The 57,671-nt window shown below is 63.4% G+C and carries 45 protein-coding genes and 1 riboswitch (2 of these 46 cut by a window edge); of the genes, 14 read left to right on the forward strand and 31 right to left on the reverse strand.

The annotated features are described in order from the left end of the window. Positions 1-12, forward strand: partial view of a PH domain-containing protein gene (locus CK501_RS12785; RefSeq protein WP_095618132.1) — the 3' portion only. It extends 1,488 nt beyond the left edge of the window; only the last 12 of its 1,500 coding nucleotides appear in the window; the start codon falls outside the window, past its left edge; the stop codon is at positions 10-12. Between the two features lie 66 nt (positions 13-78). Continuing rightward, complete coding sequence (locus CK501_RS12790) at positions 79-1,977, forward strand: hypothetical protein (RefSeq protein ID WP_095618133.1); 1,899 nt, start codon at positions 79-81, stop codon at positions 1,975-1,977. Between the two features lie 13 nt (positions 1,978-1,990). On the opposite strand, the gene CK501_RS12795 is transcribed toward CK501_RS12790, so the two are convergent. Beyond that, the gene (locus CK501_RS12795; protein ID WP_332888982.1) at positions 1,991-3,235 is read right to left on the reverse strand and encodes a saccharopine dehydrogenase family protein; all 1,245 of its coding nucleotides are present in this window, start codon (positions 3,233-3,235) and stop codon (positions 1,991-1,993) included. 127 nt (positions 3,236-3,362) lie between these two features. Between CK501_RS12795 and CK501_RS12800 the strand changes: the two genes are divergently transcribed. After that, positions 3,363-4,331: an alpha/beta fold hydrolase gene (locus CK501_RS12800; RefSeq protein ID WP_095618135.1), complete on the forward strand. Its 969-nt coding sequence runs from the start codon at positions 3,363-3,365 to the stop codon at positions 4,329-4,331. Here CK501_RS12800 and CK501_RS12805 read toward each other — a convergent pair. The 14 genes from CK501_RS12805 to CK501_RS12870 all read right to left on the reverse strand — a co-directional run bounded on the left by CK501_RS12805 (position 4,328) and on the right by CK501_RS12870 (position 23,579). Further along, on the reverse strand, positions 4,328-6,094 hold the full coding sequence (locus tag CK501_RS12805) for a BamA/TamA family outer membrane protein (protein WP_198949512.1): 1,767 nt from the start codon (positions 6,092-6,094) through the stop codon (positions 4,328-4,330). The genes CK501_RS12800 and CK501_RS12805 overlap by 4 nt on opposite strands. Further along, positions 6,042-6,815, reverse strand: coding sequence for a crotonase/enoyl-CoA hydratase family protein (locus tag CK501_RS12810; protein ID WP_095618136.1), 774 nt, complete (start codon positions 6,813-6,815; stop codon positions 6,042-6,044). The genes CK501_RS12805 and CK501_RS12810 overlap by 53 nt, the downstream gene beginning before the upstream one ends. Before the next feature lie 73 nt (positions 6,816-6,888). Further along, on the reverse strand, positions 6,889-8,283 hold the full coding sequence (gene radA / locus CK501_RS12815) for a DNA repair protein RadA (protein WP_095618137.1): 1,395 nt from the start codon (positions 8,281-8,283) through the stop codon (positions 6,889-6,891). A gap of 20 nt (positions 8,284-8,303) precedes the next feature. Next, positions 8,304-9,359 (reverse strand): uroporphyrinogen decarboxylase, encoded by a 1,056-nt coding sequence (gene hemE, locus CK501_RS12820; protein WP_095618138.1) that lies wholly within the window; start codon positions 9,357-9,359, stop codon positions 8,304-8,306. After that, positions 9,359-10,777, reverse strand: a complete 1,419-nt coding sequence (locus tag CK501_RS12825; RefSeq protein ID WP_095618139.1) for an FAD-dependent oxidoreductase — start codon at positions 10,775-10,777, stop codon at positions 9,359-9,361. Before CK501_RS12825 ends, hemE begins: the two co-directional genes overlap by 1 nt. Positions 10,778-10,825: 48 nt before the next feature. Continuing rightward, positions 10,826-15,277, reverse strand: coding sequence for a glutamate synthase large subunit (gltB, locus tag CK501_RS12830; RefSeq protein WP_095618140.1), 4,452 nt, complete (start codon positions 15,275-15,277; stop codon positions 10,826-10,828). A 173-nt stretch (positions 15,278-15,450) separates the two neighbouring features. Further along, on the reverse strand, positions 15,451-16,890 hold the full coding sequence (locus tag CK501_RS12835) for an SPOR domain-containing protein (protein WP_095618141.1): 1,440 nt from the start codon (positions 16,888-16,890) through the stop codon (positions 15,451-15,453). A gap of 3 nt (positions 16,891-16,893) precedes the next feature. Next, positions 16,894-17,991 carry a 3-dehydroquinate synthase gene (gene aroB, locus CK501_RS12840; RefSeq protein WP_095618142.1) on the reverse strand — a complete coding sequence of 366 codons (1,098 nt, stop codon included), beginning with the start codon at positions 17,989-17,991 and terminating at the stop codon, positions 16,894-16,896. Beyond that, on the reverse strand, positions 17,960-18,517 hold the full coding sequence (gene aroK / locus CK501_RS12845) for a shikimate kinase AroK (RefSeq protein ID WP_095618143.1): 558 nt from the start codon (positions 18,515-18,517) through the stop codon (positions 17,960-17,962). The genes aroB and aroK overlap by 32 nt, the downstream gene beginning before the upstream one ends. Positions 18,518-18,621: 104 nt before the next feature. Continuing rightward, positions 18,622-20,718: a type IV pilus secretin PilQ family protein gene (pilQ, locus tag CK501_RS12850; protein WP_095618144.1), complete on the reverse strand. Its 2,097-nt coding sequence runs from the start codon at positions 20,716-20,718 to the stop codon at positions 18,622-18,624. Between the two features lie 59 nt (positions 20,719-20,777). Next, positions 20,778-21,332 carry a pilus assembly protein PilP gene (locus tag CK501_RS12855; protein WP_095618145.1) on the reverse strand — a complete coding sequence of 185 codons (555 nt, stop codon included), beginning with the start codon at positions 21,330-21,332 and terminating at the stop codon, positions 20,778-20,780. Next, on the reverse strand, positions 21,329-21,943 hold the full coding sequence (locus CK501_RS12860) for a type IV pilus inner membrane component PilO (protein WP_095618146.1): 615 nt from the start codon (positions 21,941-21,943) through the stop codon (positions 21,329-21,331). The genes CK501_RS12855 and CK501_RS12860 overlap by 4 nt, the downstream gene beginning before the upstream one ends. Continuing rightward, positions 21,940-22,515 carry a PilN domain-containing protein gene (locus tag CK501_RS12865; RefSeq protein ID WP_095618147.1) on the reverse strand — a complete coding sequence of 192 codons (576 nt, stop codon included), beginning with the start codon at positions 22,513-22,515 and terminating at the stop codon, positions 21,940-21,942. The genes CK501_RS12860 and CK501_RS12865 overlap by 4 nt, the downstream gene beginning before the upstream one ends. After that, positions 22,515-23,579 carry a pilus assembly protein PilM gene (locus CK501_RS12870; RefSeq protein WP_095618148.1) on the reverse strand — a complete coding sequence of 355 codons (1,065 nt, stop codon included), beginning with the start codon at positions 23,577-23,579 and terminating at the stop codon, positions 22,515-22,517. The genes CK501_RS12865 and CK501_RS12870 overlap by 1 nt, the downstream gene beginning before the upstream one ends. Before the next feature lie 151 nt (positions 23,580-23,730). Between CK501_RS12870 and CK501_RS12875 the strand changes: the two genes are divergently transcribed. Continuing rightward, the gene (locus tag CK501_RS12875; RefSeq protein ID WP_095618149.1) at positions 23,731-26,223 is read left to right on the forward strand and encodes a penicillin-binding protein 1A; all 2,493 of its coding nucleotides are present in this window, start codon (positions 23,731-23,733) and stop codon (positions 26,221-26,223) included. 103 nt (positions 26,224-26,326) lie between these two features. On the opposite strand, the gene CK501_RS12880 is transcribed toward CK501_RS12875, so the two are convergent. Continuing rightward, entirely contained in the window at positions 26,327-27,592 is a 1,266-nt protein-coding gene (locus CK501_RS12880; protein WP_095618150.1) for a malic enzyme-like NAD(P)-binding protein, read from the reverse strand. Between the two features lie 41 nt (positions 27,593-27,633). Beyond that, positions 27,634-27,855, reverse strand: coding sequence for a 50S ribosomal protein L31 (rpmE, locus tag CK501_RS12885; protein ID WP_077529212.1), 222 nt, complete (start codon positions 27,853-27,855; stop codon positions 27,634-27,636). Positions 27,856-28,013: 158 nt separating this feature from the next. Between rpmE and CK501_RS12890 the strand changes: the two genes are divergently transcribed. Beyond that, the gene (locus CK501_RS12890) at positions 28,014-30,197 is read left to right on the forward strand and encodes a primosomal protein N' (protein WP_095618151.1); all 2,184 of its coding nucleotides are present in this window, start codon (positions 28,014-28,016) and stop codon (positions 30,195-30,197) included. Positions 30,198-30,203: 6 nt separating this feature from the next. On the opposite strand, the gene CK501_RS12895 is transcribed toward CK501_RS12890, so the two are convergent. Both CK501_RS12895 and CK501_RS12900 read right to left on the reverse strand, forming a co-directional pair. After that, positions 30,204-32,144: a phytase gene (locus CK501_RS12895; RefSeq protein ID WP_095618152.1), complete on the reverse strand. Its 1,941-nt coding sequence runs from the start codon at positions 32,142-32,144 to the stop codon at positions 30,204-30,206. An 87-nt stretch (positions 32,145-32,231) separates the two neighbouring features. Next, complete coding sequence (locus CK501_RS12900; RefSeq protein ID WP_095618153.1) at positions 32,232-34,799, reverse strand: TonB-dependent receptor; 2,568 nt, start codon at positions 34,797-34,799, stop codon at positions 32,232-32,234. 214 nt (positions 34,800-35,013) lie between these two features. Here CK501_RS12900 and CK501_RS12905 point away from each other — a divergent pair, with 214 nt between their 5' ends. Together CK501_RS12905 and CK501_RS12910 are read left to right on the forward strand one after the other, a co-directional pair. After that, a complete protein-coding gene (locus CK501_RS12905; RefSeq protein WP_095618154.1) occupies positions 35,014-35,940 on the forward strand; it encodes a GGDEF domain-containing protein in 927 nt (308 codons plus the stop codon). Next, positions 35,924-36,964: an AraC family transcriptional regulator gene (locus CK501_RS12910; protein ID WP_158223121.1), complete on the forward strand. Its 1,041-nt coding sequence runs from the start codon at positions 35,924-35,926 to the stop codon at positions 36,962-36,964. Before CK501_RS12905 ends, CK501_RS12910 begins: the two co-directional genes overlap by 17 nt. 18 nt (positions 36,965-36,982) lie before the next feature. Here CK501_RS12910 and CK501_RS12915 read toward each other — a convergent pair whose 3' ends face one another. Beyond that, positions 36,983-38,248 (reverse strand): alkaline phosphatase PhoX, encoded by a 1,266-nt coding sequence (locus tag CK501_RS12915; protein WP_095618156.1) that lies wholly within the window; start codon positions 38,246-38,248, stop codon positions 36,983-36,985. 193 nt (positions 38,249-38,441) lie between these two features. Here CK501_RS12915 and argS point away from each other — a divergent pair, with 193 nt between their 5' ends. The 4 genes from argS (at position 38,442) to hslU (ending at position 42,686) form a co-directional block, all read left to right on the forward strand. After that, a complete protein-coding gene (gene argS, locus CK501_RS12920; RefSeq protein WP_095618157.1) occupies positions 38,442-40,196 on the forward strand; it encodes an arginine--tRNA ligase in 1,755 nt (584 codons plus the stop codon). Between the two features lie 11 nt (positions 40,197-40,207). After that, positions 40,208-40,729: an SPOR domain-containing protein gene (locus tag CK501_RS12925; RefSeq protein ID WP_198949513.1), complete on the forward strand. Its 522-nt coding sequence runs from the start codon at positions 40,208-40,210 to the stop codon at positions 40,727-40,729. Between the two features lie 83 nt (positions 40,730-40,812). Next, entirely contained in the window at positions 40,813-41,343 is a 531-nt protein-coding gene (gene hslV / locus CK501_RS12930; RefSeq protein ID WP_095618158.1) for an ATP-dependent protease subunit HslV, read from the forward strand. An 11-nt stretch (positions 41,344-41,354) separates the two neighbouring features. Continuing rightward, positions 41,355-42,686 (forward strand): ATP-dependent protease ATPase subunit HslU, encoded by a 1,332-nt coding sequence (gene hslU, locus CK501_RS12935; protein ID WP_095618159.1) that lies wholly within the window; start codon positions 41,355-41,357, stop codon positions 42,684-42,686. Positions 42,687-42,689: 3 nt separating this feature from the next. Here hslU and CK501_RS12940 read toward each other — a convergent pair whose 3' ends face one another. The 3 genes from CK501_RS12940 to rppH form a co-directional block, all read right to left on the reverse strand. After that, positions 42,690-43,943: a patatin-like phospholipase family protein gene (locus CK501_RS12940; RefSeq protein ID WP_095618160.1), complete on the reverse strand. Its 1,254-nt coding sequence runs from the start codon at positions 43,941-43,943 to the stop codon at positions 42,690-42,692. A 90-nt stretch (positions 43,944-44,033) separates the two neighbouring features. Beyond that, on the reverse strand, positions 44,034-46,343 hold the full coding sequence (ptsP, locus tag CK501_RS12945; protein ID WP_095618161.1) for a phosphoenolpyruvate--protein phosphotransferase: 2,310 nt from the start codon (positions 46,341-46,343) through the stop codon (positions 44,034-44,036). A gap of 15 nt (positions 46,344-46,358) precedes the next feature. Then, on the reverse strand, positions 46,359-46,871 hold the full coding sequence (gene rppH / locus CK501_RS12950; protein WP_095618192.1) for an RNA pyrophosphohydrolase: 513 nt from the start codon (positions 46,869-46,871) through the stop codon (positions 46,359-46,361). Between the two features lie 190 nt (positions 46,872-47,061). Here rppH and CK501_RS12955 point away from each other — a divergent pair, with 190 nt between their 5' ends. Together CK501_RS12955 and CK501_RS12960 are read left to right on the forward strand one after the other, a co-directional pair. Continuing rightward, complete coding sequence (locus CK501_RS12955; RefSeq protein ID WP_095618162.1) at positions 47,062-47,721, forward strand: histidinol-phosphatase; 660 nt, start codon at positions 47,062-47,064, stop codon at positions 47,719-47,721. Between the two features lie 107 nt (positions 47,722-47,828). Next, positions 47,829-48,704 carry an HDOD domain-containing protein gene (locus CK501_RS12960; RefSeq protein WP_095618163.1) on the forward strand — a complete coding sequence of 292 codons (876 nt, stop codon included), beginning with the start codon at positions 47,829-47,831 and terminating at the stop codon, positions 48,702-48,704. Here the strand turns inward: CK501_RS12960 and CK501_RS12965 are convergent. From CK501_RS12965 to thiC, 5 genes are all read right to left on the reverse strand, one after another. Beyond that, on the reverse strand, positions 48,698-49,297 hold the full coding sequence (locus CK501_RS12965; protein WP_158223122.1) for a YqiA/YcfP family alpha/beta fold hydrolase: 600 nt from the start codon (positions 49,295-49,297) through the stop codon (positions 48,698-48,700). The two genes, CK501_RS12960 and CK501_RS12965, sit on opposite strands and share 7 nt — an antisense overlap. Then, positions 49,287-50,087: a 3',5'-cyclic-AMP phosphodiesterase gene (gene cpdA / locus CK501_RS12970; protein WP_095618165.1), complete on the reverse strand. Its 801-nt coding sequence runs from the start codon at positions 50,085-50,087 to the stop codon at positions 49,287-49,289. The genes CK501_RS12965 and cpdA overlap by 11 nt, the downstream gene beginning before the upstream one ends. Positions 50,088-50,178: 91 nt before the next feature. Continuing rightward, positions 50,179-50,637 carry a DUF1249 domain-containing protein gene (locus tag CK501_RS12975; protein ID WP_233128904.1) on the reverse strand — a complete coding sequence of 153 codons (459 nt, stop codon included), beginning with the start codon at positions 50,635-50,637 and terminating at the stop codon, positions 50,179-50,181. Beyond that, entirely contained in the window at positions 50,637-51,263 is a 627-nt protein-coding gene (locus CK501_RS12980) for an NUDIX domain-containing protein (protein WP_095618167.1), read from the reverse strand. Before CK501_RS12980 ends, CK501_RS12975 begins: the two co-directional genes overlap by 1 nt. 16 nt (positions 51,264-51,279) lie before the next feature. Continuing rightward, positions 51,280-53,073 carry a phosphomethylpyrimidine synthase ThiC gene (gene thiC / locus CK501_RS12985; RefSeq protein WP_095618168.1) on the reverse strand — a complete coding sequence of 598 codons (1,794 nt, stop codon included), beginning with the start codon at positions 53,071-53,073 and terminating at the stop codon, positions 51,280-51,282. Positions 53,074-53,164: 91 nt separating this feature from the next. Further along, a riboswitch (TPP riboswitch) is annotated at positions 53,165-53,289 on the reverse strand. An 87-nt stretch (positions 53,290-53,376) separates the two neighbouring features. Here thiC and CK501_RS12990 point away from each other — a divergent pair. Then, the gene (locus CK501_RS12990; RefSeq protein WP_095618169.1) at positions 53,377-54,858 is read left to right on the forward strand and encodes a TolC family outer membrane protein; all 1,482 of its coding nucleotides are present in this window, start codon (positions 53,377-53,379) and stop codon (positions 54,856-54,858) included. Here the strand turns inward: CK501_RS12990 and waaA are convergent. From waaA to glnE, 3 genes are all read right to left on the reverse strand, one after another. Continuing rightward, complete coding sequence (gene waaA / locus CK501_RS12995; RefSeq protein WP_095618170.1) at positions 54,852-56,120, reverse strand: lipid IV(A) 3-deoxy-D-manno-octulosonic acid transferase; 1,269 nt, start codon at positions 56,118-56,120, stop codon at positions 54,852-54,854. The two genes, CK501_RS12990 and waaA, sit on opposite strands and share 7 nt — an antisense overlap. 18 nt (positions 56,121-56,138) lie before the next feature. Then, positions 56,139-57,062 (reverse strand): branched-chain amino acid transaminase, encoded by a 924-nt coding sequence (locus tag CK501_RS13000; protein ID WP_095618171.1) that lies wholly within the window; start codon positions 57,060-57,062, stop codon positions 56,139-56,141. Positions 57,063-57,168: 106 nt separating this feature from the next. Further along, on the reverse strand, positions 57,169-57,671 hold the 3' portion of the coding sequence (gene glnE / locus CK501_RS13005) for a bifunctional [glutamate--ammonia ligase]-adenylyl-L-tyrosine phosphorylase/[glutamate--ammonia-ligase] adenylyltransferase (RefSeq protein ID WP_198949514.1). The gene runs 2,410 nt beyond the window's last position; the window shows 503 of its 2,913 coding nt (coding positions 2,411-2,913); the start codon falls outside the window, past its right edge; it ends in the stop codon at positions 57,169-57,171.

Below are 57,671 nucleotides of genomic sequence, written 5' to 3' on the forward strand. Positions count from 1 at the left end.
CCCTGGCTGTAACGCCCCACCATGAGCTGTAAGTGCTAGAATTTACGGAAAACACCTGCAGATACCGGGTCGACCAACTTGTTCCAGCTTCTCAACCGCCAGGGTCTCGAGCACAACGATCGGGATACCGATGACGACAGCACCACGATCAATCTGGAACGGGTCGGGCGGACGCGCATTGAGGATCTGGTCTCAAGCACCCGCGAAGTCCCCTGGACCCTGACCCTTGCCCAACTCCTCTGGACCGCGGGACCGGTAACCTTCCTGGCACTGCAGGGTGGCTCGCTGCTGGGTTACGGCGAGCCCGTTGAACTCCGCACCTACCTCTTCTTCGCCATCTACGTGTTCATCGCCGCCATCATCGGCGTGATCGCCCGCATCATGGCAACCACCATCCGGGGCAGGAAACAGGAGAAGGTACGGGCTAACGTCACCCGCACCCTGGATATGATCCCCGACCTGATCTTCACCACCAGGGATCTGCATCTGGGCACGCTGACCAAGCCCGAGCGCCAGCGCGACGCCGCCTCGATCCTCCTGCGCAAGCAGGATCTGGGATCAAACACCATTTCCGTTGCCGTCTTTGACCTGACCAATGACAACACCCTCGCCACCATCGCGGAAGAAATCGAGGTCTTCCGGCGCGCCGGTATGTTCAGCCGCATCCGGGATCTCAATCTCCGGTACGAGGAACACATCGAGGCCGCACTGACGCAGCTCAAGGAATACTCGGGCGAGATCGCCGACCTGCTGCGCGAACGCCTCCAGGGGCTTGCGCCCAACCAGGACGAGGGCGTGGCCCGTGGCGACCACTTCATCAGCCAGGTCTATGCCGCGGCGCATCAGGAGGATCTGTCCCTGATGACCCTGGAGGACGTGGAAGACATCCTGGGCCTGGCCTTCGAACTCCTCAGCGGCCGTGAGATCACCCGACTGACCCTTGACTACGAGGGCGACTGGCAGCTGGCCAGGGCCCTGGACGAGCTTGAACGCTGGCACAATGCCTACCGGCAGGTGAAGGCCTCGGCCGTGCTCTATCTGCGCGAGCTGGCCTACTTCCTGATCGAGACCCGCCTGACATCGCTGGACCACAGCATTCTCGATGCCGACACCGACACCCTGCTGCAGGAGACCAGTAACGCGCTGACACGTCTGGTCGGGCGCCTGCGCTGGTCCGGCCGGGATGAACTCGAGACCAATCGCCACGCCGTCCGCAACCTGCGCATGGCACTGCGCTATGCCAAGCTCACCCGCCAGACGGTGGGACGCCTCCAGGACCGCTACGTGCGTTATGTCCGCGCCCTGGAGCGCTGGACACTGCTGCGCGAACGCCTGTTCGAGAACGAGAACCTGGCACTGCCGGGCGAGGGGCTGCGCATCCGCGAAAGCACCATCGCGCTCAATGACGAACAGAAACTGGAGTTTGCCAACCAGTTCGTTCGCTACCTGGACGACCACGGCATTGAACCGGGCAACATGGGAGTGCTGAGGCATGACTCGCCCATGTCCATTCAGCACGCCAAGCACCTGGCCATAAGGGTACTGCTGATCCTGAGGCCGCTGCTTGACCTGGACAACCCCAGTGTCCAGCGCGCACTGGAAAGCAGCCGCGGGGCCTTTCTGGAAGGACTGGAAATGAGCTTCAGCGCGGATGCCAAGGCGGGACTTGGTGCGGCCGTGGTCAAGGAGCTTTCGGACAACCTGGGGCCGGCGGCCGAACTGATTGCCCTGCGCCTGACCAAGCTCTACCGCATGCCCCTGTCACAGAACGTGCGTGACTTTCTGGTGGCGCATTTTGACGCCAACCCCGAACGGCTGCAGTTCATCTCGGACTCCGCACGGGATGACGAGCAGGACGACGCCCCCCCGATTCCCCATGCGCCCGCCATGGTCCACAACTATGAGGAGTGGCGGGCGCCCATCGAGGCGGCGGAAGGACTTCTCGGCCAGCTTCTGCGACAGGTGGAAAGCAGCTGACCAGCCCCGCCCCTCAGGCCTGGTCCTCAAGCAGCTCGAAGGTCATGCCCGAGGCATTCTGAAGCCGTTCGAGCAGCTGGCCGTCCAGCGCCGTGGCCGGGGTCCAGAAGCCACCCCCGACCTGTTCCCGGTCAACATCCCGGGCGAGGCAGACACCGGCCTGCCCCAGCATTTTCGAGGTCGCGCCATAGCCGGGATCACGATCCCCTGTCACCTTGCCGCGCAGGGTTTCGCCGTCCTCGGTTTCCCCGAAGAATCTCAGATCGAAGAAACCTTTCTCGCGGGCTTCACGGGAAGGGCCCTGACCGGGCTTCGGCACCACGAAGCGTTCCAGCAGCCAGCGGGTCGGTGCAATGGAAGCCCCCAGCATGAAGCCCCCCATGAAACCGGTCATGCCCCAGCCGGTGGCACGCCCCTTGAGGCCCCTGCCCACCAGCACGGCCTCGTCATAGCGGAAGTCACTGCCGTAGGCCTTGCCGGAAAGCGCGTTGGAACGATGCACCACCCGGGTGTTGATCGCCGCCATCACGAAAGGTGCGGTCCATGCCTGGAAATCCGGATCATACTCGGCTTTCTTCACGGTGTGCTGGCGCGCGGTGAAGCCATGGTTCGGCGGGCAGACGGAGTAGGGGTTGGCGAGCTCCCGGCGCAGTTCCGGATTGGAGGACGCCTCCTTCACCACATTCAGAAGACTGGCGACAGTACCGCCGGAAAGCTCTCCCTTGGCCGCCTTCACCCGCATACTCACCCGGGTCAGCGGTTTGCCGAAACGCGCCTGCGCCTGCTCCTGCATGAACCAGACCCCCATGTCCGAGGGAATGGAATCGAAGCCACAGCAATTGACGATGCGTGCTCCCGAGTTCCGGGCCGTGTCCTCATACTTCTGGATCATCTGGCGCAGCCACTGGACCTCGCCGGTCAGGTCACAGTAGTCGGTACCACTCTCGGCACAGATCCGTACCAGGGGCTCACCGTAGAGTGCATAGGGCCCGACGGTGGAGATGACCACACGCGTGCCGTCACACAGGGACTGGAGTGCTGCCTCGTCCGAGGCATCCGCCACGATCACGGGCAGATCCACCGCCATGGAGCCCAGCTCCGAGCGCAGCGCTTCCAGCTTCTGCTCCGAACGACCGGCAATCGCCCAGGTCAGGTCCTCGCCCACACCAAAGGTATGCAGCAGGTATTCAGCCAGGATGCGCCCCACAAAACTGGTGGCACCGAAGACAACAACGTCGTATCCGTTCTGGTTCATCATGGTTTCCCTCTGCGGTTCCATTAAAGCCGTTGAATGGCAACTGCCGTGATGATACGCACGCAGAACGCTGGATGACAGCTGGGGGAGCCGCTATTCTGGACCCTTTTTCAGGGAACGGGAGATCCAGATGGAAAAATGCGCCCTGCGTATCATCACTCTGCTGCTGTCCATGCTGCTTTTGGCAGGGTGTTCCAGCATGCAGCAGTCCATCCACGACGCGGCCATCAACTACGAAACCAGCGCCGCCGGCCTTGAATCACAGGAGCTGACGTTCGAGTACGGTGAGCTCAGCATCCTGCGCACGCCGGAGATGCGGGACAACCGCCAGACCCTGATACTGGTTCACGGCTTCGGCGCCAACAAGGAGAACTGGCTGAAGCTGGCCCAGCAGCTGGAGGGTGAGTACAACATCATTGCCCCTGACCTCCCCGGCCATGGCGACAGCGTCCAGGATCCCGGGCTTGCCTATGGTATTCCCCGCCAGGCGCAGCGACTGATGCAACTTCTCGACCGCCTGGAGATCGAGCACGCCCACCTGGCCGGCAATTCCATGGGGGGCGCCATCGTCGCCGTTGCCGCAGCGGAATACCCGGAACGGGTTGCCAGCCTCGCGCTTCTCAATACCGCGGGCATCCATGACCACCCGGCGGAACTGGACAGACACCTGGCCAGAGGGGAGAACCCTCTGGTGCTGGACGATCCGTCGGACTACGACGAGCTGATGGCCTTCGCCATGAACGAGCCTCCCTTTATCCCCTGGCCGGTAAGCGCCGTAATGGCCCGTGAAGCCTATGGCAACCGAGACATCAACCGGAAGATTTTCGAGGACATGGAGGCGGACCGGGAAATGGATTTCCGGGCCATGCTGGCGCGCATCCAGGCTCCAACACTGGTCCTGTGGGGCGCTGATGACCGCATCATTGACGCCGCCAATGCGCCACTGGTGGCGGAAGCGATCCCGGACAGTCGCCTGGAGATCCTCCAGGACATCGCGCATATGCCCATGATCGAGGCGCCCGAGAAAACCGCCCAACTGATGCGCGCGCTGATCCGCGAAGCGGCCGGCAATTCCGGGCAGCAGGCCGGGCTGAACTAGAAGCGGGTACGCCCCCTTAACAGCACCTGCACCTGGTCGATGCTGTCGTCCCCATCCAGCGGGAAGGCAAAGTCCAGGTGCAGCATCCGCTGCACCTCGATCCGGCTGGAGGCCAGCCTCAGCCCGAAGCCCACATCCTTCAGGACACCATTGTCCGGGCCATTGTGACGCCCGTCATCAAACCAGGCCCGTCCCACGTCCGTGAACAACACACCGCCCATACGGAAGAGGCTGAACGGATGCCAATCCGGGAAATAACGCCGCTCCAGCGTCCAGAGCGCACGCCGGTTGCCCTGCTGGTACTCACTGGGGTAACCCCGCAGGCCATTGTCGCCACCGATCAGCAGCTGCTGGTCCGCGGTGAGGTTGCGTGCCGCCGTGAATGACAGATTGGTATACCAGCTGTTCCAGCGCACCGACCCCCCATGGAAATAGTCCAGGCTGAACGTGCCCTGGAGGTTCTCGACACGGCTCTCATCCAGCCGATAGGTACCACTCTGGCTGAGCGTATAACGGGCATAGCGGGTGTCACTGGCCAGAAGGGCATCGCTGAACGACATATTCAGTACCACCCGATCCTCGGTGGCCCCCAGCCCGGGCGATGAGTAGCCCAGCTCCGTGCGCCACACAAAACCATCGCGGACGTCTTCCACCCGCTGCAGCCGGGTCAGGTTCACCATCTCCCGGAAGCGATTCTGTCGGTAATCGAAGCCAATCCATGGGTAGCTCAGGGTCCGGTCCTCCGGCAGCACATCCAGGGCCGGTTCATCCGGCAGACGCTCAAATGCGAAGGCTTCATAACGATAGCCCCCGAGCAGCCGCAGCTGGCGGTCGCCGCGTTCCGCCAGCCGCCACCCCCAGTCCACACTGGCGTACTCATGGTTGCGGCGGTAATCGGCGATGGCCTCTGCCCCCACAAAGCGCGACTCCTCCCGCACGTCGTCCACGCCCCGGAGCCCCGCACGCCATCCCGACTGCTCACTGTAGAAGGGGCGTTCCAGGTAGGCGCTGCGGCCACGCCCGTCACTGCGTTCGTCGTAGGAGAAACCGGTCTGCCAGTGGGAACCGAGCACGTTGGGGTCGTCGAAATCGAGGCTGGTTTCGGTGCGGTCCGGATCACTGGTGTAGGAAACGCCCAGGCTCTTGCCGGAACCGAGAAAATTGGGATCGGAGAGGCCGGCATTCGTCGTGTTCTCGCCCCCGGAACGGGAAGCACCGAAGCTGGGCAGCAGCGTCCAGGTATCCCGGGCCAGGACGCTTACCTCCACCTCATCGCCGCAGATCCGCGTCACGCCGACCCAGGCGGCCGTCAGGTATTCCCTCCGGCGCAGGATCCGCTCGGATTCCGCAATCAAACCGGGTTCATAGGAATCGCCCTGGTCAAAGACGAGCTGGGCCCGCAGGGCCGACTTCCAGGTAGGCGTGTTGAGGGTATTCAGCGTCCGGAACAGAACATTGTCCTGTTCCGGCTCACTGGTATCGAAAATGGGGCGGCGAACGATGCGGATGCGGCCAATACGGGCCCCTTCCGGAATCACCAGGTCACTCTGGCGGGCCAGTTGATCCCGTGGCTGATCAAGGTCAATGGCTTCGGGCTGGACGCTGCTGGCTATGCAGTTGCCATCGTCACCCGCCTGTGCCAGAGCCTGGACACTGACCAGGGCGACGCCCAGACCGAAAAGGACGCGCTTCAGGAGGCGGATTCCAGCTTCACTCCGCCCCACCATGACGCCCCTGGCCATCACGAAAACGGGCAGCGCCACTTACCGTCTCACCTGAGGACAGGGTGCGCTGCCCGTGCGTGAATTCATTGGCAATCGCCTCCGTCTCGCACATTCCCCACTGCTCCAGGGCGCTGAGCCGGTCTTCCCGGAGACAGGTCCAGGGATGCCCTGCCAGTTGACGCGCGAGATCCACGGCGTGCGCGATTGCCTGGCCCGTTGGCGCCAACCGGTTGACCAGCCCCATCCGCTGCCCCTCATCCGCCGCCACAGCCCTGCCGGTGAGGATCATGTCCATGGCGTGACTCTGCCCGATCAGCCGGGGAAGACGCACTGTGCCGCCATCAATCAACGGCACCCCAAAGCGGCGACAGAACACACCAAACACCGCGGTTTCATCCGCTACCCGGAGATCACACCAAGCGGCCAGCTCCAGGCCACCGGCCACACAGTAGCCACTCACCGCAGCAATAACGGGCTTGGTCAGGCGCATGCGGGTGGGGCCCATGGGGCCATCGCCTTCCGGAGACAGGCGGTTACGGCCGTCGCCGCTGGCCACCGCCTTCAGGTCGGCCCCGGCGCAGAAATGCTCTCCAGCACCAGAGAGGACGGCCACCCTGGCCTGTTCGTCTTTCTCGAAGGCACGGAATGCGTCAGCCAGCGCATCCGCAGTGGGACCATCCACGGCGTTACGGACATGAGGGCGTTCAATGCGGATCAGGTGAAGCGCTCCGTCCTTCTCAACGGTCACGGTTCGGGTCATGGGGCGGAACTCCGCATGGTGGGTTCAGTACGCAGGATGTACCGACCAACTATAGCGCCCGTTCCCGAACGCGTCAGTGGGGAAAGAAGCCATCCAGCGCATCAAGCACCTCGGAAAGCCGGTTCACCCCGGTCACCTGCATGCCTTCGGGGGGGCGTTTCGGCACATTGGCCGAAGGCACCAGGGCCTTACCAAAACCGTGCTTGGCCGCCTCCAGAATCCGCTCCTGACCACTGGGCACGGGGCGGATCTCGCCGGAGAGGCCTACTTCGCCGAAGATGACCAGGTCCCTGGGCAGGGGCCGGTCCCGGAACGAGGAAATGATAGCGGAGAGCAGCGCCAGGTCAGCCGTGGTCTCGGCCACCTTGACGCCACCGACCACATTCACAAAGACATCCTGGTCGCCGCAGTGGAGGCCGCCATGGCGGTGCAGCACCGCCAGCAGCATGGCCAGCCGGTTCTGGTCCAGACCCACTGCCACGCGGCGGGGGTAGCCCCCCTGGCTGTCGTCCACCAGGGCCTGGATCTCCACCAGCAGCGGTCGTGTGCCTTCCCAGACCACCATCACCACACTGCCGGGGGCCGCCTCCGACCCCCGGTTCAGGAAAATGGCGCTGGGATTGCGCACCTCGCGCAGCCCCTGCTCCAGCATGGCGAAAACGCCCAGCTCGTTCACGGCACCGAAGCGGTTCTTGATGCCGCGCAGGGTGCGGTAACGGCTGTCGCTGTCGCCCTCCAGCATCAGTGAAGCATCGATCATGTGCTCCAGGACCTTGGGGCCCGCCAGTCCACCGTCCTTGGTCACGTGCCCCACCAGGAAGAGCACCACGCCGCTCTGCTTGGCAAAACGGGTCAGCGTGGCCGCGCTCTCGCGCACCTGGGAAACGGAACCGGGCGCGGACTCCACATCCGCAACGTGCATCACCTGGATGCTGTCGACCACCATGATCGTCGGCTTTTCTTCGCCGGCCACCTCCAGCATGCGTTCCACACCGGTTTCCGACAGCATGCGCACGCCGCTGGCACTCAGCTCCAGACGCTTGGCACGCAGTGCCACCTGCTGCAGGGACTCCTCGCCGGTGACGTAGAGAACGGACTGGGAGCGGGCCAGTTCGCACAGTACCTGGAGCAGGAGTGTGCTCTTGCCGGCCCCGGGATGACCGCCCAGAAGCACGGCGGAACCGGCTACAAGTCCGCCACCGAGCACGCGGTCGAACTCGGTGATACCGGTTGGAATGCGCGGCTCCTCGGTGAGATCGATGTCGTCCAGGGACTGGATCGCGGCACGCTGGCCGGTATAGCCGGCAAATCGGCTCTCACGTGCCTCCCCGGCAGTATCGCCCCCGAGGCGGACTTCCGAGAGGGTGTTCCAGGCACCGCAGGCGCCACACTGGCCCTGCCATTTGCTGTATTCGGCGCCGCAGTCACCGCAGACGTAGGCGGTACGGGCCTTGCTGCGCTTACTCATCCCTGCCGCCTCCGTGGCATTCAGCGGGCGCTGAACTCATGCACAGCGTCAACCATAACCTTCGCCTTGTCCGGATCCACATCCAGGTGCACACCATGCCCCAGGTTGAACACATGACCGGAACCGGTGCCGTATTCACCCAGGATCCGCTCCACCTCGCTGCGGATCACATCATCGGGCGCGTACAGTGTGGACGGATCCAGGTTGCCCTGCAGAGCCACCCGATCGCCCACGCGCTGCCGGGCTTCGCCGATGTGGGTCGTCCAGTCCAGCCCCAGGCAGTCCGCGCCACAGCCGGCCATGGTCTCGAGCCACTGGCCGCCATTCTTGGTGAAGACGATCACGGGCACCTGACGACCATCGTTTTCACGGATCAGGCCATCGATGATGCGCTGCATGTAATCCAGCGAGAACGCCCGGTACGCCTGGGGGCTGAGCGCCCCGCCCCAGGTGTCAAAGATCTGCACCACCTGGGCCCCGGCCCGGATCTGGGCGTTGAGATAGTCGGTCACCGCGTCCGCCAGCTTACCCAGCAAACCGTGGAGGACCTCCGGGCTTTCCATCATCAAGCGCTTGATTCCGCGGAAATCCTTGCTGGAGCCGCCTTCCACCATATAGGTGGCCAGCGTCCAGGGGCTGCCGGCAAAACCGATCAGCGGAACGCGGCCGTTGAGCTCGCGGCGGATCGTGGATACCGCGTTCATCACGTAACCCAGGTCGCGCTCCGCATCCAGCTCTGGCAGTGCCGCCACATCCTCGGCCGTAGTAACGGTCTTACGGAAGCGCGGGCCCTCGCCGGTGACAAAGTGCAGGCCCAGATCCATGGCATCCGGGATGGTAAGAATGTCTGAGAAAAGGATAGCCGCGTCCAGGTCGAAGCGTTCCAGCGGCTGGAGGGTGACCTCACAGGCCAGGCTGTCGTCCTGGCACAGGGCCATGAAACTGCCCGCCTGTTCCCGCACCCGGCGGTATTCGGGCAGGTAACGCCCAGCCTGGCGCATCATCCAGACCGGGGTGGCATCCACAGGCTCGCCGGCGATGGCGCGTAACAGCCTGTCGTTTTGGAGTGGGGTCATTAAATATCCAGATAGTCCATGATGCCGTCGGCGGCCTTGCGCCCCTCGGCCACGGCCGTAACGACCAGGTCCGAGCCGCGTACCATGTCGCCGCCGGCAAAGATTTTGGGGTTTGACGTCTGGTACGGGTACTGGCTTGTTTCCGGAGCCATAACCCGGCCACCGTCGTCGGTTTCCACGTTCTGGTCATCAAACCAGTCCGAGGGGCTGGGCCGGAAGCCGAACGCCACCAGCACGGCGTCCGCGGGAATCACTTCCTCGCTGCCCGGCACCGCCTCGGGGCGGCGGCGGCCGTTCTCATCCGGATCACCCAGCTGGGTCTGCACCACCTTCACACCTTCCACCCGGTCTTCGCCGATAATGGCGATGGGCTGGCGGTTGAACTTGAACTGCACACCCTCTTCCTTCGCGTTGTAGACCTCCTTGCGCGACCCCGGCATATTGGCCTCGTCACGCCGATAGGCACAGGTGACGCTGGCGGCCTGCTGGCGGATCGCGGTGCGGTTGCAGTCCATGGCGGTATCGCCACCCCCGAGCACGACCACGCGCTGGCCCTTCATGTTGATGAAGCGCCCGTCTTCACTGTCGAAGCCGAGGCGGCGGTTCACGTTGGAAACCAGGTACGGCAGGGCTTCATAGACCCCCGGCAGTTCCTCGCCCGGAAAACCGCCCTTCATGTAGGTGTAGGTGCCCATGCCCATGAAGACGGCGTCGTACTCTTTGAGCATGTCCTCAATGGCCACGTCCGTGCCCACATCCACTCCCAGGCGGAACTCGATCCCCATGCCCTCGAACACTTCCCGGCGCGTACGCATCACGTGCTTTTCCAGCTTGAACTCGGGGATGCCGAAGGTCAGGAGACCACCGATCTCAGGGTAGCGGTCATAGACCACCGGCTTCACACCATTGCGCGCCAGCACGTCCGCACAGGACAGGCCAGCGGGCCCGGCGCCGATCACCGCTACCCGGTAGTCCGTCCACTCGACCTTTGACAGGTCCGGGCGCCAGCCCAGGGCGAAGGCGGTGTCCGTGATGTATTTCTCCACGGACCCGATGGTCACGGCCCCGAAGCCGTCATTGAGTGTACAGGCCCCTTCGCAGAGCCGGTCCTGGGGGCAGACCCGGCCACAGACCTCGGGCAGTGAGTTGGTCTGGTGACACAGTTCGGCCGCCTTGAGGATATTGCCCTCGGAGACCAGCTGCAGCCAGTTCGGGATATAGTTGTGAACCGGGCACTTCCACTCGCAGTACGGGTTGCCGCAGTGAAGGCAACGGTGGGACTGGGAAGCCGCCTCCTGCTTGCGGAACGGTTTGTAGATCTCACCGAATTCCTCGCGGCGGGTGGTCACCGCTACCTTCTCCGGGTCGCAGCGCCCGACCTCAATGAACTGGAAGTTGTTGTTCAGTCGTTCAGCCATGAATCGTCCTCAACTCAGAATTCCTGAAAACCGGATGCGTGCCCGCCGTTACTCGGGCCGGGCACGGGTGCTTTCGAGCAGCCCCTTGAGACTGGCGGCCTTGGGCTTGACCAGCCAGAAGGCGCCGATGTACTCGTCCAGGTTTTCAAGGATATGCTGGCCCCAGGCACTTCCCGTGGCCTCGACGTGTTCGCGGATCACACCCCGCAGATGGTTCCGGTACGGCTCCATGTGCTCGCTGGAGATGCGATGGATCTCCACCAGTTCGTGGTTGTACTTGTCCACAAAGGTCCGGCTTTCATCAAGCACATAGGCGAAGCCACCGGTCATGCCAGCACCGAAGTTCTGGCCGGTTTCGCCCAGGACTGTGATCAGGCCACCGGTCATGTACTCGCAGCAGTGATCCCCGGCGCCCTCGACCACCGCGTGGGTGCCCGAGTTGCGCACGCCGAAACGCTCCCCGGCCATGCCGGCCGCGAACAGCCAGCCACCGGTGGCGCCGTAGAGGCAGGTATTGCCGATGATGGCCGTCTTCTGGGTCTCGAAACGGCTGGTCGCCGGCTGCCGGATGCGGATGCTGCCGCCGGTCATGCCCTTGCCCACGTAGTCGTTGGCATCCCCTTCCAGATTCAGGTGCAGACCGCCCGGGTTCCATACACCGAAGCTCTGACCGGCCGAACCGGTGAGATTGACGGTAATGGGCGCATCCGTCATGCCCTGACTGCCGTGCACAGCCGCGATCTCACCCGCCACGCGCGCGGCGATCGAACGATCACAGTTGGTGATGCGGTACTCGAAGGTGCCACCCCGCTTCTCCTGGATGGTCGGCAGCATGTCAGCCACCATGCGTTCCGCCATCTCGCCCGGATCGAAGGGCGTGTTCTTCTCGACCATGCAGTGCTGGGGTTTGTCCGCCGGGATGTGACTGTTGTCCAGGATCCGTGTGAGATCCAGGTTGCGCTGGCGCGGGGTCTCCCCGGGCAGCAGCTCCAGCAGGTCCGTACGGCCCACCAGCTCCTCAAGGGTGCGCACACCGAGCAGAGCCATCCATTCCCGGGTTTCCTGGGCGATGAACCGGAACAGGTTCATGACCATGTCCACCGTGCCCTGGAAGTGCTCAGAGCGCAGGCGCTCGTCCTGGGTCGCGACGCCGGTGGCACAGTTGTTGAGGTGGCAGATCCGGAGGTACTTGCAGCCAACTGCCACCATGGGCAGTGTACCGAAACCGAAGCTCTCCGCCCCCAGAATGGCGCCCTTGACCACGTCCAGGCCGGTCTTGAGACCGCCGTCGGTCTGCAGGCGCACCTTGTCTCGCAGGTCGTTCGCCCGCAGGGCCTGCTGGGCTTCACTCAGCCCCAGTTCCCAGGGGGATCCGGCATAGTGGATGGAGGTCAGCGGGCTGGCCGCCGTGCCACCGTCATAGCCGGCTATGGTGATCAGGTCCGCGTAGGCCTTGGCCACACCCGCAGCCACTGTGCCCACGCCGGGCTCGGACACGAGCTTCACCGAGACCAGTGCCTTCGGATTGACCTGCTTGAGGTCGAAGATCAGCTGCGCCAGATCCTCGATGGAGTAGATGTCGTGGTGCGGGGGCGGCGAGATCAGGGTTACGCCGGGAACGGCGAAGCGCAGGCGTGCGATCAGCTCGTTCACCTTGCCGCCCGGCAGCTGCCCACCCTCGCCGGGCTTTGCGCCCTGGGCGACCTTGATCTGCATCACGTCCGCTTCGCGCAGGTATTCGGCCGTCACCCCGAAGCGCCCGGAGGCCACCTGCTTGATCTTGGAGCGCTTCTCCGTGCCGTAGCGGGCCGGGTCTTCCCCGCCCTCACCCGAGTTGGAGCGCCCTCCCAAGCGGTTCATGGCCACGGCCAGGGCTTCGTGCGCCTCCGGCGACAGCGCGCCCAGGGACATGGCGGCCGTGTCGAACCGGGTATAGAGATTGTCCGCCGGCTCCACTTCGTCCAGCGACACCGGCTGGATGTCCTTGCGGAACACCATCAGGTCGCGCAACGTCGCGACCGGCCGGTTATTCACCAGCCCGGCATACTCCTGGTAACGCCCGTAATCGCCGGTGGTGACCGCTTCCTGAATGGTACGGATCACGTCCGGATTGTAGGCGTGGTACTCCTGGCCATGCATGTACTTGAGGAAACCACCCGGCGGGATCGGCTTGCGCGACTTCCAGGCCAGATCGGAAAGCACCTCCTGATCCTGCTGGAAGTCGTAGAAGGTGGCCCCCTGGATGCGGCTGGTGACGCCGGTAAAGCACAGGTTCACCACCTCGTCGGAAAGGCCTACAGCCTCGAACAGCTGCGCGCCACGGTAGGAAACAATAGTGGAGATCCCCATCTTGGAGAGGATCTTCATCAGCCCCTTGTTGATGCCGCGGCGGTAGTTGTTCTTGGCATCGATGGGGTCCATCATCAGCTCGCCGCTGCTGACCAGATCGTTGAGCACCTGGTACGCCAGATACGGATAAACCGCGGTGGCACCGAAGCCGAACAGCACGGCGAAATGGTGCGAATCCCGCGCCCAGCCGGTTTCAACAATCAGGTTGGCGTCACTGCGCAGCCCTGAGGCCACCAGGTGGTGATGTACGGCACCCGTGGCCATCATGGCGTTGACCGGCAGCTCGCCCTTCTGGACTCCCTTGTCACTCAGTATCAGCAGCACCTTACCGTTGCGCACGGCCTCAGCCGCCTCCTCGCGCACAGCCTCCAGTGCCTTCTTCAGCCCCAGTTCCGGGCGGTAGCTCAGCCGTATGCGCTGGACCTCGAACCCGGGCCGGTCGTTCTCTTCAAGCCGGGCGAATTTCGCGGGTGACAGCACGGGCGTGGAGAGGATAATCCGGTTGGCATGCTCCGGCGTCTCCTCGAACACGTTGCGTTCGGCGCCGATGCAGGTCTCCAGGGACATGACGATGGACTCGCGCAGCGGGTCGATCGCCGGATTGGTCACCTGGGCGAACTGCTGGCGGAAATAGTCGGCAATATGACGCACCCGGCTGGAGAGCACCGCCATGGGCGTATCATCCCCCATGGAACCCACCGCCTCCTGGCCACTTTCACCCAGCGGGCGCAGGACCTGGTCACGCTCCTCAAAGGAGACCATGAACATCTTCTGGTAGACCTTGAGATCATCCTCTTCCATGAGCTCAAAGGACTGACCACTCTCGTGGAGCAGAGTCGACTCCACCCTGAGGGCGTTCTCGCGCAGCCACTGCTTGTAGGGGCGTGCGTTCCTGAGACGTTCGTTGACGTCCTCGGTTCTCAGCAGTTCACCGGCCTCGGTATCAATGGCCAGCAGCTGGCCGGGCCCGATCCGGCCCTTGGCGACCACGGAAGCGGGGTCATAGTCCCAGACACCGATTTCCGAGGCCACGGTGATCAGACCATCATCGGTCTCCACCCAGCGTGAGGGGCGCAGACCGTTACGGTCGAGCATGCAGACGGCGTAGCGGCCATCCGCCATGACCATACCCGCCGGACCGTCCCAGGGCTCCATGTGCATGGAGTTGTATTCGTAAAAGGCGCGCAGGCCGGCGTCCATGCTGTCCACGTTCTGCCAAGCCGGCGGCACCATCATGCGCAGCGCCCGGAAGATATCCATGCCCCCGGCCAGCAGCAGCTCCAGCATGTTGTCCATGGCGGAGGAGTCCGAACCGGTACGGTTGACCAGCGGCTGCAGCTCTTCCAGATCCGGCAGGTTCGGGCTGCTGAACTTGGAGCCCCGTGCAACCGCCCAGTTGCGGTTGCCTTCGATGGTGTTGATCTCCCCGTTGTGCGCCAGCAGGCGGAATGGCTGGGCCAGGGGCCATCGGGGCGCGGTGTTGGTGGAGAAACGCTGGTGGAAGACACACACCGCGGTGGCCATGTCCGGATCGCCCAGATCCGGATAGAAGGTCGGCAGGTCCACCGGCATCATCAGGCCCTTGTAAGACAGCGTGCGGTTGGAGAGACTGCAGACGTAGAATTCCGGGTCGTCCTCAAGGTCAATCTCGGCACGGCGGCGACCAACGAAAAGCGCCACACCCAGCCGATCCGGGTCCACGGAGCCCGAGGTCACAAAGACCTGCTCAATGCCGGGCAGCGCATCCAGTGCCATCTGGCCCAGGCATTCCGTGTTGGTCGGCACGGTACGCCAGCCGACGACAGTCAGCCCCTCGCCCGCCAGCCGCTCTTCGACCACGGAGCGTGCCCGGGCGGCACGCTCCGGATCACGGCTCAGAAAGATCTGACCCACACCATAGTCGGCCCCCAGATCCGCCCCTAGATCCTGCTTCGCCACCTTGCGCAGGAAGGCATCCGGGAGGTTCAGCAGCAGACCGCATCCATCCCCTGTCTTCCCGTCGGCGGCGATGCCGCCACGGTGGGTCATGCAGGTCAGCGCGTCTATGGCCGTATTCAGGAGCCTGTGGCTGGCCTCACCCTGTTTGTGGGCGATCAGGCCAAACCCGCAGTTGTCCCTGTATTCACCGGGCTGGTACAAACCTGTCATCATAGCAGTCTCTCTTGGAGATTTTCTTCTAATTCAAAGGCTTAAATAATACCTCAAGGCATCTTTAAGCCCTCGGTTTTCACAAAAGGGCTGCGTAGTCTACACGCGCGCAAAAATCCGCTCAAATCATTGAGTACGGAACAGGATATCAGGGCAGGTTTTTATAGCTTTTGAGCCTAAAGGTCGTCGTAGGCCCGCGGCCAGGGGTCCATGGCCCGGACCCGCTCCGGCAGGGCATCAATGGCCTCGCGGGCCGCCCCCCGATCCGGATAGGTGCCGTACACCACAATGAACCATGGCTCCCCCTGATGCCGCGTCCGGGTATAGACCGCATCGCCCACATCATACTCTTCCATGAATTCTAGGGCAGTGGATTCGTTGAAACTACCCAGAAGTTGAAGGGTAAAGGCGCCCCTGGCCTGTTCCCGATACCACTGTGCCTCGCGGAAACGGTCGGGGTTACGGGGATTGAAGCCGTCCCCGCCGTCTTCCTTCCCTGTTTCAGCCACAGTCTCCGCATTGGGCGGCTCCTTATCAGGCTCCGACTCGGGCTCAGGTACTGTCTCCATGACGGGTGACACATCCAGAGCCGGCCCTGCATCACGCCTTATACGGCCTTCCTTAACCCCCTCCGGCTGCCCGGCCTTTTCCGTTTCCGCAATGACCTCGCGGGCGCGCTCGACTTCATCAAACTCGGCTTCCGTGGCCATTTCCGTCTCTGGCACAGGTTCCGGGTCTTCCCCGCTGCCGCCGTACTGCAGCGATACCAGGATGACACTGACGCCCAGCGCGAGAAGCGCGACACCGGCCCAGAGGCGCCACGGAAACCGGCGTAATCCGGCACCCGGAGACCGCTTCGGGGCCGCATGGCGGGATTCGCGCTCCGGGGCCGCCCGGCCACTGAGAATCCCGGGCGCTACGGCCCGGATGGCGCGGAGGTTACCGCCGCTCTGCTGCTGGATCCGGCGGACGACGCTGTCGGTAAGCAGCGGTGTGGCATCCTCTCCCACATGATCGAAACTGGCATGGATGAAGTGGCGGACGTCCTCTTCCTTCAGGGGCGGAAGAACCGCTTCATGGACAATGGCGCTGCGGGCCGGATCGGTCAGGGGGGTGCGGCGGGTCAGGTCTTCCGTCCCCGCGAGCACAGGGACAGCGGCCTGCCCTGTATCACTTCCGGCAAAGCCATCAACCAGAGCCTCGAGGACGTCATCGCCCAGGGCGTCCGCATCATCCAGCACCAGGACCCAGCGCCGATCCCGCTCCGCCTGACCGACACTCCACTGGAAGAAGGCCCTCGCCGCTTCCGTCGGCGCCATGCCCACCAGCGCCTGACCACTGAGGCGCGAGAGCATGCCGGGCAGCGATGAGGCATCGGAGAGGCTTTCCGCCCGCAGACGCTGGACGGAAAGAAGGTGGGCGGCATTACGGGCAAGCTCGGCCAGAAGACGGCTCTTGCCGGCACCCTGCTCACCGGTGACCAAAAGCACCATATCCCCGAACGCAACCAGATGTCCCAGGGTATCCAGCTGGTGCTGGCGCTGCGCCCCGGTGAAGAAGAAGCCCGGGCTTTCGGCGAAGGGGTCCGCCGCGCCCTGACCCACCTGCTCACTCATGGTTCAGTCCAGTGGATGACAGAAGTGGTTGAGGGTGGCCTCGAAGGCCTCGGGGTCGAAGTCCTCGGTCACGAAAGCATCACCAAGCGCCCGGAGCAGGACCAGCCTTACCCGGCCACTGACGTTTTTCTTGTCCACCTGCATCAGGGCCCGGAAGTGCACCGGCGACATTCCCTCCGGCGGGTTCACGGGCAGCCGCGCACGGATCAGGAGTTGGCGCACGCGCACCGAGTCGTTGTAGTTCAGATAGCCCAGGCGCTCGGAAAGGTCCGTGGCCATCATCATGCCGGCGGCTACCGCCTCACCGTGCAGCCAGTCGCTGTAGCCGGTGTGCGTCTCGATGGCATGACCGAAGGTGTGCCCCAGATTGAGCAGGGCCCGCACACCGGCTTCGCGTTCGTCCTCGGCCACAATGGCGGCCTTGCACTCACAGGAGCGGCGGATGGCTTCCTTGAGTGGCTCGGGCTGCATGGCCATCAGGTGATCCATGTGCTCCTCAAGCCAGGAAAGGAAGTGTTCATCCCGGATGAGACCGTACTTGATGACCTCGGCCATGCCAGCAGCCATCTCCGTGGGCGGCAGCGACCCCAGCGTCAGCGGATCGGCCACCACAATGCGTGGCTGATGGAAGGCGCCGATCATGTTCTTGCCCTGGGGATGGTTGATGCCGGTCTTGCCACCAACGGAAGCATCCACCTGGGCCAGCAGCGTGGTCGGGATCTGGATGAAGTCCACACCCCGTTGCCAGGTGGCGGCCGCAAAGCCGGTGATATCCCCGATCACACCACCGCCGAGCGCCACCAGGGTGGTCCGGCGCGTGTGCTGTTTGTCGATCAGCACATCAAAGATCCGGTTGAGCGTTTCCCAGGTCTTGTAGCGTTCGCCATCGGGCAGGATCACCTCATCCACCCGGCTTCCCGGAAAACTGGCGCGGGCCTGCTCGAGATAGAGCGGCGCGACCGTCTCATTCGAGACGATCAGCACCTGCTCACCCGCCACCCAGGGGCTGAGATCCATGCTCCCGAGGCTGCCTTCCTCGATCACGATGGGGTAGCGGCGCTCTCCCAGTTCAACGTTCAGATGATCCTGTTTCGGTTGCATGCACATGTCCTTCCGATTCATCGAGAACCCGCGAGAGGTGGCGCACCAGGTGACGGGGACCACGCTGGCTGCTTTCGACGGTCAGGTCCGCAATCTCCTGATAGAGCGGATCCCGCTCCTCGAACAGCCGTTCCAGCACCGCCCGCGGGTCAGGGTTCTGCAGCAGTGGCCGGTTGCGGTCCATGCGCGTGCGCTCGTACTGGAGATCCGGCGTGACACGCAGATAGATCACATAGCCGTCGGTCATCCGCTGCCGGTTCTCCGGCCGCAAAACGGCACCGCCGCCTGTTGCCAGCACAATACCAGATTCACCGAGAAGCTCATCAATCACCCGGCTTTCCCGGTCCCGGAACCCGGCTTCCCCCTCCATATCAAAGATCCAGGGGATATCCGCGCCGGTGCGCGCCTCCAGTTCCCGGTCGGTATCCAGGAAACGGTAGCCGAGTGCGCGGGCGAGCTGACGGCCCACGGTGCTCTTGCCCGCCCCCATGGGTCCAACGAGGATGATTCTTTCCGGCAGCGCCATAGCAGAGGATCCGAGCACCCGCTCTCCAGTTCAGTGCCTGAGACTACCACAAAAGAAAAGCCACCCGCAGGTGGCTTTTCCGTGATCCGGAGGTGTTTCTCCGATCAGTCAAGCACGTTGCTCTCCATGATCTGTGGTGTCACAAAGATCAGCAGTTCGCTGCGTTCATCGATCTTCTCGGTCTGGCGGAACAGCCTCCCAAGGTATGGGATATCCCCGAGGAACGGTGTCTTCAGGATGTTGGTCGCAACCTCGGACTGGAAAATACCACCAAGCACCACGGTCTCGCCGTCACCCACCAGCACCTGAGTCTGCACCGAGTTGGTGTCGATGCTGGGAACCCCGGCAGTGACCTGCCCGCGGGAATCCTGATTCACCTCCAGATCCATGATGATGTTGTCATCAGGTGTGATCTGGGGCGTCACGTTCAGCGACAGAGCCGCCTCCTTGAAGGAAACATTGGTGGCCCCTGAGGATGTCGCCTCCTGGTACGGGATCTCCTCGCCCGATTTGATGTTGGCTTCCTGGCGATCTGCCGTCACCACCTTGGGCTGGGACACAATCTCGGCCTGGCCATCAGACTCGAGCGCACTGAGCTCCAGGTCCAGCAGGAAACCATCACGAGTAAAACCAATGGCAGCAGAACTCGCGCTGCTGCTGGTGATGCCAAAATCAACGTTCATGTCGGAAGGGAAGTCAGCAATGCTGCCGGTGTTACCGCCGAGGCTGCCACGCCCACCGCCAACGGCATACTCACCATCTCCAGCTTCACCGTTACCGCTGACCCCCCAGGCAACCCCGAGTTCACTCGACACATCAGTATTCGCCCGGACAATCCGCGCCTCAATCAGCACCTGGCGCACCGGGCGATCCCAGGTCTCCACCAGGTCGCGGATTTCCTTCAGCTTGGGCGCTGTCTCCCGCACACTGATGGTATTGGTCCGGTCATCGGAGGAGATGAACCCGCGGTCCGAGATCAGTTCGTCATCCTCACGCAGCAGGGAGACGATGTCGCCGGCCTTGGCATAGTTCACCTGGATGGTCTCCAGACGCACCGGCCGGAGCTCTTCCATCTGGCGCTGGGTCTCGAGCTCCTGGCGCTCGTATTCCGCGATCTCCTGGGCCGGAGCAACCAGCAGGACATTCCCCATGCGGCGCTTGTCGAGCCCTTTCGTCTGGAGAATGATATCCAGCGCCTGGTCCCAGGGCACGTTCTCAAGCCGCAGCGTGATCGACCCCGTTACCGTATCCGACGCCACCAGGTTGAGGCCCGTGAAGTCAGCAATCAGCTGCAGCACGGAGCGGACCTCGATGTCCTGGAAGTTCAGGGACAGCTTCTCGCCGTCATAGGGGAAGCGCTCTTCCTGGCGCTGCTCGGCCTCCTGCTCGGTCAGCTTCTCCACGCTGAGGGTGAAGCGGTCATCCGTCTGATAGGCCGCGTAGTCATAGGTGCCGGAAGCGGTCACCTCCACCAGCGTGCGCCCATCCTCGGTGAAGGTATCTATGCGGTCCACGGGCGTTCCGAAATCGGTCACATCAAGACGGCGACGCAGACGCTCCGGCAGATCCACGCGCCCGAGATCCAGCCGGATCCTGCCGGCCTGCTCATCCATGTCCACGGAAACCCTGGAACTGGACAGGTCCAGCACGACCTCGCCCTTGTCATCCGAGGTGCGGTTGAAGTCCACACCTTCCAGCGAGGCATCCGACGCCGGCGCCATCGGAGCCCCTGCTACCGCCTGGGTACTGCTCCCGGTGGTGCCACCGTTGCCGCTGCCACTGTCATCGCCTGAGTCAGAGGGGGTGCTGGCAGTCCTTCCTGCATCCGCACCCACTGTCACAACCATGCGGTTGCCATCACGCTGCACCTCATGGGGCACCAGGCGTGTAAGGTTGAGCACCAGTCGGGTCCGGCCCTGCGCCTCAACAACCGTCATGCTCTGTGCATTGCCATCGCCGAGATCGTGATAGCGCTGCTCGAGGTCGCTGCTGACATCGGCCAGATCCAGCGTGATACGTGCCGGATCCTGGATGGTGTAGCCGGAGGCCTCCGGCGGCTCCCCGTCAAAGCCCAGAACGATCTCGGTTCGATCGCCTGACAGCGAAGAAAAGTCCACATTCTCCAGTGTCAGGGCTCCGGCTCCCGCGGACGTGAGCGCCAGCGCACCAATCACCAGCAGTTTCTCGATTTGTTTCAGCATTGCGTGCCTCAGGCGGTTTTTCTGGTTCCGTGTTGTGATCTGCATGACAGCACCCCGGCTCAGTCTTGTTCCAGCGACAGGGTCCGGGGCCGCTTGACCCAACCGCCGCTGCCGTCACCGACAATTTCCCGCAGCTGGATGCGCGTTTCGGTTACCCGCTGCACGCGCCCATGGTTCTGCCCCATATAGTCACCGACTGCGACCCGGTGTATGCCCCCTTCGGGATCCTGGACCAGGGCGTAGAGCTGCCCTTCCTCGGACCGCTGCAGAGACCCCACCATTGCCAGATCACTCATTTCAAAGCGCTCCAGCGGCTCGGTCGGCCGATTCTCATCCGGCTTGATCTCGGATTCCGGCTCATCATCATCGTCGTCCTCATCCTCCAGAACCACTTCAGCCGGCGGCTCAAAGGGGGACCGGCGATCGGAGGCCGAATAGGTGAACGCCTCGTAAGCCTTGAACTCCGGCAGGGGCTCTACTTTCCCCTGGGGTTCGTTACGGGCTTTCTTCATGAATTCGTCCAGATCCTGATAGCCCTGATCCCGCGAGCAGGCCACGAGCACCAGACTCAGGCCCGCGATCACCAGATATCGGGCGACTGCGGTTACTCTCATTGTTCGCCTCCTGCCCGGTACCGGTACGTCTTGGCCACCATCTGCATGCGCAGCTCGTCATTGCCGTCAGAGCGGCTGATCGAGAAGTCATGCAGGGTCACGATCCGCGGAAGCCCGGCGACGCTGCTCACGAATGTTGCCAGTTCGTGATAGGTACCCCGTACCCGGATGTTGATCGGCAGCTCCACGTAGAAGTCCTGCTCAACCTCGTCCTGGAGGGCGAACTCCTGCAGATCCAGACCGCTGCCCAGTGCGGTGTTCGTGATGTCCTCCAGAAGCCCGGGCACCTCGGTATCGCTGGGAAGCTGACGCACCAGGGCGCCGAAGGTCTCCTCCATTTCCACCATCTGCTGGCGGTAACGGTCCAGGTTTGCCACGCGATAGGCCTTGCGCTCGTATTCCTGGCGCAGCTCCTGCTCCTGCTCGGCGGCGCGCTCCACCTCGGTGTACAGGTCCTTCACAAAGAACCAGTAGCCACCGCCGAGAACGAAACCGAAAACCAGGAGCAGGAACACAACCTTGACCGGCATCGGCCAGATGCCGGCATTGTTGAAGTCCAGCTCGCTGACATCAAAATTCTTTATGTTGTCGAACGTTTCCTGCCAGTTCACTGTTCCTGCTCCGATTCCGCTTCGTCTTCATCCGGCACCACCTGCTGAACGCTCAGGTTGAACCGGCTGTAACCGGACCGCTGTTCATCCGCGGCGGAGACATTCGTCAGGTTGGGCTCGGCAAACCAGTCCGAGCGCTCGAAGTTGCGCATCAGACTCGAGATCCGGCTGTTGGACTCGGCCATGCCAACGATGGAGACCTGGTCGCCACTCTTTTCCAGCTGAGTGTAGAACAGACCGTCCGGAAGCGTCTGAACCATCTCATCGAAGGCTCGCACGATCACCGGGCGCTGCCCCTGGAGATCCTGGATCACCTGCATGCGCGACAGCAGCTCCTCGCGGCGCTCCTTGAGGTCCTCGATCTCGGCGATCTGCTCCTCGAGGTCCTTCATGGCATTCTCAATGTAGCTGTTGCGGGATTCCTGATGATCGATCAGGCCCTGCACATGGCTCTGCCACAGGAACACCAGGCCGGCGCCGACAATCAGGGCACCGGCAAGCATGACCAGAAACTGGCGCTGTTTCTCGGCGCGGAGTTCTTCACGCCAGGGTCTGAGGTTGATACGGGCCATCAGTCAAAACTCCTCATCGCCAGGCCGCAGGCGATCATCAAGGAGGGGGCATCATTGCTCAGCCCCGCGGCATGCACCTTGGATCCCACCGCCATGTCGGCGAAGGGATTCGCCACCAGCGTAGCGGTTCCAGTCTTTTCTTCCACCTGCTCGGAAAGACCCGCTATGGATGCGGTGCCGCCCGCGAGCAGAACATAGTCAACAGTATTGTACTGGCTGGAGCCGAAGAAGAACTGCAGGGCCCGGGCCACCTGCTGGACCACCGCCTCCTTGAAAGGCTCGAGCACTTCGCTCTCGTAATCGTCCGGAAGACCGCCCTGCTTCTTGGCCAGACCGGCCTCCTCCTGGCTGAGCCCATAACGCCGCTGGATCTCCTCGGTCAGCTGCTTGCCGCCAAAGAGCTGTTCCCGGGTGTAGATGGTCTCGCCGTCCACCAGCACACTCAGCGTCATCATCGTGGCACCGATGTCCACCAGCGCCACCACCTGCTCCTCGGCGTCCCGCTCGAGCTGGGATTCGAGCATGCCGAAGGCGCGTTCCAGCGCGTAGGCCTCGACGTCCACCACCTTGGTGCTCAGCCCCCCGATCTGAAGGGCCTCCTCGCGCACATCGACGTTCTCCTTCCGGCAAGCCGCCAGAAGGACGTCGACCTGGTCCGGATTGATCTCGGACGGCCCCTGGACCTCGAAATCAATGGCCACCTCGTCCAATGGATAGGGGATGTACTGATCCGCCTCGTTGGCGATCTCATCCTCCATCTCGAAGTCGTTGAGTCCCGCCGGCATCTGGATGGTCTTGGTGATCACCGCGGATCCGGAAACGGCCACGGCCGCATGCTTAAGGCCAGTGCGCGCCCTGCCCACCACCTTGCGGACCACATCACCCACCGCTTCCACATCGTTGATGCTCTTCTCGACCACCGAATTCGGTGGCAGGGGTTCAACCGCGTAGCTCTCAACGCGGTATCGATCACCCTGTTTTGACAGTTCCAGCAGCTTGACGGAGCTTGAGCTGATATCGACCCCGAGCATGCTGTTCGCTTTCTTTCCAAGCAGTCCGAACACGTGCTCACCCCAGTATTCTGTATGGATCGCAACGGTTGCCGGTTTCAGGGACTCCGCTTTCGGGATATCCTTGCAGACCCCTTACCGCTTCCGGTGCCTCCTGAAGCAATTTATGAAATGATAGACGCATAGTCCAAAATTGTCAGAGAAAATGTCCCGCACACTCCGTTACATCCGTATTCTCAGCTGGCTCTTTCTTGCCGGTGGCGCTGGTGCCGCCATGGTACTGGCCGCCTTCTACCTGTACCTCCAGCCTGGCCTGCCGTCGGTGGACCAGCTGCGGGACGTGAACTTCCAGACACCCCTGAAAGTGTATACACGTGACAGCAAACTGATAGCCGAATTCGGCGAAATGAGAAGAACGCCACGGGATCTGGAGGCTGTGCCAGCGCACCAGGTCCAGGCATTCCTGGCCGCCGAGGACAGCCGCTTCCATGAGCACCATGGCGTTGATCTGCGGGGACTTATCCGCGCCGCCTGGGAGCTTGCCCTCACCGGCTCGATCCAGTCCGGCGGCAGCACCATCACCATGCAGGTTGCAAAAAATTTCTTTCTGTCACGAGATCAAACGTTTCTGCGCAAGTTCAACGAGATCCTGCTGGCCCTGCAGATCGAACGCGAGCTTTCCAAGGACGAGATTCTGGAGCTCTATCTGAACAAGATCTACCTTGGGAACCGCTCCTACGGCATTGAAGCGGCGGCGCAGGTCTACTACGGCAAACCCGTGACCGATCTCAACCTCGCCGAAATGGCCATGATCGCCGGGCTGCCCAAGGCGCCATCCACCGCGAACCCCCTGGCCGACCCGGAGCGGGCCCTTGCACGGCGGGACTGGATCCTCTCGCGCATGGCCTCACTGGGTTACATCAGCGGCGATGAATACCGCCAGGCAACCAGCAAAGGCGTCAACGCCCGCTACCATGGCCCCGAGCTCGCCCTGAACGCGCCCTATGTGGCCGAAATGGCCCGCCAGCAAGCCCTGCGCCAGTTCGGCCAGCAGATCTACAGTGAAGGCTTCGAGATCCACACCAGCGTGCACAGCGAAAAGCAGGAGGCCGCCACCCGCGCACTCCGCCAGGGCCTAGAAGCCTATGACCGCCGGCACGGCTATCGCGGCCCAATCGACCAGTGGGCGCCGGAAATGCTCAATGACCGTGACGCACTGAGCAAGCGCCTGGAGGACCTGCCCCGGGTGAACGATCTGGTCCCCGCCGCCATCGTGGCACTGGACGACAACACCGCCACCGCCGTGACAGCCCTGCACGACAGGATCACCATCCCGATGCGCCACATGCGCTGGGCACGGGAGTACATCAATGAGAACCGCACCGGGCCGGAACCGGAGTCACCACAGGATGTGGTCGCCAAAGGGGATGTCGTCTATGTCCGGATTCCCGTGCAGGATGTCCTTGGCCCCGAGCGGGAGCGGGATACACTGACCGCCGAGTTGATGCAGATCCCCGAGATACAGGGGGCCATCGTATCCATGTCTCCTGACAACGGGCGCATTGAGGCACTGAGCGGCGGCTACAGCTTCAGCATGAGCTCCTACAACCGGGCCACGCAGGCCTACCGGCAGCCCGGCTCCGCCTTCAAGCCCCTGATCTTCCTTGCGGCCCTGGAGCATGGCGCCACGGCTGCCACCACCATCAATGACGCCCCCATCGTCTTTGATGACGAGGACCTGGAAACCGCCTGGCGCCCGGAAAACGTCGGTGGCCAGTTCCGGGGGCCGACCACCCTGCGCCAGGCGCTGTACCAGAGCCGTAACCTGGTCGCCATCCGGCTGCTGCGCCAGACCGGTATCCGGCGCACATTGAACTACATCGACAGCCTTGGACTGGATACCAGCCGGTTGCCGGATGATCTGTCACTGGCGCTGGGCAGCGGCCCCATGACCCCGATGGAAATGACGCGCGCCTACGCCATGATCGCCAATGGCGGCTACGAAGTGACCCCCTGGGTGATTGAACGCATCGTGGGCCCAGAGGGCAAAGTACGCCGCGAAGCGCCGGAAACCCACCGGTGTAACGACTGCAGCGAGGACCAAGCGGTTCTGGATGCGGCCCTCCCCGACCTCAACAGGAATAACGGTAACAATGGGAATACCGATCCAATCCGGCCTGTTCACACCATGGAACGGGTTGCCGATGAAGAAGCGATCTACATCCTCCAGTCCATGATGCGTGACGTGATCCAGAGAGGCACCGGCCGCGCTGCCCGTTCACTCGGGCGTGAGGATCTGGCGGGCAAGACAGGGACGACGAACGACCAGCTCGACACCTGGTTCATGGGCTTCAATACGGGTATCGCGACCGGCACCTGGGTGGGTTTTGATCAGCCCCGTTCGCTGGGCCGGCGCGAGTTCGGCAGCGTGACGGCGCTGCCCATATGGAAGGACTATATGGAAGTGGCGCTTCGGGGCATGCCCGGGAAACTCATGGAGCGTCCTGCCGGCATCGTCTCACGCCGCATTGACCCGGATACCGGCGAGACCGCCACTACGGACAACCCCGACGCCAGGTTCGAGATCTTCCGGTCACGCTACGCGCCGGAGGCGGCATCCTCCGGTGAGCCGGGAAGCCGGGATGACAGCGAAGGCGGAGAGGACGGAGAATCCACCCCGGCACAGCAGCTGTTCTGACCCAGCCTGTGCTCCAGCGGAGCCGACCCTCACAGAAACAGAAAAGCCCCGGCCATCACTGACCGGGGCTTTTCATCCTTGCCCTCATGCGGGCATCAGAAGCTCAGATGATGTCTTCCATGGACTTGAGCGGGTAATGATCCGGATACTTTTTGCCGGCCACGCCGCTGTCCACCGCAGCCCTGGCCACTGCTGCCGGAACAAACTCCAGCAGGCGCGGATCCATCGGCTTGGGAATGATGTATTCCCGGCCGAACTGGAATCCACCCACGCCGTACGCCTGGGCGATGCTGGATGGAACGGATTCCTTGGCCAGCTCGCGGATAGCGTGAACCGCCGCGACCTTCATCTCCTCATTGATCTCACTGGCACGAACATCCAGTGCGCCACGGAAGATGAACGGGAAACCCAGCACATTGTTCACCTGGTTCGGGTAATCGGAACGGCCTGTCGCCATGATGATGTCATCACGGGTCTCCAGCGCCAGCTCCGGCTTGATTTCCGGGTCCGGGTTGGAACAGGCGAACACGATCGGGTTCGGTGCCATGGACTTGAGCATCTCAGGCGTCAGCAGGTCCGGTCCCGAGAGACCAACGAATACGTCGGCCCCTTCCAGGGCGTCCGCCGGAGTGCGGCGATCAGTCTCAACCGCAAACATGGCTTTGTACTGGTTGAGATCCTCACGACCGGAGTGCACCACACCCTTGCTGTCGAGCAGCATGATGTTCTCCGGGCGGGCCCCACAGCTGATCAGGATCTTCATGCAGGCAACGGCCGCCGCGCCGGCGCCCATGCAGACAATGCGCGCCTCTTCCAGCGTCTTGCCCTGGAGCTCCAGCGCGTTGAGCATGCCGGCAGCGGTCACAATGGCCGTACCGTGCTGGTCATCGTGGAAGATCGGCACGTTGCACTGGTCAATCAGCGCGCGCTCAATCTCGAAGCATTCCGGCGCCTTGATGTCCTCAAGGTTGATACCGCCGAAAGTATCCGCAATACGCGCCACCGTCTCGATGAACGCCTGCGGGCTCTCGGAGTTTACCTCGATGTCGAACACATCAATGCCGGCGAACCGCTTGAACAGCACCCCCTTACCTTCCATGACCGGCTTGCTCGGCAGCGCGCCGAGGTTGCCCAGGCCAAGAATGGCACTGCCATCGGAGATGACGGCCACCAGGTTGCCCTTGGTGGTGTAGAGGTAGGCGTTCTCGTGATCCTTCGCAATCTCACGCACCGGCTCCGCCACGCCCGGGCTGTACGCCAGGGACAGGTCCCGCGAGGTCTGGGTCGGTTTGGTGATTTCCACGCTGATCTTGCCGGGACGCGGCTTGGCGTGGTAATCGAGCGCTGCTTGCTTCATATCTTCAGACATTGCCAATCTTCCGTTTCTGGATGGAGAGAAGTCCTGTCGAGTCAGCTGTTGCCGCCACCGATCTTGCCGCGGAAACGACGGTTGAACTTGTCGATACGGCCGCCGGTATCCATGACTTTCTGCTTACCGGTATAGAAGGGGTGACAGGCGGAGCAGACATCAACATGGATGTCCTTGCCCACAGTGGAACGGGTGTGAATGACGTTGCCGCAGCTGCACGTCGCCTTCATTTCCTTGTATTCAGGCTGGATATCGTGATTCATGGTTGACCTCTCTAGCAGGCAATGCCGCCACCCGGGCCATCCGCCGGGCACCGCATTTGAAACATTTGGGATTCCGGTGCAGACTCTCGGCCGGCACCTCGGCCACTGTGTAAGCGGCGCATCATAGCAGATTCAGCACCCAGCGCAAGGAGACCCCGTTGGCGACATCGGCACGCATTGCCCTCCCCCGTGCGGTCCGTCAGCTGTTCGACTACCGTATTCCCGAGGGCATGACGCTGACCCCCGGCCAGCGCGTGCGCGTGCCACTGGGAAAGCAGCATACGCTGGGCCTGGTCATGGAACTGGACCCGCCGGACCCACCGGACATGACGCTCAAACCGGTAGAGACCGCCCTGGAGGACTGGCCGGTGCTGCCGGATGACACCCGCGAGCTTCTGCTCTGGGCCGCCCGATACTACCAGCATCCGCCGGGAGAGTGCGTGTTTGCGGCACTGCCCCCGGCCCTCCGCCGGGGCGCACCGGCCAGCCTGCCCAGACCCACCGTCTGGCTGGCTACTGATGCGGATATCTCGAGCCTGCCAGCCCAGGCCCGACGCCAGCGTGAACTGCTGGACTGGCTCAACCAGCACCCGGGCCAGCCGCTGACCTCCATCAAGGCGGCCGGCTTCACCCGGGAAGTACTGAAGAACCTCGAGAAACGCGGTCTTGCCGAGGAACGCACTGCCAGCGGGGAAGCCTGCACCTGGCCGGATGCTCCCTCCATCGAACTCAACGGGGATCAGGCCACGGTACTGGACAACCTGAACGCGCCCGGGGAGGGCTTTGCCAGCCACCTGGTCTTCGGTATCACCGGCAGTGGCAAGACCGAACTCTACATTGAGTTCATCAAGCAACGTATCGCCGCCGCGCGGGATCCGGACCGGGCCCAGGTGCTGGTCCTGGTGCCCGAGATCAGCCTGACTCCGCAGACACTGGCCCGGTTCGAGACCCATTTCGGCGCCCGTATCGCCGTCTGGCACTCGGCGCTCAACGCCAGCGAGCGCCTGTCCACCTGGACGCGCGTGCGCGAGGGCGAGCCGCTGATCCTGATCGGCACCCGCTCGGCCGTTCTTCTGCCCTACGCCAGCCTGGTCACCATTGTGGTCGACGAGGAGCACGACGGCTCCTACAAGCAGATGGAAGGCTTCCGCTACTCCGCCCGGGATCTGGCCATCTACCGGGCCTGGCAGAGCGGATGCCCGGTCATCCTGGGCTCCGCCACACCGTCGCTGGAGTCCTGGCACAACGCGCGAAAACAACGCTACCACCTGCACCGCCTTGAACGCCGTGCGGGCAACGCCACACTGCCCCGCACCGACCTGGTGGATGTACGCAGCCGCCCGCTCAGCGGAGGGCTCTCACCTCCGCTACTGGAAGCCATCGACCAGACCCTGGAAGCCGGCGACCAGGCGCTGCTGTTCATCAACCGCCGGGGATTCTCCCCCGTGGTGATGTGCTTCGAGTGCGGAGCTCCCATTGAATGCCCGCATTGCGATGCCCGACTCACCTACCACCGCTACGACAACTGCCTGCGCTGTCATCACTGCGGGCACCAGCAGGCTGTGCCCCGAACCTGTCCGGAATGTGGCAAGGAAGGGTTGAACGCGGTGGGACAGGGAACGGAAAAGACCGAATCCGTGCTTGCGGAACGCTTCCCGGAAACCCCCGTCATCCGTATCGATCGCGATAGCACCCGGCGTCGTGGACGACTGGACGAACTGCTGGCGCCGGTCCGCAGGGGCGATCCCTGCATCCTGGTGGGTACCCAGATGCTGGCCAAGGGCCATGACTTTCCCGGCGTGACCCTGGCGGGCATCCTGGATGCGGACGGCGGCCTGTTCAGCAGCGACTTCCGGGGCCCCGAACACCTTGCCCAGCTGGTCATCCAGGTCTCGGGGCGTGCCGGACGTGGTGAACGCGGCGGCCGCGTGCTCATCCAGACCTGCCAGTCGGGCCACCCCCTGCTCACCCAGCTCTGCACCGGGGACTACCCCAGCGTCGCGGACACCCTTCTCAAGGAACGGGAGCAGGCAGGCCTGCCGCCGGCAAGCTTCATGACGGCCCTGCGGGCGGAAGCCCCGACCATGGCGGACAGCCTGGCCCTGCTGGACGATCTTGCCCGCCGCGCCGAAGCCAGCCCGGCGCCGGTCGCCGTGCTCGGCCCCTTCCCGGCGATCATCGCCCGCAAGGCCAACCGACACCGGGCCCAGATCCTGTTCCAGAGCCAGGACCGTCCGGCCCTGCACCGCCTGACCAACCAGCTCTGCCGTTACCTGGAACAGAACCGGCCTTCCGGCGGCGTGCGCTGGGCCGTGGACGTTGACCCACAGAGCCTGGACTAGCCCCGGTCACTCGAGCAACAGCAGCTCCCGGATCCGCTCCCAGGGCACCGCCTTGAAGTTCTGGTTGCCCTGCGGCATGACCTTGCGCCCGTCCTGAACCACCAGCATCCCCTCGGGAAAGTCCGGGCCCAGGTTGGCACTGGTGGCAAACAGGCCATCTGTCTCGGAGGCCCCATCGATACCCGCCCCGGGGTTCATGCCGATACGGAAGGCTCCCAGCGGCTTGAAGGGCGGCGTGGCCTCATAGACGGCAAAGGAGTTGTTGTCCTGGGCCGAAGCAACCAGGTAGTCACGCTTATCTCCCCGGTAGATGTTCAGCCCTTCCACATCGGCAAACAGCACTTCGTTATCGATCGGGGCAACCATTTCCGTATCCGTGCCGTCGTCCGGGTTGGCACCGATCACGTGGATACCCTCGGCTTCCTCGCCGACAAAGAGACGTTCCCACTGGTCATCGGCGACACAGCCCTCGGGCTGGCTGGGGACACTGAAACGGCGCACGCGCTCGCCAGACCACTCATCGCCATCCACCGACAGCCGAAACTGGTCGAAGGTGCCGTCCTTGTCGTTGGCGAAGCCATACAGCGGACCGCCCTCGGGCTGGTAGAGACAGAAGCCGTAGATTTCGTTGAGATCCGTGGGAACCTCTGAAACCAGGGCGAGCTCCCGGGTATCGCGCTCGATGGCGTAGAGACTGATCGTGCCGGTCGTGCGGTTGGTGGCCGCCGCCACATCCACCTCCTGTCCGTTGAAGCTCGCCCCGTAGCGCACGTCCACGTTGTTGACCCGGCCATTCCCAATGAACTGGCGCTCGCGCCCATCAAGGTCGTACACATGGAGGCCGGCCCGCTTGTTCGTCCCGAGGATCAGGCTCTGTGCCGGTTCGCCCGGATGGACCCACACGGCGGGATCGTCCGCCGCGTCGCCGGGGCTGGGAACCACCTCGGTCTGCATACTGGCACGGACCTCCGGCAGCCGTTCGGGGCGCTCGGGCGCTTCCGCCGCCGGCAGCTGGAGGCGAGTATAACGCCCGGCCTCCTCATCAAACACCAGCAGATGCCGTTCACCGTTCGCATAGCCGAGGGTGACCGTTTCCGGGGCGGCATCCCCGGCAAGGGCCCGACGCCCTTGATACCGATGGCCAGAGGCCTCCCGGCGTATGCTGTGGACCGAGGGTTCGCCCCGTTCCAGGATAAAGAGTTCCACCCTGTCGCTCACCAGGTCACGGGGTCCCGAGCCGAGGTTGCCCCAGGGATTGGCCAGATCCACCGTCGACCTGCTGAGCGAGGTTTCCGGGGAGGCATCATAGGCATAGACCGTGGCGTCCTCTTCACTCACGTACAGGGTGCCGCTGGCCTGGTCCACGGCACAGTATTCACCGCCGGGCGGGGTTGGCAGCTCCCGGACCGGGCGCAGAGCGTATTGCCCATCGCTGCCGGTGACCAGCATCTGGTGGGCCCGGTAGTCCTCTCCCAGCATGAAGAGATAGAGGGCCTCATCGTGATCCCGGTACAGGCAGACATCCTCTACCCCGTAATCCGTAGCCCCGCCCTCAAGCAGCAGCTCAATCTCCCCGGCTTCCGTATCCAGCCCATACAGCACCGGTTTCCTGGCACTGCTGTCATAACTCGCGAACAGGGAGCCATCGGGCAGCGTATCCAGGTACTCCAATGGGCGGTCCCAGTGCGCCAGTGTGTTGCCATCCGCTGTCTGCAGCCGGGCCCCGCTGTTCTCACCCACACTCAGCAACACGGAGCCCCCCTGGTCGCCTTCGACCGCCAGTGCCCACTCGCCGGCGAGAGCCAGCGTGTCTTCATTCTCCACTGCCAACTGTTGATGCGCCAGCGCGTCGGCAGTGGCGTCATCACCATCAGCAGGCGACGTACATCCGGTAACAGCAAGCACGCTGAGCACGAGTGCACTGCGCGCGTATAGACCTTTACTCATGGATTGCCTCTTCTTCTCAGGATTATTCAACAGGAAAATCCCACGGGGAGGGCATCCCCGTGGGTCCCGGCCGGCATCGGGGCCGCATCAGAAGCTGGCGTAGGTAACCCCCAGCCGGTACGTCCGACCGTACTCCTCATGCTGGGCGTTGTAGGCCTCGCGGTTCTGGTAGGCGTAATAGGGCCTGTCGTTGATGTTGGTGACCTCAAAGCTCACTTGGAGCTCGTTGGTCACGTAATAGCTGCTGGAAAAGTCCAGCTGGAAATGGTCCGACTGATAGATGTCGCCGGTGGACTCCAGCGGATCGCCGGTCTCGAGCAGGTACTCGGACTTGTAGTTGCCCGCGAGACGCATGCTCAGGTTGCGGTCCTCGTACCCCAGACTGAGATTACCCGTCACGTCGGACTGGCCGGGAAGGTCGATATCGCGGCTCTCGAAGCGGCCTTCATCCGCATTGAAACCGGTGATCGAGGCATCGGAATCAGTGAGGGTCACGTTTGCGTTGACCAGCACGCCACCGAGCACGCCCGGCAATGAGGCAAACTGATGGCTGCCCGCCAGTTCCAGGCCCATGAGATCCGCATCGTCCCCGTTCTCGAAGGTCGCCGCCTCATCAAAGTCATTCATGTTCAGGCCCCGGCGGGTCTGGCCGGTTCCCGCAAGGTCCGTCTCGAAGATGAAGTTCTTGATGTCCTTGTAGAACAGGTGGGCGGAAACGGCACTGGTATCGCTGATGTAGTGCTCAATGCCCAGGTCCAGGTTGTCCGCCTCCAGCGGATCCAGGTTCGGGTTGCCGAACTCTGCTTCATCACCATCGATGATGATGGCCGGCGAGAGTTCCTCGAACACAGGGCGCGCCAGCGATTGCGTGAAGGAAGAGCGGATCAGGGTCCTGTCCGTAAGCTGGTAGCGCGCATGCAGCGACCCCAGCAGGTTGCCGTAATCGTTGGTGGCTGTCTCGGTCGTGAAGGTATCGTTCTCAAAGCGGCTGCCGCGCCCTTCGAGGCTGGTGTCCTCATAGCGCACGCCACCGATCAGACGCAGGTCATCAATATCGAGCGTCCCCATCAGGTAGCCGGCACTGATGTCCTCATCGATCCGGAAATCCTCAATCTGGGATTCTTCCTCATCCAGGTTGGACTCCAGGTCCAGATTGGCCAGCTCCTCGCGGACGGCCCCGGGATTGAAGGTGTTGCCGAAGCGTCCGAAACGCCAGTCCGCCTCACCGTTGGTGAAGTTGTCGGCCGTGGGATTACCCAGGTCATCGCCATCAAAGGCATAGAGGGTGATGTCGCGCTCCTTAGTGCGCTCGGTACGCTTGGCACCGAATTTGACGCTCGCCGGATTGGTGTTGACCACGAAGTCGCGTTTGAAATCCACTTTGAACCCGACTTCTTCGTCAGTCACATCGCCGTGCTCCAGCTCGGCTTCATCCAGCTCGAAGTTGGCGTCATCGTAGAAGTTGTCGGGCAGATTCAGACGCGGACGCTTGGTTCCGGAGTAGCTTACCCCCTGGATCGAATCGATGGGGGTAAAGATGGCCTCGCCCATGGCCAGCTCATCGGGTCCTTCCTCTTCCGAGGCCTCGCTATAGCTGGCCTCGTATTCCAGGGTCCAGCTGTCGATAATGTGCTCACCGCCGGCCTTGGCGGAGAAGATCTCCTGGGTTTCCACCCGATCCTTGAGCTCACGCTCCACCTCGGCATCGGCGGTACCCCCGGGCGCCAGCGGGTCATCAAACTCAATGACATTGGCGTTGCGCTGCTCGTCGTCCGTGAACTCCGAGTACATGGTCCGAAAGTGGTAGCGGTTGGCCGCGTCCTGTTCGAAGTCCAGGTTGAGCGCCAGGCCGGTGCGTTCACGGTTGATGCTGGTGTAATCGCGTTGCTCGATCTCGTCAAAGCCAGGCGTGTCACCCTCAAAATCCCAGCTGCCACCGGTCTCGATGTTATCCGAACCGAAATCCCGGTCCTCGTAGCTCACCGCGGCGGCCACACCCAGGCGCCCCCCCGCAACGTTGAAGGTGCGTCCTCCGGAAACAGCCAGCTTCGGGCTGGTCTCGTCCGTCAGGTCGTTGTGGCTGCCCTGACCAGAAACCTTGTAAAAGGGCCCCTCCTTATCCAGTGCAGAGACACTGCGGACATCAATGCTGCCACCGACGGCATCCGCATCCATATCCGGCGTCAGCGCCTTGGTGACCACCAGCGAGTCGATCAGGTCCGAGGGCAGGACGTCCAGAGCCACCGCACGCTGATCATCCTCGGGGGCGGGAACCCGCACGCCATCGATGGTGGTATTGTTCAGGTTGGGGGCGGTGCCCCGAACCCTGACGAAACGGCCTTCGCCCTGATCCCTTTCAATGGAAAGGCCGGGCAGGCGCTGCAGCGCCTCCGAGGCGTTGCTGTCGGGCAGTGAGTTGATGCCATCCGAATGCACGATAGTCTGCAGGTTATCCGCATCACGCTGGTCGGCGAGGGCACGACGCAGCTGGGCGCTCTGGCCCACAACAACCATTTCCTCATCGGCTGCCGGGGCCGGGGTCTGCGGATCCTGCTGTGCCTGACCCACGGCGGGGATGCAGGCAACAGCGATGGCGAGCGGTAGCAGGGCCGTTCGAACCCGGGGTGGATGACTCATCGGATCTCTTGCGGTCATGATTTTCTCCCTCTGGTTGGCCTATGGACGGGATCGTCGTCCGTTCGCGGCCAACACTGGGCCCATGACATGTCAGTCAGGTGACAGTAATGTTCAGGACAGACAAAGAGCCTGACCTGATATGACCCCACCCTGCTTTAATAACACTGTCACAAACAGCTGTTATAAGCCTCAAACTCCAACCGCTGCATGAACGCCGACGCGGAGAACCGCTTTGATCCAGACCCTGAAGCTGCACTCCCTCAAGTGGCTCTGCATCGCCCTCTACCTGCCATTCTCCCTCGCGGCGGCCACCCTGGTCGGCACTCCCAGGGGATGGCGGAACATCGATTGGCTGGACGTCTTCGGCGAGGGAGGCGGCGCCCTGATGGTTCTGGCCTGGACACTGCTGATACTGGGCAGCCGCCCGGCAGGCACCGTCAGCAACCTGATCTTTGCCGGCCTGGGCCTGATCTTCGTCTCGCTCTGGCAGGACAACATCGACGAATTCTGGATCATTCCGGATGCCCAGCTTTGGGACACCTGGCTGGAGAACGTTCCCATGCCTATTGGCGTGGTCATCCTCACGCTGGGATTGATCCGGTGGTACCAGGAGCAGCGCATCCTCATGGCCCAGTTGAGCAAGCGGGAACGCTTCCGGCGCGAACACCGGTCCGTGGACCCTGTCACCCGGCTCGCCTCGGCGGACTACCTTGAACAGCAACTGGATGTGGAGCTCAGGGCCGCCCGGCGGGACCAGGCTCCCGTTTCCCTGCTGCTGCTGGACGTAGACGGGTTTGACCGCATCAACCGCCGCCATGGTGTTGCCGAAGGGGACCGGCTGCTGCAGGCCCTGACCGATCTACTGTTGCTCAACCTCAGGGACGGCGACCTGATGTGCCGCTATGGTGGCGACCGGTTCGCGATCATGCTGCCCCACACCAACGAAACCATGGCGGTGATCATGGCGGGTGAGCTGACCGCCGCCGTAAGCCATTTCGCCTACCACACCCACTACGAGGGAGAACGGGTGCGACTCACCGCAAGCGTGGGTCTGGCGCTGGCGCTGAGCGACTCCCCGCGGGCGTTGATGCAGCGGGCGGATCATGCGCTCGCGGACGCCAAGCAAAAGGGGGCGGGCAGCCATGCCTCGGCAGCCTGACACAGATGTCCAGCCCCACCACTGGCGGTCACCGGACGAACGCCACCTCCCTGCGCACTTCCACCCCGCCCTGCTCATCGAGCTGGCACAGGCACGCGATGTTCCCGAACACCGCCTGCTCCGGCACACTGGCCTGTTCACGGACGATATCGTGAAGGGGAAGGTCCTTATCTCGGACCATCAGTACCGGCGCCTGCTCGACAACGTGCAGCAACATTGCCAGGCAGAGGAGCTGGCCCTGCTCTGGGGGCGGCAGATGCTGCCCGGGCACTATGGTCCGTTGAGCACATGCCTGCAGCACGCCCCCAACCTTGCGGAAGCACTGACCTACCTCCATGACTACCGGCATGACCTGTGCCCGCTGCTTTTCCCGCAATGGTGGCGGGACAGCCAATGGTGCTACCTGCTCTGGGCGGATGGTGGCACTGGACGGGTCCGCCCCTTTGTTGCCCGGGCCATGATGGCCGCTGTTTACGGGCTGGCCCGTTACCGTACCGGGCGTACCCCGGAATGGCACTTCCTGTTCTCGCAACGGCGCCCCGCCAATCCGGCAGCGCACGAGGTCAGCCTGGGGGGGCGGGTGTGGTTCGGCACCGGTGTCGATATGATGATCCTGCCACTGAACGACCTGAACGAACCCTGGCTGGACAGTTCAACAACGGCGCTCAGTGTGGCCCGACACCAGCTTCCCCGGGAGCCCGTTCCGGAAAGCCTGCCAGAAGTGGTGTACCACCTGCTGATGGCCAGGGCGGAAGCCCTTCCCTCGCTGGAGGAAACCGCGGGGATACTGGGCATGAGTGCCGCATCCCTCAAGCGCCGGCTGCGCGACTGCGGCACCCATTTCCAGTCCCTGTGCGACGAGGTCCGCCTCCATTACAGCCTGTACCTGTCCCAGGTGCTCAGGCTGGGCACCGAGGCCATCGCCGAGCGCCTCTGCAACGGGGACAGGGCCAACTTCCGCCGCAGCTTCCGGCGCTGGACGGGTATGACGCCCGCCCGCTACCGGCAATGGCTGATGCCCTGATGACCTCTGCCCAGGGCGTCAGACGACCGAGAGGATGCCGCTGAGCTCATAGATGCGACCATCGTCCGCTGCCCCGGACTGGCCGAGCTGGGAGCTGAAATAGAGGCGGTCGCCGTCGGGCGAAAAAGCCGGGCCGCAGATCTCACTGTCGCGGTGGCCCACGAAATCCACCACCGGCGTGGCCACCATGTCCGGCCCGAGCACCACCAGCCGCATCTCGGGCCCATCCTCGGCCACCAGGACCTCGCCGCGGCGTGAGACAGTCACGTTATCGACGTCCGCGATGGAGGGATCCAGGGAGCCGCGCTGACGGTCATAAACCACCTGGAGCCGGTCACTTCCCGGCTCCAGCAGCCAGACACGGTTATCCCCCTTGGTGGCGAAGAAGATCCTGCCCTCGTGGTACCAGATGCCTTCACCCCCATCGAAACGGGTCGCCCCCCCGATCTGGCGGCGTGTGGGCGTATCCCCTTCAAACAGCGGATCCGGCACCCGCTGCCAGTTCACCCCGGTCTCACCCCGGGTCGGATCCGAATCAGCAACCAATGCTTCCAGGGTACCGGACGACAGGTCCGGCTTTTCCCCTTGCGGCCAGTCCTCCGGGGTAAAACGGTAAAGGAGGCCATCGGGCTCATCCTCGGTCAGAAAGAGATAACCGTTGACCGGATCCACGGCAACCGCCTCGTGCTTGAAGGTCCCGAGTGCCGGGCGGACGCCGGCCGGCTCCTTCCCGGTCGGATCACACTCGAAGACCCGACCGCGATCGTACTCCTCGCAGGAAAGCCAGGTCTGCCAGGGGGTGGGGCCGCCGGCACAGTTTGCCCGGGTTCCGGCACAGATTCCGTAGGCATCCACCACATCGCCATCCGCCTTGAAGCGCAGCGCGCCCACGCCGCCCTGCTCCGGCTCCCGCACCTCACTGTTGGAGACGTAGATCCAGCCACCGTCATCGGTGGCAAAGGTTGCACCCCCATCGGGAACAGGATGCCAGCTGTACCCGCCCCCGGGCACGGGGACGGTGCCACTTCGCGCCACCTCGCGGATGCGGGTTCCCTCGGGAATCCACACCTGCGTATCTCCGACGGTCACGCGGGTACGATTCCGCGCCGCCGCCGCCAGTCGCGCCGGCTCCAGGGCACTGTCGGCTGCCGTGGCCCTGGGCGCACCGCACCCCCAAAGGCTGACGCCGCCGGCCAGGATGCCGGCCCCGACCAGCGACTGCTGAAGGAAACGGCGGCGCTCGGGGTTATGGTCTACCTCCGAAACAGAATGCTCTCGATTCATGCAGGCTCTCCTCGCTATCGGCTGAAGGCCGCTTACGGGCCATCGTGTGAAGCGGACGATGGCGTAACGGCATTACAATGCGATGACAGCCGCCCAGCGGGCCTGATCCGGAAAGACCCCGTGATTGAGTCTGGAGCCGGTTTCACCGATAATACCGCAGCCCCAAACCCCGGCCGACGAGAGCATTCCCGGCATGAAAGACCGCATTCCCGAGTTACTGGATCAAGCAGTGGATACACTCATCAGCGAGGGGACACTCCCCGCTGATTTCAGGCCTGATATCGGTGTGGAAACCACCCGTGATAAGAGCCATGGCGACTTCGCCACCAACATGGCCATGAAGTCTTCCAAGGCCGCGGGCATGAAACCCCGGGAACTGGCGGAGCACATCATTCGTGCCCTGCCACAGGACAGCGCCATTGCCAAGGCAGAGATCGCGGGGCCGGGCTTCATCAACTTCTTTGTCAGCCACACCAGCCATTTCGATGTCCTCCGGAATATCCGGGAACAGGGCCGGGAGTTCGGCAAACAGGACCTGGGCAAGGGCACCCGCATCCAGGTCGAGTTCGTCTCCGCCAACCCCACCGGTCCCCTGCACGTGGGCCACGGGCGCGGCGCCGCCTACGGGGCGAGCGTTGCGGGTCTGCTGGAAGCCGTGGGCTACGACGTTCACCGTGAATACTACGTCAACGACGCCGGGCGCCAGATGAGCATCCTGGCGCTCAGTGTCTGGCTGCGCTATCTGGAACAGGGTGGTGAGTCCTTCACCTTCCCCGCCAACGGCTACCGCGGCGACTATGTCCTGCCCATTGCCCGCCAGCTGCGCGAGGATGCAGGTGACAGCCTCCAGCACCCTGCCGCCACCGTCTTCAGCGGCGTCCCGGCGGACGAACCCGAGGGCGGCGACAAGGAAGCCCACATTGATGGCCTGGTGCAGCGCGCCCGGGCACTCATCGGCGAAGAGGCCTTCGCCCGGGTCTTTGACCTCGCACTCAACGCCATCCTCACGGACATCAAGGAAGACCTGGCCGGTTTCGGCATCCACTTCGACGAATGGTTCTCCGAGCGCAGCCTGCGCCCGGACATCGAGGATGCCCTGCAGCGGCTTGAGCGCAACGGTCACCTGTACCAGGAAAACGGCGCCACCTGGTTCCGCGCCACCACCTTCGGTGACGACAAGGACCGCGTGGTGCGCCGCGATAATGGCGAAACCACCTACTTCGCCTCGGACATCGCCTACCACCTGAACAAGTTCGAGCGTGGCTTCGACAAGGTCATCAACGTCTGGGGGGCGGACCACCATGGCTACATGGCCCGGGTACGCGGCGCCATCGAGGCCCTGGGCGTGGATCCCGGCAGGCTCGACATCCAGCTGGTGCAGTTCGCCATTCTCTACCGGGGCAGTGAGCGGCTTTCCATGTCCACCCGCAGCGGCTCCTTCGTCACCCTGCGCGAGCTGCGTGATGAAGTGGGCAAGGACGCAGCGCGTTTCTTCTACGTCACGCGCAAGGCCGAACAGCACATGGACTTTGACCTGGAGCTGGCCAAGTCCGAAAGCAAGGACAACCCCGTCTATTACATCCAGTACGCTCATGCCCGGGTCTGCAGCATGCTGGAAAAGATGCGTGCCCAGGGCCTGGACAGCAGCGTCAGCCTGGAACCGGCCATCCTGGAACACCTCGAACTCGAGGAAGAGAAGGATATCGCCGCCATGATGGCCCGTTACCCGGAGATTCTGGGAAGGGCGGCGGAAGCGCTGGAGCCCCACCAGCTCACCCATTACCTGCGGGACCTGGCCGGCCAGTTCCACAGCTACTACAACGCCCACAAGGTGCTGGTGGACGATGACCCGCTCCGCCAGGCGCGGGTTGCCCTGTCGCTGGCGGTGCAGCAGGTCCTGGCCAACGGCCTCGAACTGCTTGGTGTCAACGCACCGGAATCCATGTAAGGGACGCGATCATGGCCAAGGAAAAGGACTCGACCTCCCTGCGCTGGCTGATCCCGGTGGCGCTGCTTTCCGGGTTCGTGGGGTTCCTTGTCTATCTGGACTCACTGGACCCCGACGGCGATGACAGGCCGCCGGAGACCACCAGCGCTCCCGAACAGCAGCCGGAGCAGGAAAGCAGCGGCGAGACGCCCCGGTTCAAGTTCTATGAAATGCTGCCGGACTCCGAGGTCGCCACGCCGGATATCGAGGCCTACCGTCCGGACGAGTCCGAAAGCGACCGGAACCTGGAGTACATATTGCAGGCCGGCTCCTTCCAGAGCCGGGAAGACGCCGAGCGCCAGCGTGCCCAGGTCGGCTTCCAGGGCCTCAGGGCGCGCATCTCCGAAGTCAGCGTGGACGATGGCGGCGTCTGGTACCGCGTCATGGTCGGCCCCTTCGACTCCCGCAGCCGCATGAACCAGGCCGTGGACCGCCTTGTCGAGATCAACATCCAGCCGATGGTGCGCCGGCGCAACGCCGAAGGTGAGGGCTGAGGCCCTTCCGGCACACCTTGAAATACCGTTTCCAAGCCCCCACTTCCGGATAAACCCCAAACCCGGCAACCACGGGAGTACGCATGACAACCATTCTTTCAGTACGCCGTGACGGCGAAGTCGCCATGGGCGGCGACGGCCAGGTCTCCCTCGGTAATACCGTCATGAAAGGCAACGCCCGCAAAATACGGCGACTGTACAACGACCGTGTGCTCGCCGGCTTTGCCGGCGGCACGGCCGACGCCTTCACCCTGTTCGAGCGTTTCGAGGCGCAGCTGGAGAAGTACCAAGGCAACCTCACACGCGCCGCTGTGGAGCTGGCCAAGGACTGGCGCACGGACCGGGCCCTGAGGCGGCTCGAGGCCATGCTGGCAGTGGCCGACGCGGAAACCTCGCTGATCATCACTGGCAACGGCGATGTGGTCGAGCCCGAGGAAAGCCTGATCGCCATGGGCTCCGGTGGCCCGTACGCCCAGGCCGCGGCCAGGGCCATGCTCGAGAACACCCAGCTCACGGCGCGCGAGATCACCGAGAAAGGCCTCGATATCGCCGCCGATATCTGCGTCTACACCAACCATAACCGCGCGCTGGAAGTCATCGAACCCAGCGGCTGACAGGAGTATTCATGGCAGGCATGACCCCCCGGGAGATTGTTGACGAACTCAACCGCCACATCGTCGGCCAGGACGAGGCCAAGCGCTCCGTCGCCATTGCCCTGCGCAACCGCTGGCGGCGCATGCAGGCAGAGACCGACATCCAGGACGAGATCACCCCCAAGAACATCCTCATGATCGGCCCCACGGGCGTGGGCAAGACCGAGATCGCGCGCCGGCTGGCAAAACTGGCGGAAGCGCCCTTCATCAAGGTGGAGGCCACCAAGTTCACCGAGGTGGGCTACGTGGGGCGCGACGTTGAATCCATCATCCGCGACCTGACCGAGAACGCCCTCTCGCTCCTGCGCGAGAAGGAAATGGCCCGGGTCCAGGACCGCGCCATGGACGCCGCCGAGGACCGCATCCTCGACGCCCTGCTGCGGCCACCGCGCGATCAGGAAGAGGACGAGAAAGCGGACAACAGCTCCGCCACGCGCCAGATGTTCCGCAAGAAACTGCGCGAGGGCGAGCTGGACGATAAGGAGATCGACATTGAGGTCAGCGCCAACAGCGGCGGCGTGGAGATCATGACCCCGCCGGGCATGGAGGAGATGACCAGCCAGCTCCAGTCGCTGTTCTCCAGCATGGGCAACGACAAGAGCAAGACCCGCCGCATGCGCGTGGCGGACGCCTTCGAGCAGGTACGTGAGGAAGAAGCCGCGCGGCTGGTCAACGAGGAGGAGATCAAGCAGCGCGCCATCCAGGTGGTTGAACAGAATGGCATCGTCTTCCTGGATGAGCTGGACAAGGTCGCCAAGAAGAGCGATTCACAGGGCTCCTCGGACGTCTCCCGCGAGGGCGTGCAGCGCGACCTGCTGCCGCTGATCGAGGGCAGCACCGTCAGCACCAAGTACGGCATGGTGCACACGGATCACATCCTGTTCATCGCCTCCGGCGCCTTCCACCTGACCAAGCCCTCGGACCTGATCCCCGAGCTCCAGGGCCGACTCCCCATCCGCGTGGAGCTCAAGGCCCTGACCCCGGGCGACTTCAAGCGGATCCTGACCGAGCCAAGGGCTTCACTGGTGGCCCAGTATGAAGCGCTGATGAGCGCGGAAGGCGTCAACCTGACCTTCACCGACGAGGCCATCGACCGCATTGCGGAGATTGCCTGGAAGGTCAACGAGAGCACCGAGAACATCGGGGCCCGCCGTCTGCACACGGTCATGGAGAAGCTTCTGGACGACATCTCCTTCGATGCCGGTGACCAGATCAGCGAGGCCTTCGAGGTCACGGCGGATTACGTGGAGCAGCAGCTCGGCGAGCTGGCCGAGGACGAGGACCTCAGCCGCTACATCCTGTGAGCCTCAGAGCATCTGTCGGGCGCTGTTGATCAGCCCCGACACCTGCTCCACGCCGGAGCCGAAACGGCTCCGGCGCCTGCCTTCCTGAGCCACAAACACCGGCAGCATCTCCCCGTAGAGACTGGTGCTGATGGTGCGCTGCTCATCCGCCAGAATATCCCGATTGATGGTAATGCCATGGGGCGCCAGCTGGCTCTCCAGCTCATCGGCACGGCGCAGCAGGTCGCGCCGGGTCATCTGATAGGCGTGCTCACAGACCATGCGCCGGGACTGGAAGCTGAACACGTTCGAGAAGAACAGCTTGGCGTCATCACGCTCCGGCTGGAACAGGACAATGTCCGAATCCGGATACTGGTCGGCGTACTGCGCAATGCCCGCCTCCATGCGCGAATACACCATGGTCCGGAAGGTCTGCCCCAGGATGTTGGGCATGCCGGAATCGGTCAATGCCCCGGCGTTCATGGTGCCCGCACGCACTGCGGCGCTGGCATCGATGGGCACCAGCGGGTTGATGGCCAGCACCAGATCGGCCCCATCCTCCAGCGCCACCGAGGCATGCAGCCCCTTGCGCAGAGTACCGTCCACGTAGAAGCGGCCGTCGATCTCCACCGGCATGTAGATCCCCGGCGACGCAATGCTGGCCTGCACGGCCCGGGAGATGGGCACATGATCAAACCCGGGGGCTCCCAGCCGCACCGCCTCACTGCTCTCCAGATCGGCCGCAATGATGTAGAGCCTGTGGCGCAGCTGCCGGAAATCATTGGTCCGCCCCAGCATGCTGAAGGCACGGCGCAGGTACTCATGCAGCCCGGTGTTGTCGAACAGCCCCGCCGGTGCCACCTGGGCCAGTACCGTCAGCGCATCCAGCAGGCTCTGGTCATAGGGGTTACTGGCGAAACGCCCGAACGCTTCACGCAGCAGGCCCGGCACGGCCATCAGTCGACGCACGTACTCGCGGAACGCGGGCCGGTAGAACACCTCCGGATGGAAGGGGTGCACATCCGCCTCGTTCTTCACAAAGATCCGGCACAGCTGTGCCGTGGTCATCTGGTTGGCGAGATTGGCTGCAACGAAGGAGCCGGCGCTGACGCCGACGTAGACATAGAGGTCATTGAAGTCGACGCCGTCCAGCGCCTCATCCAGGGCCCGCAGCGCGCCAATCTCATAGATTCCGCCCAGTGGACCGCCGCCCCCGAGTGCCAGCCCGATCCGGGGCCGCTCCGGGCGCTCGGCGGACCTGCGTGACAGTGTTTCCATGGATTACCCCTTGATCTGACTGCTCACTCAAGACTAACGGTGTCTTCTAGAGTAGACATACTAGAAACAAGGATAGCACTGAATGGCCGCTCACTCCCGGGAGGCCGCCAGTTCCCGTACCCCGGAGCCACTGCGCTCCGGCCGGATAAAGCGCCCGATCCCGGCTTTGCGCAGGGCCAGCTCCACACAGCTGCGGATCACATGCGGCGAGTCCAGGGTCAGCACCTCCGCCAGCAGCCCCCGGGCCATATCCATGTCGATGCCACGGATCACGGATTTGATCCGCGGCAGATTGGAGGCGTTCATGGAAAGGGCGTCATAGCCCATGGCCAGAAGCAGTATGGCGCCCCCGGGGTCCCCCGCCAGCTCCCCGCAGATGCTGACCGGCTTGCCCACATCATGGCAATCCTGGGCCACCTGGCACAGTGCCTGGAGCACCGCCGGGTGATAAGAGTGATAGAGGCTGGCCACGCGCGGGTTGTTCCGGTCGACCGCCAGCAGGTACTGGGTCAGGTCGTTCGATCCCACCGACACGAAGTCGACCCGGGCCGCGATCTCCCGCACCTGGTACACGGCCGCGGGGATCTCGATCATGACCCCCACCTGGGGCATCGCCAGCTGGTAGCCCTCGTCACGCACCTCGTGCCAGGCACGATAGATCAGGTGCTGGGCCTCCTCGATCTCAGAGACATTGCTGATCATCGGCAGCATGATGCGCAGGTTGTCCAGCCCCTCACTCGCCTTGATCATGGCGCGGATCTGGACCAGGAACACCTCCGGGTGGTCCAGCGTCACCCGGATACCACGCCAGCCCAGGAAGGGGTTCTCCTCAACGATCGGGAAATAGGTCAGCGCCTTGTCACCGCCGATGTCCAGCGTGCGCATGGTCACCTCCGCCGGGGCGAAGGCCTCAAGCTGCTCGCGGTAATAGGCCTTCTGCTCCTGTTCGGAGGGGAACCGCTCATTGATCATGAACGGCACCTCGGTGCGGTACAGGCCAATGCCCTCCGCCCCGTGACTGAGTGAACGCACCACGTCCGTGATCAGGCCGGTGTTCACGAACAGCGGTATACGATGGCCATCCAGGGTCTCACACGGCTTGTCGCGCAGCTCCTCCAGCCCTTTGACCAGTTCCCGCTCTTCCTCAATGATGGACTCGAAGAAGGCCTTGAGTTCGGTGGAGGGCGAAGCGAAAATCTGGCCCTCGTAGCCGTCCACGATCAGTTCCCGGCCATCCAGCTGCGCCACCGGGATGTCCACCAGCCCCATGACCGTGGGCACTCCCATGGCGCGGGCCAGGATGGCCACGTGGGAGTTGCCGGAGCCGCGCACCGATACCAGGCCGGCCAGCTGGCCCTGGGGCACCTCCCCGAGCATCGCGGGCGTCAGCTCATCACTGACCAGGATTGTCCGCTCCGGGTACTCCAGTGTCTCCGACTCCCCTTCCTGGAGGTGGGAGAGCAGACGGCGGCCGAGGTCACGGATATCCACGGCCCGCTCACGCAGGTAATGATCCCCCATCATCTCGAAATGGCGGACGTACTGGTTCACCACCGCCTTGAGCGACCCCGGGGCCCAGAGCCCCTCACGGATGCGGTTCTCCACCTCGCCGGGCAGCGCATGGTCGTGGAGCATGCGCAGGTAGACCTCGAACAGGGCCTGTTCTTCCGGCCTCAGCTGCGGCGCAAGGCGCTCGCCCACCTGTTCCACGTCGTCCCGTACCGCGGAGACGGCCGCGCGGAAGCGCTCGATCTCCGCATCCACATCCTCACAGCGCTTGTCCGGCACCGAATCCAGATCCGCCGGCGGAAACACCACCACGCCGGTCCCGATGGCCACGCCCTGGGCACCGGCAACACCGCTGAAGGCCACATCCCGGGCCTGGTCACCGCTGATTGAGATACCGCCAATGGCGCCAGTCGCCTCACTGTGGGCAATAACCCCGGCAAGCTGGGCGGAAATGGTGACCAGGAAGGCTTCCTCACCCTCGTCGAAGCGGCGGGTGTTCTGGGTCTCCTGGACGACGATAACGCCCAGCACGCGACGGTGATGGATGATGGGCACGCCCAGGAAGGAGCCGAAGCGTTCCTCGCCGGTTTCCGGGAAGTAGCGGTTACGCGGGTGCTTCTGGGCATCCTCCAGGTTGATGGGCTCCTCACGGGACCCCACCAGGCCCACCAGGCCCTCCGAGGGCGCGATACGGACCTGGCCCACCGCGGACTTGTAGAGCCCTTCGGTGGCCTTGAGCACGTAACAGCCGGATTTGTCGTCGTAGAGATAGACCGAGCAGACCTCGGTGTGCATAGCGGTCTGGACACGCGCCGCTATGGTGTCCAGCGCGTCCTGCAGGTTGTTGATTCCATTCAGTTCCTGGACGATGCTTCGCAGCGTGCTGAGCATTGTGGTCATAGTCGGTCAGCTTTCCTGGCGGGCCGGCGGTTGCCCCTTTGACTGTAGCCTGAATACCCCCGGCGCCAGTTCCCTCAGCGCCTTGCGGTAGACTTCGCGTTTGAAGGACACCACCTGCCCCAGCGGGTACCAGTAACTGACCCACTGCCAGCCGTCGAATTCAGGCTTATGGCTGCGATCAACCCGCACCCGGGCGTCGGGTGAGAGCATCTCGAGAAGGAACCATTTCTGTTTCTGGCCGATGCACACCGGGCGTGAATCCTTTCGGACCATGCGCCGGGGCAGGCGGTACCTCAGCCAGCCCCGGGTGGTGGTGATGATCCGGACATCCGATGATTCCAGGCCAACCTCCTCCATCAGTTCGCGATAGAGGGCCTGCTCTGGTGTCTCATCCTCATTGATGCCTCCCTGCGGAAACTGCCAGGCGTCCTGGCCAATGCGCCTGGCCCAGAGCAATTCCCCCCGGTGGTTCGCCAGCATGATTCCGACATTCGGTCTGAATCCGTCGGAGTCAATCACGGCAACACCCCTGTGTTTGTTATTCATCTTCTATGTGTAAGTTAGTGTCATTTTTCCAGAATTGATAGCCCCACGGCAAACCGTAGAAGGAGCGAGTTCGCTTGCGCTTGGGTCTGGAGATCGCGAGCGAGCTCGCTCCTCCAGGGTTGTGATATGCTTTCGCCCCGAATTCTCCCGGAGGCCCGATACCGTGACACTCGCCATCTTCGACCTGGACAACACCCTTCTGCACGGCGACAGCGATCATGCCTGGGGCCAGTTCCTGATCGATACCGGCGTGGTGGATGGGGAGCGCTACCGCCAGCGTAACGACCAGTTCTACCGCGATTACGAGGCCGGTCGACTGGATATTGAGGAATACCTGGCCTTCGCCCTGGAACCACTGGCCAGCCAGAAACCGGCCGTACTCCAGGAACTGCGGGAACGGTTCATGCAGGAACGGGTGGAGCCCATGATCGAGCCCGCGGCCGAAGCCCTCATCAACCGCCACCGCGAGCGTGGTGAGACCCTGCTGATCATCACCGCCACCAACCGTTTCGTCACGGAACCCATCGCGGCGCGCCTGGGCATCCCCAACCTGATTGCCACCGAGCCGGAAGTGGTGGATGGTGCCTTTACCGGCCGCGTTGCCGGCACCCCCTGCTTCCGGGACGGCAAGATCACGCGGCTCGAGGAATGGCTGCTCGACCGCTCGGAAACCCTGGATGGCGCGCACTTCTACAGCGACTCGCGCAATGACCTGCCGTTGCTGGAAACCGTGCCCAACCCGGTTGCCACCAACCCGGACCCCGCCCTGCGCGACACCGCCCACCACCGCGGCTGGCCCATACTGGATCTGCAGTCCCTGTAGGACTGCCCCCCGCTCCTACAGCCTGCCCCTGAACAATCAGTTACAGCCTATCGCCATCATCTGGTCTAGGCTGAGGGCAGTAACGGTCAACAGGATGATAAGCCCCTATGCCTGCGGAACTCACCGACGAACAGATCCACAACGTCCTCCAGGGCATCCGGATTCCACCACAGCCCCAGATCATGGTGGACCTCCAGATGGAGCAGGCGATGCCGGATCCGGACATCGAACAGATCGCGAAACTCATCCGGCAGGATGTTTCCCTGTCCGGGATGATGCTCAAGTTCGTCAACTCGCCCTTCCTGCAGCACAGCAACCAGATCTCATCCATTGAACAGGCGGTCGCCCTGCTTGGCCCCACCACCGTCATCAACATCATCAACGGGCTGAGCATCAAAGGCGAGATGTCGGATCAGGCGATCCGGGCCATGACCCGGTTCTGGGACACTGCCACGGACATTGCCCAGGTCTCAGCGCATATCGCTCGGGCTATTGGCGCCAAGAACCCGGACGAGTCCTACGCGGTGGGTCTGTTCCACAACGCGGGCATACCACTGATGATGGAGCGCTTCCCCGACTACGACGACGTCATGATGGAAAGCTACGCCCGTAACGAACCGCGCCTGATCGACGTTGAGAACCGTACGCTGAACACCAACCACGCGGTGGTGGGCTATTACGTGGCCAAGTCCTGGAACCTTCCCCCGCACCTGTGCGAGGTCATCGCCGACCACCACAACGTGCAGCAGGTGTTCGCACAGACCGGCACCCGGGCCCAGGAGCGCAAGACGCTGCTGGCCACGCTCAAGATCGCCGAACACATCTGCGGCAACTTCGCGATCCTCGGTCAGCAGGAAGAGGATCATGAATGGCAGCGCCTGCAACAGGATCTGCTCATACACACCGGCCTGAGCCAGTATGATCTGGAGGAAATGGCACAGAATTTCCGTGATATGGGGATCACCGTCCACGGCGATTACTGAGCACTGACTCCACGCCTGAGAAAATCCACCATCATCGGCAGTTCCTCGCGGAACCGCGTGTAGCGGTGGTTGCCGCCCTCGTGCACAACCAGCTTACTGGCGGTGAACCTTTCGGCGGCCTGCCGGTAGTCCAGTGTTTCATCGCCGGTTTCCAGCAGAACCATGAGGCGCTCCGGGTGCGACAGCACCCCCGGATCCATGGCCTGAAGCTGGTACACGTGGTCCTCCGTGACGTGGAAGCTCTCCCCCGTATAGAGGTTGGTGTGCTCGCCGAGCGACTCCTCCATCAGGCGGTAGGGATGTGCGGCGGGATTGATCAGCACCGCCGGCAGACCATAGCGTTCCGCCATCACCATCGCAAAGAACCCGCCCAGGGAGCTGCCGATCAGGCCGGGCCCGGACCCCGGCGCCGCTTCGATGAGCCCCGCGAGCTGCGCCTCCACGCCGGCGGGCGTGGTTGCCAGCTGGGGAATGAACCAGTGCCCTGGATAAGCGGATTCATGCAGCCAGGCATCCAGCTCCCGTGCCTTTTCGGAAGCCGGCGCACTGCGGAACCCGTGAAGATAGATCAGGTCAGGATCGTCAGTAGCCAACGCTGTCGAGCTCCAGCCCGTAATCATCATCGGCAATGCGCTCCACACCGGTTCGGATGCGCCCGTCCGGATAGAGCGCGAGCCAGCGGTAGCCCGGCGGCACCGTATCCACCGCAAAGGACTCTGAATCCGGCAGGAACTGCACACAGGTGGAGGGGCTGGCCAGCATGCGCCAGCCACCGGTCTCCTGATCCAGGGACTGGTGGATATGCCCCCAGAGAAGTCCCCGCACCTGCTCGTGGCGCGCCAGTACCTCGAAGAGGGCGTCGTGATCCTGCAGGCCAATGGCGTTCATCCATTCGGCACCGATACGGATCGGATGGTGATGCAGACATACCAGTGCATGATCCCCGGGATACTCCTTCAGGCAGGCATCCAGATACGCCAGTTCCTTCTCCCCCAGGCACCCGTGCACCTGGTCCGGCACCGAGGAGTCCAGGCAGATCAGCTGCCACCCATGGCTCCGGTAACGCCGCTCCGCCGACCGGGTTCCCCTGATCACCCGCTCCATTGCCGGCAGCACATCGTGGTTGCCCGCTGCCCAGAAGACAGGCCCCTCAAAGAAAGCGGTCTGCTCCCGGAAATAGTGATAGGAGTCATCACTGCCATCCTGGGAGATATCGCCGGTTGCCAGAACCAGATCCGGTTGACCGTAATGGACGCGGACATGCGCCAGCACTGCCTCCAGCGTCTGGCGCGTATTGATCCCGAGCAGGCGCCCTTCCGGGTCCCCCATCAGGTGGGGGTCCGTAATCTGCAGCACATGCAGGGGCTCGGCTGAGGCGTCCATGGTGGCTACGGGCTCCCTTCGTCGCTATGCCCTTCAATATAGCGGGCTTATGCGTTATTGCCCAACGGATTTAGGGAACGTCATCACGGGTTCAGGATTCCAGGCTCCAGACCGAATCCAGATCGGCGGCCTGCCCGAACCTGAGGCAGAAATCCAGCCAGTCCGCCAGGAACAGATTGATCTGCAGCTTCTCATCCGGCAGATGCATGCGCGCATTGGGGTAGGGATTCACAGCGCGAATGCGCCCATGCCGGAAACAGCTCATCACTTCCAGCATCCCCACGTCGTGGTAGGCACGCACCGTCATGCGCGGATCATTGAGCCAGCGCCCGTTATTCGCCACCTGTTCCAGGTACCAGGTCTCGGTGAAACGGGCCTTTTCCAGACGGCACAGGTGGACATCCCCGAGATGGCGGCTGCCATCCCGGAGCCGGAAGAACACGTCGGAGTCCGCATCGGGCCCGAGGCGCTCCAGATGGCCCAGGCGATGGTAGTTGGCCTCGCACACCGCCGCGAAGCGGGTCAGGTCCGGCACATACCGCTGCACCATCACCCGGCCCTCCATTCATCCCGCAGCCGCTCACGGTTCAGCGCCAGCCACTGCAGGGCCATGATGGCCGGCGCATTCCAGATCCGGCCGCAACGCAGTCCTTCCATGGCGGTCTCAAAGGCGAGCGGCTGCACACGGATGTCCTCATTCTCATGCTCAAGGCCATGGATACCGCCGGCTCCCTGTGCATCGACACAGCCACCATAGAGGTGCACCAGTTCGTTCGTGCCCCCGGGCGAGACCAGGTAGTCACAGATCTTCTCGACACGCCCCAGGGTCAGCCCAGCTTCTTCCTCCGCCTCCCGCCGGGCGGTGGCCTCACCATCATCACCAGCTTCATTGATGCCGGCGACCACCTCCAGCAGCCAGGGCGAGGCCTCGCGCCCCAGCGCCCCGGCCCGGAACTGCTCCAGCAACACCACTTCGTCCCGCCAGGGGTCATAGGGGAGCACGCAGGTGCAGTTCTCGCGCCAGAAGATCTCACGGTGCATGGCCGGGCTCCAGCCACCACCGAAGAGCCGGTGCCGGAAACGCAGGCCACGCAGCTGGAAGAAACCCTGATAGAGCGCCTCATCGGACTCAATGGTCACGTCATCGTGGTCAAAGGTGCTGTCCAGCTCTCCCATCAGGGCCTCATCGGTTTCAGACTTCGTGGTACAGATCCCCTCCCTGTTCGCGGAACTCGGCGGACTTATCCGCCAGCCCTTCCCGCAGCGCCGCTTCATCGTTCAGACCATGCTCCCGCGCGTAGTCACGCACCTCCTGGGAGATCTTCATGGAACAGAACTTCGGCCCGCACATGGAGCAGAAGTGCGCCACCTTCGCCGAATCCTTGGGCAGGGTCTCATCGTGATAGGCTCGGGCCCGTTCGGGATCCAGTCCGAGGTTGAACTGGTCTTCCCAGCGGAACTCGAAGCGCGCCTTCGAAAGCGCGTCATCCCGCCGCTGGGCACCGGGGTGGCCCTTGGCCAGGTCCGCCGCGTGCGCCGCAATCCGGTAGGCCATCAGCCCTTCCTTCACATCCTCGCGATTGGGCAGGCCCAGATGCTCCTTCGGCGTCACGTAGCAGAGCATGGCGCAACCATACCAGCCGATCATGGCGGCGCCAATCCCGGAGGTAATGTGATCATAGCCCGGCGCAATGTCGGTTGTCAGCGGCCCCAGGGTGTAGAACGGCGCCTCGTCACAGCACTCAAGCTGACGCTCCATGTTTTCCTTGATCAGGTGCATGGGCACATGGCCCGGTCCCTCGATCATGCACTGGACATCATGCTCCCAGGCGATCTTCGTGAGCTCACCCAGTGTCTCCAGTTCCGCGAACTGGGCCCGGTCGTTGGCATCGGCAATGGAGCCGGGGCGCAGCCCGTCGCCCAGGGAGAAGGCAACGTCATAGGCCTTCATGATTTCGCAGATTTCAGAGAAATGCGTATAGAGGAAACTCTCCTCGTGCCGGGACAGGCACCACTTGGCCATGATGGAGCCGCCACGCGAGACGATGCCGGTGGTGCGCTCCGCCGTCATGGGCACATGGTGCAGGCGCACCCCGGCATGAATGGTGAAGTAGTCCACGCCCTGTTCAGCCTGTTCGATGAGGGTATCCCGGAACAACTCCCAGGTCAGGTCTTCGGCCGTACCATCGACCTTCTCCAGGGCCTGGTAAATGGGAACCGTCCCAATGGGAACCGGCGAGTTGCGGAGCAGCCATTCCCGGGTCTCGTGGATATCCTTACCGGTCGAAAGATCCATGATGGTATCCGCGCCCCAGCGGATTGCCCAGGTCAGCTTGCCGACCTCATCCTCGATCGAGGAGGTCACGGCCGAGTTGCCGATGTTGGCGTTGACCTTCACCAGGAAGTTCCGGCCAATGATCATGGGCTCGGATTCCGGGTGGTTGATGTTGTTGGGAATGATGGCACGTCCCCGCGCCACTTCATCACGCACGAACTCGGGATCGACCCCCTCGCGGATGGCGATGAACTCCATCTCGGGCGTGACCGTGCCCTTCCGCGCGTAGTGCATCTGGCTTACGTTGCCGCCCGCGCTGGCCACCCTGGGCTTGGGCGGCCGGCCGAAGCGGAAGGCATCCCGTCGTGGGTCACGCAGACGCTGGCGGGTGGTTTCGGAACTGAACTCGGGCAGACGCTGCGTGTCACCCCGTTCATCGATCCAGCCGGCGCGCAACGGCGCCAGGCCCTGACGTAGATCGATGGCAGCAGAAGGATCCGTATAGGGGCCGGATGTATCGTAGACCCGCAGCGGCTCGTTGGCTTCGGGACCCTCGGCCGTATCAGTGGGACTCAGCTGGATCTCGCGCATGGGGACGTTCAGATCCGGGCGACTGCCGGTTACGTAAACTTTGCGCGACGCTGGCAGCTGGTCGATGGTCGCGTCGTTGACGCGTTCGTTTTCGCTCAGGAGCTCATTGGATGGGTTCATGGTGGTTCTCCTCCGTTGGTGATCGAACGGACGGGAGAACGCAGAGGCAGACATGACGTCAGTAGTGGCAAACAAGGAGGCGGTACGGTCAGCACCCGCCTGTCTCGATCCCTACGCCGGTTCTAGCCGGATCAGGTCTGCGGGTTCTGCATTCGCAATCTCAGCCGGTCGCGGCGGCAAACGCCAACCCCGGGTCCGGCACCCCGTCAAGACAGTCCATTCGAGTCTAGAGATTGCTCCGGAACTTGTCCATAATGGTGACCGCCGGTCACGGCCCATCCAGATCAACGCTTGAGGGAACCAATGAAAGCGCGCGCTCTTCCCGCACTGATTGCAGCTCTACTGCTCCCTGCCACCCAGGCTTATGGTGAGGGGCTGATGGAGGTCTACGAACAGGCGCTCTCCTATGATTCGGATCTGGCAGCGGCACGCGCTGCCCGCCAGGCCCGTGAAGCCGCAGTCGATGAATCCCGGGCGCCGCTGCTTCCTCAGCTGGACGCTTTCGGGGAATCCTCCTACACCGAGCGCAACACCCTGGATGGTGACCTCACCAGCCACCAATACGGTCTCCAGCTCAGCCAGCCGCTTTTCCGGGCCAACGCCTGGTACGGCTTCCAGGCCAGCCAGAAGCAGAGCAAGGTAGCGGCCGCGGAACTGTCGCGCGCTGAACAAGGCCTGATGCTGAAAGTCGCAGAGCAATACTTCAACGTTCTGCGTGCCAAGGATGAGCTGGATACGGCCCAGGCTCAGGAAGCCGCGCTGCGGCGCCAGTGGGAGCAAGCCAAGGAGCGTTATGACGTGGGCCTGGTGGCCACCACCGAGGTAGAGGAAGCACGCGCCGGTTACGATGCGAGCCGCTCACAGCGGATTGCGGCGCAGAGTCAGCTGGATATTGAACGCGAGAGCCTGGCACGCCTTACCGGCCAGTTCCCCAACGCTCTGGAACGGCTTGAAACGGACTTCCCGATCAGCAGCCCGGAACCGGACAACCCCGAGGCCTGGGCCCAGACCGCACTGGAGCAGAACTGGGAGCTGAAAGCGCAACAGCTTACTGTGGCAGCCAAGAGCGAGCAGGTCAGCGCCGCTCGTTCCGAACATCTGCCTACACTGGACCTGTTCGCCCGGATCGAGCGCCAGCACCAGGACAACAATTTTGAGCTGCCAGGCGGCAGTGCGGGCGCAGGTGTTCAGCCCGGGGCGTACAGTAACCCCATGGACGAGTACCCGCGCACTGACACCACCGTCGGCCTGTCATTGAACATCCCGCTGTACAATGGCGGCGGCACCCAGGCCGGTGTAAGGCGGGTACGCTCCGAAACGGAGCAGGCAGAGCGGGAGCTTGATACCGTCAGGCGCAATGTCCGCCTTGATGCCCGTTCCCTGTTCCGCCGCATCACCACCAACGTCCAGACCATCAATGCGCAGCGCCAGACCATCGTCTCCAGCCGCAGCGCACTTGACGCCACCCGCGCCGGGTACGAGGTGGGTACAAGAAACATCGTTGAAGTACTGGATGCTGAGCAGAATTACTACGTTGCTCTGAGGGACTACGCCAATGCCCGCTACGACTACGTACTCAACACACTGCGCCTGAAGCAGGTAGCCGGCACGCTGAGCCCGCAGGACCTGCAGGGCCTTGATCGCTGGCTGAGCGCCACGGCCCCGGGCATCGAACGGCTGGCACGGCAGGTTACGCGCGAGGAGCGGGAAAACAACGGGGACTCCGGAGACGGCGAATACCGCCGCATCCCCTCGGATAACGTGGTCCCCCTGCAGGATCAGTAGGCGGGCAACCGCTCCAGGACACCCTCCACCAGGCGCGCCACCGCGCCCTGGTTGGCATCCACCACGGCCCGGCCACGCCGGCCCAGGGCCTCCTGTTCCGGCGCCGCCCCCACGAGCTCCTCCAGCACCGCGGCCAACGCATCGGTGCCATCCACAAACCGCACCGCCTGCTCGTCCTCAAGGCGCTCAAACACACTGGCGAAGTTGAACACATGCGGCCCGGTCAGCACCGGCAGCGACCAGGCCGCCGCCTCCAGCGGATTGTGCCCCCCACGTTCAATAAGCGACCCGCCGATGAAGGCGATATCCGCACACCCGAAGAGCATCAGCAGCTCACCCATGGTGTCCGCAAGGTAAACCTGGGCAGAGGCGGGGTCGTCAGCCGCCGTCCGACGCGCCAGGCTCAGCCCCTGCTGCTCAGCAAGCCGGGCCACTGCATCAAAACGCTCGGGGTGGCGCGGCACCAGCACCAGCAGTGCCTGCGGGTAACGTTCCAGCAGGCGGCGGTGCGCGGCCAGGATCGGGCCATCCTCGCCGTCATGGGTACTGGCGGCGATCCAGATGGGCCGCCCTTCCCCGAAAGTCTCCCTGAGGGCGGCCGCCTCCTCGCGCACCGCTTCCGGAATCCGCAGGTCATACTTGATCGAGCCTGTTACCGAAAGCTGTTGCGAGCGCACGCCCATGGCGCGGAAACGTTGCGCGTCCGCATCCGACTGGGCGGCAATCCAGTCAAGGGAACGGAAAGCCGGCAGCGTCAGCGGTGCCACACGGGCATACCCCGAGGCGGATTTCTCCGAGAGCCGGGCGTTCGCAAGGATCACCGGAATCCCCCGGCGGGCGCAGGCATTCACCAGGTTGGGCCAGACCTCGGTTTCCATGATGACCAGCCCCGACGGCTTCACGCGCCGGATGAAGGCATTGACCATCCAGGGGAGGTCCAGTGGAATATAGGCGTGCATCACCTGATCCCCGAAGGCGGCACGAACCCTCTCGGCGCCTGTGGGTGTCATGGTGGTGACCAGTATTGGCCGGTCCGGCGCCTGTTCACGCAGGGCCCTGACCATGGGGGTAGCCGCAATCACCTCGCCCACGGATGCGGCGTGGATCCAGAGGATGCCGGACGCTTCGGGAACCGGTCCGGCCCCCAGCCGCTCCGGCCAGCGCTCACGGTACCGTCTGTCCTTCAGACTCCGGTACCAAAGGAACGCCAGTATGCCGGGCAGCATCAGCGTGAGAAGCAGTGAGTAGAGCCAGCGTGCCATCTGCGGGCGTTCCCGGGCTCAGGTGGCGATGGTCAGCCAGTCCCTGTTCCGCTCCCGGCGCCCTTCCACGGCGTCAAAGTACATCTGCTGGAACTGCTCGGTAATGGGGCCACGGCTGCCTTTGCCAATGGTGCGGTTGTCCAGCTCACGGATGGGCAGCACCTCGGCGGCCGTACCGGTAAAGAACGCTTCGTCCGCGATGTAGATCTCGTCGCGGGTGATCCGACGCTCTCTCACGGGGATGTCCAGTTCACGGGCGAATTCGAGAATGCTCCGCCGGGTGATGCCATCCAGGCAGGAAGTCAGCTCCGGCGTATGCAGTTCGCCATTGCGGACGATGAACAGGTTCTCGCCAGTCCCCTCCGCAACGTAACCCTCGTTGTCCAGCAGCAGGGCTTCATCATAACCGCAGCTCATGGCCTCATTGAGCGCCAGCATGGAGTTGATGTAGTTGCCATTGGCCTTGGCCTTGCACATCGTGATATTGACGTGGTGGCGCGTGTAGGACGAGGTCCGGATACGGATGCCCTGCTCCCGTGCCTCCGGCGCCATGTACGAGGGCCACTCCCAGGCGGCGATCATGACGTGCACCTGGAGATTGTCCGCACGCAGCCCCATGCCCTCGGACCCCAGGAAAACCATGGGCCGGATGTAGGCGGAGGCCAGACCGTTCTCGCGGACCACCAGACGCTGGGCGTCGTTGAGGGTCTCCTGATCGTACGGCATCTTCATGTTGAGGATGTGCGCGGAGTTGAACAGGCGCTGGGTGTGGTCCTGGAGACGGAAGATCGCCGGGCCCTCATCCGTGCTGTAGGCACGCACCCCCTCAAAGCAGCCCATGCCATAGTGAAGGGTATGGGTCAGCACATGCACTTTGGCATCACGCCAGGGCACCAGTTCCCCGTCAAGCCAGATAAGACCATCACGATCCGCCATCGACATTGCCGCCAACTCCTCTTGTCTGTGTTTTCGGCCAGAGCATTAAACCCGCGATTCTAGCAGGAAACGGGCCCTCCATGAGAACCGGAGAGCGCACGGGCGGGCAGCCCTAAACCGTAGGAGGATGCATCAGGGTCTGCCAGCATTCCATGACGTAGCGCCTCTCCGCCTCGAACTGGTCCGCCGACACCTCGCTGTTGAGGCGCTGCAGCGCACGCCGGTGCACGGTCGAGCGCATGGTGATGAACACATCCCGCAGGCGCTCAGCCATGGCAGTATCCAGAACACCGGCCTCACCGAGGGATTCCATCTGGCGGATGTTGTCCGACTGGTGGGTGATGGCCGGGTACCGGTGAGCCCAGGCCAGGATCAGGTACTGGACCATGAACTCGATGTCGATGATCCCTCCCGGATCCTGCTTAACGTGGAATATGCCGGGATCCCCGGAGGCATGGGCATCACGCATGCGCTGGCGCATGGCGACCACCTCCTGGCGCAGAGCCTCGGGGTCGCGCTCGTTTGCCAGGATGTCGTGGCGGATCCGCGCAAACCCTTCGCCGGAAACCTGACTCCCGGCCACCCAGCGCGCCCGGACCAGGGCCTGATGCTCCC

The organism is Halovibrio salipaludis, from assembly GCF_002286965.1.
Classification (GTDB): Bacteria; Pseudomonadota; Gammaproteobacteria; order Pseudomonadales; family Oleiphilaceae; genus Halospina; species Halospina salipaludis.

Bases quoted from the DNA above. Each gene is read 5' to 3' on its own strand.
- CK501_RS13000 (WP_095618171.1), bottom strand. From the start codon at position 57,062: ATGTCGATGGCGGATCGTGATGGTCTTATCTGGCTTGACGGGGAACTG.
- CK501_RS12915 (WP_095618156.1), bottom strand. From the start codon at position 38,248: ATGAATCGAGAGCATTCTGTTTCGGAGGTAGACCATAACCCCGAGCGC.
- thiC (WP_095618168.1), bottom strand. From the start codon at position 53,073: ATGAACCCATCCAATGAGCTCCTGAGCGAAAACGAACGCGTCAACGAC.
- aroK (WP_095618143.1), bottom strand. From the start codon at position 18,517: ATGGCGCTGCCGGAAAGAATCATCCTCGTTGGACCCATGGGGGCGGGC.
- CK501_RS12895 (WP_095618152.1), bottom strand. From the start codon at position 32,144: ATGAGTAAAGGTCTATACGCGCGCAGTGCACTCGTGCTCAGCGTGCTT.
- CK501_RS12855 (WP_095618145.1), bottom strand. From the start codon at position 21,332: ATGAGAGTAACCGCAGTCGCCCGATATCTGGTGATCGCGGGCCTGAGT.
- CK501_RS12940 (WP_095618160.1), bottom strand. From the start codon at position 43,943: ATGGAAACACTGTCACGCAGGTCCGCCGAGCGCCCGGAGCGGCCCCGG.
- CK501_RS12980 (WP_095618167.1), bottom strand. From the start codon at position 51,263: ATGGGAGAGCTGGACAGCACCTTTGACCACGATGACGTGACCATTGAG.
- radA (WP_095618137.1), bottom strand. From the start codon at position 8,283: ATGAGTAAGCGCAGCAAGGCCCGTACCGCCTACGTCTGCGGTGACTGC.
- aroB (WP_095618142.1), bottom strand. From the start codon at position 17,991: ATGCAACCGAAACAGGATCATCTGAACGTTGAACTGGGAGAGCGCCGC.
- CK501_RS12960 (WP_095618163.1), top strand. From the start codon at position 47,829: ATGCCTGCGGAACTCACCGACGAACAGATCCACAACGTCCTCCAGGGC.
- CK501_RS12795 (WP_332888982.1), bottom strand. From the start codon at position 3,235: ATGATGAACCAGAACGGATACGACGTTGTTGTCTTCGGTGCCACCAGT.
- waaA (WP_095618170.1), bottom strand. From the start codon at position 56,120: ATGGCACGCTGGCTCTACTCACTGCTTCTCACGCTGATGCTGCCCGGC.
- CK501_RS12865 (WP_095618147.1), bottom strand. From the start codon at position 22,515: ATGGCCCGTATCAACCTCAGACCCTGGCGTGAAGAACTCCGCGCCGAG.
- CK501_RS12900 (WP_095618153.1), bottom strand. From the start codon at position 34,799: ATGACCGCAAGAGATCCGATGAGTCATCCACCCCGGGTTCGAACGGCC.
- cpdA (WP_095618165.1), bottom strand. From the start codon at position 50,087: ATGGACGCCTCAGCCGAGCCCCTGCATGTGCTGCAGATTACGGACCCC.
- CK501_RS12975 (WP_233128904.1), bottom strand. From the start codon at position 50,637: ATGGTGCAGCGGTATGTGCCGGACCTGACCCGCTTCGCGGCGGTGTGC.
- argS (WP_095618157.1), top strand. From the start codon at position 38,442: ATGAAAGACCGCATTCCCGAGTTACTGGATCAAGCAGTGGATACACTC.
- CK501_RS12800 (WP_095618135.1), top strand. From the start codon at position 3,363: ATGGAAAAATGCGCCCTGCGTATCATCACTCTGCTGCTGTCCATGCTG.
- hslV (WP_095618158.1), top strand. From the start codon at position 40,813: ATGACAACCATTCTTTCAGTACGCCGTGACGGCGAAGTCGCCATGGGC.
- CK501_RS12810 (WP_095618136.1), bottom strand. From the start codon at position 6,815: ATGACCCGAACCGTGACCGTTGAGAAGGACGGAGCGCTTCACCTGATC.
- CK501_RS12880 (WP_095618150.1), bottom strand. From the start codon at position 27,592: ATGTCTGAAGATATGAAGCAAGCAGCGCTCGATTACCACGCCAAGCCG.
- CK501_RS12835 (WP_095618141.1), bottom strand. From the start codon at position 16,890: ATGAGTGAGCAGGTGGGTCAGGGCGCGGCGGACCCCTTCGCCGAAAGC.
- ptsP (WP_095618161.1), bottom strand. From the start codon at position 46,343: ATGCTCAGCACGCTGCGAAGCATCGTCCAGGAACTGAATGGAATCAAC.
- CK501_RS12925 (WP_198949513.1), top strand. From the start codon at position 40,208: ATGGCCAAGGAAAAGGACTCGACCTCCCTGCGCTGGCTGATCCCGGTG.
- hslU (WP_095618159.1), top strand. From the start codon at position 41,355: ATGGCAGGCATGACCCCCCGGGAGATTGTTGACGAACTCAACCGCCAC.
- CK501_RS12825 (WP_095618139.1), bottom strand. From the start codon at position 10,777: ATGGCTGAACGACTGAACAACAACTTCCAGTTCATTGAGGTCGGGCGC.
- CK501_RS12990 (WP_095618169.1), top strand. From the start codon at position 53,377: ATGAAAGCGCGCGCTCTTCCCGCACTGATTGCAGCTCTACTGCTCCCT.
- hemE (WP_095618138.1), bottom strand. From the start codon at position 9,359: ATGACCCCACTCCAAAACGACAGGCTGTTACGCGCCATCGCCGGCGAG.
- CK501_RS12875 (WP_095618149.1), top strand. From the start codon at position 23,731: ATGTCCCGCACACTCCGTTACATCCGTATTCTCAGCTGGCTCTTTCTT.
- pilQ (WP_095618144.1), bottom strand. From the start codon at position 20,718: ATGCTGAAACAAATCGAGAAACTGCTGGTGATTGGTGCGCTGGCGCTC.
- gltB (WP_095618140.1), bottom strand. From the start codon at position 15,277: ATGATGACAGGTTTGTACCAGCCCGGTGAATACAGGGACAACTGCGGG.
- rpmE (WP_077529212.1), bottom strand. From the start codon at position 27,855: ATGAATCACGATATCCAGCCTGAATACAAGGAAATGAAGGCGACGTGC.
- CK501_RS12910 (WP_158223121.1), top strand. From the start codon at position 35,924: ATGCCTCGGCAGCCTGACACAGATGTCCAGCCCCACCACTGGCGGTCA.